This is a genomic window from Candidatus Lokiarchaeota archaeon, assembly GCA_014730275.1.
Classification (GTDB): Archaea; Asgardarchaeota; Thorarchaeia; order Thorarchaeales; family Thorarchaeaceae; genus WJIL01.
Map to the genome: position 1 here is coordinate 1 of WJIL01000095.1, position 52,635 is coordinate 52,635.

40 protein-coding genes are annotated in these 52,635 nt (G+C 45.3%); 22 read left to right on the plus strand and 18 right to left on the minus strand.

Features of this window, described 5'->3' with window-relative positions; genetic code table 11:
• Positions 1–2,164 precede the first annotated feature (2,164 nt).
• The 3 genes from GF309_10450 to GF309_10460 all read left to right on the plus strand — a co-directional run bounded on the left by GF309_10450 (position 2,165) and on the right by GF309_10460 (position 11,016).
• Positions 2,165–4,957 (plus strand): hypothetical protein, encoded by a 2,793-nt coding sequence (locus GF309_10450; GenBank protein ID MBD3159197.1) that lies wholly within the window; start codon positions 2,165–2,167, stop codon positions 4,955–4,957.
• A 101-nt stretch (positions 4,958–5,058) separates the two neighbouring features.
• Positions 5,059–7,881 (plus strand): hypothetical protein, encoded by a 2,823-nt coding sequence (locus GF309_10455; protein ID MBD3159198.1) that lies wholly within the window; start codon positions 5,059–5,061, stop codon positions 7,879–7,881.
• 306 nt (positions 7,882–8,187) lie between these two features.
• A complete protein-coding gene (locus GF309_10460; protein MBD3159199.1) occupies positions 8,188–11,016 on the plus strand; it encodes a hypothetical protein in 2,829 nt (942 codons plus the stop codon).
• A 191-nt stretch (positions 11,017–11,207) separates the two neighbouring features.
• Here the strand turns inward: GF309_10460 and GF309_10465 are convergent, their stop codons facing one another.
• The gene (locus GF309_10465) at positions 11,208–11,768 is read right to left on the minus strand and encodes a hypothetical protein (protein ID MBD3159200.1); all 561 of its coding nucleotides are present in this window, start codon (positions 11,766–11,768) and stop codon (positions 11,208–11,210) included.
• 144 nt (positions 11,769–11,912) lie between these two features.
• Positions 11,913–13,106, minus strand: a complete 1,194-nt coding sequence (locus GF309_10470; protein MBD3159201.1) for a methionine adenosyltransferase — start codon at positions 13,104–13,106, stop codon at positions 11,913–11,915.
• A 131-nt stretch (positions 13,107–13,237) separates the two neighbouring features.
• Between GF309_10470 and GF309_10475 the strand changes: the two genes are divergently transcribed.
• Entirely contained in the window at positions 13,238–13,774 is a 537-nt protein-coding gene (locus GF309_10475; GenBank protein ID MBD3159202.1) for a CBS domain-containing protein, read from the plus strand.
• 83 nt (positions 13,775–13,857) lie between these two features.
• Positions 13,858–14,520 carry a hypothetical protein gene (locus tag GF309_10480; GenBank protein ID MBD3159203.1) on the plus strand — a complete coding sequence of 221 codons (663 nt, stop codon included), beginning with the start codon at positions 13,858–13,860 and terminating at the stop codon, positions 14,518–14,520.
• Between the two features lie 7 nt (positions 14,521–14,527).
• Here GF309_10480 and GF309_10485 read toward each other — a convergent pair whose 3' ends face one another.
• Genes GF309_10485 through GF309_10495 form a run of 3 tightly spaced genes read right to left on the minus strand, consistent with a single transcriptional unit; the run spans position 14,528 to position 17,059 of the window.
• Complete coding sequence (locus GF309_10485; protein MBD3159204.1) at positions 14,528–16,168, minus strand: hypothetical protein; 1,641 nt, start codon at positions 16,166–16,168, stop codon at positions 14,528–14,530.
• A 5-nt stretch (positions 16,169–16,173) separates the two neighbouring features.
• On the minus strand, positions 16,174–16,797 hold the full coding sequence (locus tag GF309_10490) for a hypothetical protein (protein ID MBD3159205.1): 624 nt from the start codon (positions 16,795–16,797) through the stop codon (positions 16,174–16,176).
• Positions 16,784–17,059 (minus strand): hypothetical protein, encoded by a 276-nt coding sequence (locus GF309_10495; protein MBD3159206.1) that lies wholly within the window; start codon positions 17,057–17,059, stop codon positions 16,784–16,786. The genes GF309_10490 and GF309_10495 overlap by 14 nt, the downstream gene beginning before the upstream one ends.
• Positions 17,060–17,269: 210 nt before the next feature.
• On the opposite strand from GF309_10495, the gene GF309_10500 reads away from it, so the two are divergent.
• Together GF309_10500 and GF309_10505 are read left to right on the plus strand one after the other, a co-directional pair.
• The gene (locus tag GF309_10500; protein ID MBD3159207.1) at positions 17,270–18,418 is read left to right on the plus strand and encodes a tryptophan--tRNA ligase; all 1,149 of its coding nucleotides are present in this window, start codon (positions 17,270–17,272) and stop codon (positions 18,416–18,418) included.
• A 136-nt stretch (positions 18,419–18,554) separates the two neighbouring features.
• Positions 18,555–19,547 carry a hypothetical protein gene (locus tag GF309_10505; GenBank protein ID MBD3159208.1) on the plus strand — a complete coding sequence of 331 codons (993 nt, stop codon included), beginning with the start codon at positions 18,555–18,557 and terminating at the stop codon, positions 19,545–19,547.
• Between the two features lie 7 nt (positions 19,548–19,554).
• On the opposite strand, the gene GF309_10510 is transcribed toward GF309_10505, so the two are convergent.
• Positions 19,555–20,139: a hypothetical protein gene (locus GF309_10510; GenBank protein ID MBD3159209.1), complete on the minus strand. Its 585-nt coding sequence runs from the start codon at positions 20,137–20,139 to the stop codon at positions 19,555–19,557.
• 214 nt (positions 20,140–20,353) lie between these two features.
• Between GF309_10510 and GF309_10515 the strand changes: the two genes are divergently transcribed.
• The gene (locus GF309_10515; protein ID MBD3159210.1) at positions 20,354–21,376 is read left to right on the plus strand and encodes a hypothetical protein; all 1,023 of its coding nucleotides are present in this window, start codon (positions 20,354–20,356) and stop codon (positions 21,374–21,376) included.
• 2 nt (positions 21,377–21,378) lie between these two features.
• Positions 21,379–22,338: a hypothetical protein gene (locus GF309_10520; protein MBD3159211.1), complete on the plus strand. Its 960-nt coding sequence runs from the start codon at positions 21,379–21,381 to the stop codon at positions 22,336–22,338.
• Positions 22,339–22,379: 41 nt separating this feature from the next.
• On the opposite strand, the gene GF309_10525 is transcribed toward GF309_10520, so the two are convergent.
• Positions 22,380–23,522 (minus strand): hypothetical protein, encoded by a 1,143-nt coding sequence (locus GF309_10525; protein ID MBD3159212.1) that lies wholly within the window; start codon positions 23,520–23,522, stop codon positions 22,380–22,382.
• A gap of 194 nt (positions 23,523–23,716) precedes the next feature.
• Here GF309_10525 and GF309_10530 point away from each other — a divergent pair, with 194 nt between their 5' ends.
• The gene (locus tag GF309_10530; protein MBD3159213.1) at positions 23,717–24,193 is read left to right on the plus strand and encodes a hypothetical protein; all 477 of its coding nucleotides are present in this window, start codon (positions 23,717–23,719) and stop codon (positions 24,191–24,193) included.
• Between the two features lie 11 nt (positions 24,194–24,204).
• On the opposite strand, the gene GF309_10535 is transcribed toward GF309_10530, so the two are convergent.
• On the minus strand, positions 24,205–25,401 hold the full coding sequence (locus GF309_10535) for a hypothetical protein (protein ID MBD3159214.1): 1,197 nt from the start codon (positions 25,399–25,401) through the stop codon (positions 24,205–24,207).
• Positions 25,402–25,814: 413 nt separating this feature from the next.
• Here GF309_10535 and GF309_10540 point away from each other — a divergent pair, with 413 nt between their 5' ends.
• Positions 25,815–27,077, plus strand: coding sequence for a hypothetical protein (locus GF309_10540; protein ID MBD3159215.1), 1,263 nt, complete (start codon positions 25,815–25,817; stop codon positions 27,075–27,077).
• Positions 27,078–27,085: 8 nt separating this feature from the next.
• Here the strand turns inward: GF309_10540 and GF309_10545 are convergent, their stop codons facing one another.
• Together GF309_10545 and GF309_10550 are read right to left on the minus strand one after the other, a co-directional pair.
• A complete protein-coding gene (locus GF309_10545) occupies positions 27,086–27,832 on the minus strand; it encodes a hypothetical protein (protein MBD3159216.1) in 747 nt (248 codons plus the stop codon).
• A gap of 192 nt (positions 27,833–28,024) precedes the next feature.
• Entirely contained in the window at positions 28,025–29,290 is a 1,266-nt protein-coding gene (locus tag GF309_10550; GenBank protein MBD3159217.1) for a hydroxymethylglutaryl-CoA reductase, degradative, read from the minus strand.
• A 135-nt stretch (positions 29,291–29,425) separates the two neighbouring features.
• Between GF309_10550 and glyS the strand changes: the two genes are divergently transcribed.
• Positions 29,426–30,949: a glycine--tRNA ligase gene (gene glyS / locus GF309_10555; GenBank protein MBD3159218.1), complete on the plus strand. Its 1,524-nt coding sequence runs from the start codon at positions 29,426–29,428 to the stop codon at positions 30,947–30,949.
• A 3-nt stretch (positions 30,950–30,952) separates the two neighbouring features.
• On the opposite strand, the gene GF309_10560 is transcribed toward glyS, so the two are convergent.
• Positions 30,953–31,186: a hypothetical protein gene (locus tag GF309_10560; protein ID MBD3159219.1), complete on the minus strand. Its 234-nt coding sequence runs from the start codon at positions 31,184–31,186 to the stop codon at positions 30,953–30,955.
• Positions 31,187–31,329: 143 nt separating this feature from the next.
• On the opposite strand from GF309_10560, the gene GF309_10565 reads away from it, so the two are divergent.
• Together GF309_10565 and GF309_10570 are read left to right on the plus strand one after the other, a co-directional pair.
• Positions 31,330–31,794, plus strand: a complete 465-nt coding sequence (locus GF309_10565; protein MBD3159220.1) for a universal stress protein — start codon at positions 31,330–31,332, stop codon at positions 31,792–31,794.
• A gap of 54 nt (positions 31,795–31,848) precedes the next feature.
• Positions 31,849–33,132, plus strand: a complete 1,284-nt coding sequence (locus GF309_10570; GenBank protein MBD3159221.1) for a DUF4445 domain-containing protein — start codon at positions 31,849–31,851, stop codon at positions 33,130–33,132.
• 30 nt (positions 33,133–33,162) lie between these two features.
• Here GF309_10570 and GF309_10575 read toward each other — a convergent pair whose 3' ends face one another.
• Complete coding sequence (locus GF309_10575) at positions 33,163–34,353, minus strand: MBL fold metallo-hydrolase (protein MBD3159222.1); 1,191 nt, start codon at positions 34,351–34,353, stop codon at positions 33,163–33,165.
• 177 nt (positions 34,354–34,530) lie between these two features.
• On the opposite strand from GF309_10575, the gene GF309_10580 reads away from it, so the two are divergent.
• Both GF309_10580 and GF309_10585 read left to right on the plus strand, forming a co-directional pair.
• Positions 34,531–35,577 carry an ornithine carbamoyltransferase gene (locus GF309_10580; protein MBD3159223.1) on the plus strand — a complete coding sequence of 349 codons (1,047 nt, stop codon included), beginning with the start codon at positions 34,531–34,533 and terminating at the stop codon, positions 35,575–35,577.
• Positions 35,578–35,734: 157 nt separating this feature from the next.
• The gene (locus tag GF309_10585) at positions 35,735–36,229 is read left to right on the plus strand and encodes a hypothetical protein (protein MBD3159224.1); all 495 of its coding nucleotides are present in this window, start codon (positions 35,735–35,737) and stop codon (positions 36,227–36,229) included.
• A 25-nt stretch (positions 36,230–36,254) separates the two neighbouring features.
• Here the strand turns inward: GF309_10585 and GF309_10590 are convergent, their stop codons facing one another.
• Positions 36,255–37,103 carry a hypothetical protein gene (locus tag GF309_10590; GenBank protein MBD3159225.1) on the minus strand — a complete coding sequence of 283 codons (849 nt, stop codon included), beginning with the start codon at positions 37,101–37,103 and terminating at the stop codon, positions 36,255–36,257.
• A gap of 455 nt (positions 37,104–37,558) precedes the next feature.
• Between GF309_10590 and GF309_10595 the strand changes: the two genes are divergently transcribed.
• From GF309_10595 to GF309_10605, 3 genes are all read left to right on the plus strand, one after another.
• Positions 37,559–39,388 (plus strand): hypothetical protein, encoded by a 1,830-nt coding sequence (locus GF309_10595; protein MBD3159226.1) that lies wholly within the window; start codon positions 37,559–37,561, stop codon positions 39,386–39,388.
• 220 nt (positions 39,389–39,608) lie between these two features.
• Complete coding sequence (locus GF309_10600; GenBank protein MBD3159227.1) at positions 39,609–39,755, plus strand: hypothetical protein; 147 nt, start codon at positions 39,609–39,611, stop codon at positions 39,753–39,755.
• Positions 39,756–39,818: 63 nt separating this feature from the next.
• Positions 39,819–40,850, plus strand: coding sequence for an ornithine carbamoyltransferase (locus GF309_10605; protein MBD3159228.1), 1,032 nt, complete (start codon positions 39,819–39,821; stop codon positions 40,848–40,850).
• Between the two features lie 66 nt (positions 40,851–40,916).
• Here GF309_10605 and GF309_10610 read toward each other — a convergent pair whose 3' ends face one another.
• Together GF309_10610 and GF309_10615 are read right to left on the minus strand one after the other, a co-directional pair.
• A complete protein-coding gene (locus tag GF309_10610; protein MBD3159229.1) occupies positions 40,917–41,666 on the minus strand; it encodes a hypothetical protein in 750 nt (249 codons plus the stop codon).
• A 467-nt stretch (positions 41,667–42,133) separates the two neighbouring features.
• A complete protein-coding gene (locus GF309_10615; GenBank protein ID MBD3159230.1) occupies positions 42,134–43,246 on the minus strand; it encodes an ATP-binding cassette domain-containing protein in 1,113 nt (370 codons plus the stop codon).
• A gap of 97 nt (positions 43,247–43,343) precedes the next feature.
• Here GF309_10615 and GF309_10620 point away from each other — a divergent pair, with 97 nt between their 5' ends.
• Positions 43,344–44,534, plus strand: a complete 1,191-nt coding sequence (locus GF309_10620; protein MBD3159231.1) for a DUF362 domain-containing protein — start codon at positions 43,344–43,346, stop codon at positions 44,532–44,534.
• A 25-nt stretch (positions 44,535–44,559) separates the two neighbouring features.
• Here GF309_10620 and GF309_10625 read toward each other — a convergent pair whose 3' ends face one another.
• From GF309_10625 to GF309_10635, 3 genes are read right to left on the minus strand one after another with little or no spacing between them, the layout of a single operon-like run.
• Positions 44,560–45,714: an ATP-binding cassette domain-containing protein gene (locus GF309_10625; protein MBD3159232.1), complete on the minus strand. Its 1,155-nt coding sequence runs from the start codon at positions 45,712–45,714 to the stop codon at positions 44,560–44,562.
• Positions 45,715–45,759: 45 nt separating this feature from the next.
• Complete coding sequence (locus GF309_10630; GenBank protein MBD3159233.1) at positions 45,760–46,314, minus strand: GHKL domain-containing protein; 555 nt, start codon at positions 46,312–46,314, stop codon at positions 45,760–45,762.
• Positions 46,315–46,371: 57 nt separating this feature from the next.
• Positions 46,372–47,124, minus strand: a complete 753-nt coding sequence (locus GF309_10635) for a hypothetical protein (GenBank protein ID MBD3159234.1) — start codon at positions 47,122–47,124, stop codon at positions 46,372–46,374.
• 529 nt (positions 47,125–47,653) lie between these two features.
• Between GF309_10635 and GF309_10640 the strand changes: the two genes are divergently transcribed.
• Positions 47,654–49,579 carry a hypothetical protein gene (locus GF309_10640; protein MBD3159235.1) on the plus strand — a complete coding sequence of 642 codons (1,926 nt, stop codon included), beginning with the start codon at positions 47,654–47,656 and terminating at the stop codon, positions 49,577–49,579.
• 293 nt (positions 49,580–49,872) lie between these two features.
• Positions 49,873–52,635 (plus strand): hypothetical protein (locus tag GF309_10645; GenBank protein MBD3159236.1); only part of this gene is annotated, 2,763 nt, incomplete at its 3' end.

Here is a 52,635-nt window from a genome sequence, read left to right on the forward strand (position 1 = left end):
AATCACTCGTTTACTGTTGACAAGCTATATCCTTCACCAGAAGGAAATCTTACATCAGACCGGCTTGAGTCGTATGATATTCTCATACTGGTATGTCCTGACTACAATCTTACTAGCGATGAACGGACGGAGGTTCAGTCTTGGGTCCATTCAGGGGGGTCTCTCTTACTGATGTCCGATTCACCCACTTCGCATTCTGCAAATGAGAAGCCTGTGGATCAAATCAATCAGCTAACAGGCCCGTTCGGGATGGAGATTGCTAATGGATTTGACTGGGATGTTACTGCACCGATAGTAAAGCATCCCATCAGGGACCGAGCATCCTATGCTCGCTTGGAAATTGCTGGACCTATTAATATCACAGAAGGTGCCTTCCCGCTGGTTGAGAAGGATGATGACATCTTCATGGCTGCAAGAGAATATGGAAATGGTCGAGTGGTACTATCGGGCGATATGAATTGGCCTGATTTGAACCATCTCGAACTACAGGATAATCGCGACTGGGCATTCAACATAGTGAACTGGTTGGGCGCAAACGAAGCAGACACATTATTGTACTGTGATAATCTCATCTCGGACGATTTCTATGACAGCCCTGCTTCGAAAGCATTGAACGAACTCGGAGTGGACTATTTCTTGGTGACTGATGCTAGCAATCTCAACCTGACGCTCCATGAGTATGAATGGGATCGAATCATCATTGACTCGGTCATGTGGGACGTTGCAGACTCCATTGAGCCCTTGATTGAACATCTTGACAACGGAGGATACCTTGCGATGGCCTGTAGTAATTTCGACAACCCGATTTATGAACCGCTTCTGAACATGATGGGGGTATCTCAGAACAACAACTATCCATCCAATTCTGAGTTCTATGTATGGGAAGAGGAGCATCCTATGTTCTCACGACCTGTTAATATGAGTACGAGTTCCTTCAGTACGGTAAGCTACTACAGTGATGATGGAGATGAATTAAGCGTCTTAGACAACGCAACTGCACTAGGTGGCTCCACCTCCCATGTAGATCCTGACAAAACCGCGCTGGCAGTGCGAGATGACGGTAAGACTATTGCTATGGGTTACATGTTCGATCAGATTGATGGGGACAACGACAATTCAGCATATGCTGACAGTTTTGAAATGTGGCTCAACACAGTATCCTACATCTTTGCACCTTCTGTCGATAGTCCTCCTGACAGGAACTTAGAGCTGGGTACAAGTGGAGAATTCATCACTTGGCATCCATCTAGTTACAGACCTGACAGTTTCACCATCGAAGAGAACGATATTGTAATCGAGAGTGCGCTCTGGAACGGTGGTGACATTAGCCATTCTCTGGATGGATATGACACTGGAACCTATAACTTCACGTTGACAGTGATGGACTCGTTTGGTCAAACAACTTCTGACGAAGTGCAAGTCGTGGTAGAAGACACGACTCTTCCTGTACTAGATTCCCCCTCGGATGTAGAGTTTACAGAAGGAGAGGAAGGTAACTTCGTCAACTGGACTGTTACCGACGTGCAAACAGGTATGTGGGAGCTTCTCGTTAACGGTACTTTGAACGAAACTGGTGCATGGTCCAGTGGTGACGAAATCTGGTTCGATGTCGATGGATTCGAAATTGGCACTCACAATCTCACTCTTCTTGTGTGGGATGAGAGTGGAAACATGGCAACTGACACGGTATTAGTTACAGTGCTCGAAGAATCCACCACAACAACTGAAACAACAACCACCACAACAACTGAAACAACAACCACCACAACAACTGAGACCACAGAAACCACGACAACGACTACAGAACCCCCGGCTCCACCTGGTCTACCCATGGATATGCTGCTTATAGCGGCTGCAGCAGGAGTAGCGATTCTGATCCTACTCGTTGTCATAATGAAACGAAAATAGCCTAACACCACAAGTGCCGGTATTCCGGCACTCCCCTTACTTTTTTGATTATGATTCTCAACCAACCCAATTGGTGGAAGGTATGCTAATACATCATATATTATAGTAAAACCTGTTTTACCATCTTATTTTTTCGGGCAGGACTTATTAGGTCCTTTTCCGCGGAGCGCGAGGTGAAAATTTGAAGCGCATATTTGCTATATTTATAGTCTCAGTATTTCTTGCGGGCTTCATTTATTCCCCTTTCACTTTGGGAATGTCAGAAGAGACGCCTCAAGGAGTACTTGGAGATGAGCAATCTGTAATCCAACATGAATCCACAGAGATACTGGAACGGCAAATTCGTGTTGCGATATACAACTCTACCAACACAACCACACCATCCTATGCAGAAGGCTATGTTCAGGCAAACTACTCAAGCATACATGATCTTTTGTTGGAAGCTGGATTTGATGTAACCAGGATCACATCTCGTGATATTGCGGATTACAAGCTACAACCGTCCCGCTATGACATTCTGGTTCTTGCGGATAATGTTCCGTTGACAAATGAAACAGACATCGTCAAGGATTTCTGGCTTGGCGGGGGAGGAATCCTAAGCTTCGATACTGCTGCATCGTATCTCTGCTATGAAGGGATCCTTCCAAGAGAAGCCGAGGGCACGGATGGATGTCCGAACTACTTTGGTTATCCATACAATTCATTCTACAATATTACAGCCCGGCATCCCGTGACACAGTCATATGAGCTTGATGACTCCATTACGATTCCCCATGACGATTGGGCGGCGTATAATTGGAGTGCTCTGCAGGAATCATCATTAGCTGATGACGTTGTACGTCTTGTTACTGTCGCTAGCGACGATAACGAAGCGTATGGTGTGGCTTGTGATCCTTTTGATATGGGTGGGAAAGTTGTTCATCTTGGTATTCCAATGGGAGATCAGTACCCAACCGACTTTGATGAGATGATAATTGATGCTGTTGAATGGATCTGTCCCACTCCCAAGGGTCGTGTTGCATTTGATTTCTCGCATCGTCCATACTACGGCATTGATTCATGGGACGCATACTGTGATTTCGCAGGGAAATACACGGAACTCAGAAACGATATTGTCAGCAGAGGTTACACATTTGATAAGTTGTATCCATCTCCTGACGGAAATCTGACAGCTGATCGGCTTGAGGCCTTCGATGTACTCATTCTTGAGGCTCCTACTCTGAATTACACCGAAGCTGAGGTCGCTGCTGTTGATTCTTGGGTTGATTCTGGTGGAGGACTGTACATTCTTTCGGATAGTTGGGGCTCAATGAACGAGGAATGTAGACACTTGCAGTATCTTATGTCATCTTACGATTTCTCCATCTATGAGAGAATGGCAGGGTTCACCGGCACGGTAAGTGAAGCAAGCAATCATCAAACGACAGAGTACTGCACATCATTGAGTTTGGTTGCTGCCGGCTTCCTGAATCTCTCAGGTGACGCTGTTTCTGTCTGGGAAGAGGGTGCTGATACATTTGCCGCTGCTGATCCCCATGGAAACGGGAGAATCTTGGTGATATCAGATATCCACTATGCTACAGACACCTACATCGATGATAGCTCAAATCGGGAATACACCTTCAATGTCATAAACTGGTTATCTTCGGATGATGCAGAAGTACTGATCTTTACAAATGAACCAGAAGGTGAATTATTCTGGACTGGGAAAAGCATCCATGCTGTTCAGACTCCTGTTGCACGGGCAGCAAACGAGCTCGGAATTAGCTTTGTGATTCACTCGGAAGCTGCTTTCTTCAATCGTTCGCTACGATCCCGGTTTTGGGATCTTGTTGTGTTTGATTGTCCTACCAGTCTAAGCGTTGGCTACATCGATGACATTGAGTGGTATGTTGAAACGGGTGGGGCGTTACTCATGAACTACTGGGGGATGTTCAATATTCCAAGTCATAGCTTATGGCCCAAGCTGGGAATTAACTACACCGGGCGCCTATACAATCCAACACCTGTGTATCCCTGGGAAGACAATCATCCTCTTTTCACAATTCCAACACAGTATAAAGCCAGCAATTATAGTGGACCTCGAGATTATGGCACAACTGGCACTCTGATGGAAGCATATGACAATGCGACCGTCTTGGCCGGTATTACTGAATCGCCAGAAGAGACTACTGCAACTCTTGTTCTTCGAAACGACGGGAAAACGCTCTATAACTCATATTTGACGGATCAGTATGCCGAGGATATTGATGATTCCACATATGAGGATCGATTGGAGCTATGGCTGAATGAACTGGCCTTCATGCTTCGACCTGAAATCGACAGCCCTTCAGATGCTGAAATAGAGTTCGGAACCACAGGTGAGAATGTTGTTTGGGATGCGGATAGCTACAAACCACGCAACTACGTGCTGGAAGAAAATGGAGTTGTGATACGGAACTGTTCTTGGAATGGGGAGCCCATCTCCTTGTCTCTTGATGGTTACGCTGTTGGAACATACAGTCTTGCAATTACAGTGATTGATGAGATTGGTGAAACAGCTTCTGATATGGTTGAAGTGACTGTTGTGGACACAACGAAGCCGACAATAGATGGGCCATCGGATATGGAATTCGTTAAAGGAGAAACCGGCAATGTTGTCAACTGGAGCATTTCAGATCTACGCCCCGCAGCATGGGAGCTTTTCATAAACGGTACATCTAATCAGACTGGTACATGGTCTGATGGTGACGAGCTATCATTCAATGTAGATAACTTTGAAGTCGGTTCTCACCATCTCGTCTTGACAGTACATGATGAAAGCGGCAACTATGCAATCGATGTAGTGATTGTAACAGTGCTGGCAGAAAGTGCTGTGACTACAACGACCACAACGACAACTTCCACAGGCACTACAACCACAACACAGCCAACCACGACAACTACGACGAATCCCACATCTACTACAGAGCCAACAGCAACCGGTTTACCCCAGAGTACGTTGATTGTACTTGCAGTATCCGGCGCGGTGATTTGCGTTTTGCTGATAGTAATTGTAAAACAGAGGTAACAGTATATTCGAGGTGTCGGGAAACCGGCACTTCTTCACTTTTTTCATCTCTATATTTGTTCAAATCCTGAGATTGTAATTTTTTCACGTAGTGTTTATTAATGGGAATTTTGAACGACCAGCTTGGTGTGAATATGAAGCGCGTCACCATATTATTAGTGATAAGTATGTTTCTTGCCGGCTTAATCTTTTCGCCAACTGCTTTTAAAGCACAAAGCGGTGCTGGCCAAGAAATACCTCTAAATACGAATCTTGGAATCCAACACGAAACAGCCAGCGTATTGCCTGGTCCAGTTCGTGTTGCACTATACAATTCAACTAACACGGTCGAGCCGGCATATGTAGCTGGTCAGGTTAGGACTAATTACTCTGCTGTCTATAATCTATTAGTCAATTCTGGATTTGATGTTACTAGAATCACATCTACTGACATTGCGAACTATGAGTTGCAGCCTTCAGCCTATGATGTTCTGGTGTTAGCTGATAATGTGCCTTTAGCCAATGAAACAGACATTGTGAAAGATTTCTGGCTAGGAGGAGGCGGAATTTTAGGTTTGGACACCGCAGCATCCTATTTCTGCTATGAAGGAATTCTTCCCAGAGAAGCTGAGGGAACAAGCGGGAATCCCGAATACTTCAACTATATCTACAATGATGTTGACAACGTAACTGCCAGACATCCGGTGACTCAATCGTATCAGATTGATGATTCGTTGTCCAAAGACTACGTTGATTTAGCTGCATATAACTGGACAGCCTTGCAAGAATCGTCTATTGCAGACGATTTGACACGTCTTACCGCTGATGATGACAATGATGAATGGGCATTCGCTGTTGCTTCTGATGCTTCGGATAGAGGCGGGAGAGTTGTCCACATTGGTATTACAATAGGAAACCTGTACCCAACTGATTTTGATGCCATGGTTGTCGATGCTGTTGAATGGATGTGTTCCCAGCCTAAGGGGCGTGTTGCTTTCGATTATTCCCATGAGCCCTACTATGGGGTGGACAATTGGGATGACTACTGTACGCTCTCAGGAAGATACGAAGAACTCAGAGATGATATCGTAAGTAGGGGATTGACATTCGATAAACTGATGCCCTCATCTGGAGGGAATCTCACAGAAGCCAGGCTTGAATCTTTCGACGTACTGATAACGGTGCTACCAGATCTGAATTACACCTCTGCAGAAGTCAATGCGGTCGAGTCGTGGGTCAGTGAAGGTGGAGGACTTTACGCACTCTCCGATAGGTGGGCTCTTAGCTTGGTCGATAATTGTCAGAATCTAGATTCTCTACTCTCATCCTTCGATGTATCGATCTATGAAACTGGTGATGGTTCCAGCGTAACTGTCTCTGATCATAGTAATCATCCCACAACGGAGGGCTGCGGCTCCATAAGTGTAACCGCTCCCGGTTTCATGAATGTGACCGGTGATGCAGAAGCTGTTTGGTGGCAAGGAGGTAATACCTATGCGGGTGCTGATACTCATGATGAAGGACGTGTAATGTTGGTTTCAGACTCCAATTTTGCTGGTGATGCATATATTGATGATAATAGCAACCGTGCGTTCACATTCAATGTCATTAACTGGCTATCATCGGATGATGCCGAGGTGCTGGTTTTCACAAATGAACCATCCGGTGAATCGTTTTGGACAGGAAAGAGCATTCATGGTCTCGAGACTCCGGTTGCCGAGGCGATGAATGAACTTGGAGTGTCCTATATGTTGCATGAAAGCATGAGCTACTTCAACCGGTCTCTTCGGGCAGGGTCTTGGAACCTAGTCGTAATCGATGCACCTTGGGGTCTTTCCTCAGGCTCCTTAGATGACCTCGAATGGTATGTCGATAATGGTGGTAGATTCTTGATGAACTACTATCACATAACCATGAATCCTAGTCATAGCCTTTGGGGCAAGCTGGGCTTCAATTATACGGGAGACTTGTCATCTCCAACGCCAGTCTATACGTGGAATAGCAATCACCCCGTTTTCAAGATCCCTCTGGAATACGGAGCAAACAACTACAGTGGACCTCGTGACTACGGTAGCACGGGGGACCTGCTACACGTCTTTGATAACGCGACTGCCCTGGCTGGAATCACGGAATCACCAGAAGAAGGAAACGCGACTCTCGTTCTCCGTAATGACGGAAAGACATTGTATGATTCGTACTTGACTGACCAGTACTCTGGCGATACGGATGATTCTACATATGAGGACAGGTTTGAGCTCTGGATGAATCAGCTAGCTTTCATGCTTAGACCTGAAATTGACAGTCCCTCAGATGTTGCTATGGAATTGGGAGATACTGGCGAAAGCGTAGTTTGGCAACCATCCAGCTACAAGCCTGCAAGCTACGTCATCAAGGACAATGGTACCAATATCGAAAGCGGTACATGGGACGGTGGAACTGTATCCCTCTCCCTCGATGATTTCGGATTAGGGACACACATCGTTACTTGTACAGCAATTGATGTCTATGGTGAGAAAGAGATGGACAAAGTAATAGTCACGGTTGAGGACACAACCGCACCGGTTCTTGATACACCCGCTGATATCGAATACACCGAAGGGGAAACCGGCAATAAAATCGAATGGACTGTTACGGATCCTCAATCAGGTACTTGGGAGCTTCTGCTCAACGGTACTTCTGATGACACAGGTGCATGGTCCAGCGGTGGCGATGTCATTTCAATTAATGTGGACAACCTCGCGTCCGGAACCTACAACTTCACCATGATTGTAGAAGATGGCAGCGGCAATTCAGCTAGTGATTTTGTTCTTGTTACTGTTGTTGAACCAACCGCTGGAGGACCATTTGGACTGCCAGAAACCATCTTTGGCATCGATACGTGGATTCTCCTAGTGGCCGCAGGTGTCATCATCCTGCTTCTGATAGTAGCGATAGCTAAGCGGTAGAATACCTCGTGGGAAGCGTCGGACAACCGGCGCTTCATCTTCTCTTTTTTCAATATACAACTCATCAAGCTTGCAGCTTAAATGCCCGAAATATGGAGGATGGCATTGGTTTCATTATGAGAAAGGGGCGAATGAAGTCTTCAATTATATGGCAATTATCTACTCATGTTTTTTTTTTGCCGAGGATGATTCGCTTATCGGACTATGCTTCTCTATTTTTCTTAACCATGCTTATATTTGGTTAATTAGCCGTAATATGAAATGTTTTTTATTAACTATTGTTAATATTGACCTGCTGATGATAATATGAAACGTTTTGCTTTCATTTTGGTAGCAAGCTTCCTTATTGCCGGCTTGTTTTTTTCTCCTAGCACCATGGAGGTTGCCGGACCTATCAATCAGGAAACTAGCCCAAACCAAAATCCAGTAACTCAACCAGAAAATGCAAGAGTTTTACCGGGAGAGGTTCGTGTTGCACTATATAACAGTACCAACTCGACCACGCCAGATTATTCATTTGGTAGCGTGATTGCAAATTATTCCGCAGTCTACGACCTCTTAGTTGATGCTGGATTTGATGTGACTAGGATAACATCCAGTGATATCGCTAATTATGAGTTACAGCCATCTGCTTACGATGTGCTGGTTCTTGCTGACAATGTTCCTCGAGAAGATGAGATCAATATCGTGAAAGATTTTTGGCTCGGAGGTGGAGGCGTACTGAGCATAGATACTGCGATCACCTATTTGACTTATGAAGGAATTCTCCCAAGAGAAACAGAGGGAACACATGGAAAACCTGATTATTTTGATTATGTCATTAACGATATTGATATTGTATACAATAGACATCCCGTAACTCAAGCGCATCAGGTTGGTGATTCACTGACCAAGCAAGATGCAGATTGGGCAATGTACAATTGGACAGCCTTACAGGGAACGTCCATAGCTGATGAATTGACACGGCTAACCGTTGACAATGACGATGCTACCTGGGCTTCGGCGGTGGCTTCTGATGCCTCTGATAGAGGTGGAAGAGTTGTTCAAATCGGTATCCCGTTGGATCCTTATTCAACCGACTATAACGAGATGATAGTTGATGCTGTAGAATGGCTGACACCACGCCCTAAGGGGCGAGTCGGTTTTGACTATTCTCACAAGCCTTACTACTCAATAGACCCATGGGACAGCTACTCTGAGTATTCAGGTAGATATGAAGAGCTAAGGGACGACATCGTTAGCAGGGGCTTTACATTAGACAAACTGCATCCATCGCCTATTGGCAACCTGACAGAGAATCGGCTGGCCTCATTCGATGTTTTAATAGCCGAGCTTCCAACGCTAAATTATACCGCGGCTGAGGTTAGTGCTGTTCAATCGTGGGTAAGTGCTGGTGGAGGCCTCTACGCAATCGCTGATCAATGGGCTGGTAGTTTGATTGACTATAGCCAGAACCAGAACTACCTATTATCGCCATATGATGTCAGTGTCTCCGATGCGGGTATAGGATCCAGCGTCTCAGTTACAGGACATGGTACGCATCCAACTGTTGAGCTTTCTAGCTCTCTGGAACCCGTTGCGGGCGGCTATGTCAATATTACTGGAAATGCAGAATCCGTCTGGTGGGAAGAAGGAGATATCTATGCTGGAGCTGATATCCATAATTCGGGACGCATTATGCTCGTTTCAGATATCAACTTCGCCCAGGATTCCTATATAGATGATGGGAGCAATCGCAGGTTCACATTCAACGTGGTGAATTGGCTATCGGCTGACGATGCCGAGGTGCTGATTCTAACTAACCAAGCATATCCAGAGAACATCTTCAGCAGCACGAGCATTCATGCCCTAGAAGCGCCAGTATCACTCGCAGCAAATGAGCTTGGAATGCCCTACATGGTTTACCAAGACGTGGCCTATTTCAATCGATCACTCTACCAGCATTCGTGGGAATTGGTTGTTATTGATGCACCATGGGGTTTCAACTCAGACTATCTTGACGATTTTGAGTGGTATGTAGATAATGGAAATAGGCTCATCATGAACTGGTATCATATGACATCTACCCCGGTTCACAGCCTCTATCCCAAACTAGGATTCAAATACTCGGGAGACTTGTCGAACCCAACCTCAGTATATCCATGGGACTATACTCATCCCGTATTCAACAGGCCGTTGGATTACGGAGCAGGACATTACAGTGGTCCTTTAGACTATGGAAGTACTGGCGATGTACTAGAGGTTTATGACAATGCTACAGCTTTGGCTGGAATAAGTGCTCCTGAGAACGGGAAGGCAACATTGGTTCTTAGAAATGACGGTAAGACCCTGTACAATTCCTACATCACAAATCAGTACACTGATGATATCGATGATTCCACATATGAGGATCGATTCGAGGTCTGGTTGAATGAGTTGGCCCTGATGTACAGGCCCTTTGTCGATGAGCCTTCGGACATTGTCATGGAATTGGGCACGACAGGTCAAGACGTTGCATGGAACCCATCCAGCTACAAACCAGATAGCTACGCAATAGAAGAAGATAGTGTGACTGTTGACAGCGGTTCATGGGGTGGTGGTTCAATCTCATACTCGCTCGATGGCTACGATGTGGGGACATATGTCTTCACTTTGGAGCTGAAAGATGCTTATGGTGAAACCACCTCGGACACTGTTGAAGTAGTGGTAGAAGATACCATATCACCATCGCTTAGTTCACCCTCAGACGTGCAATACACAGAGGGAGAATCTGGTAATTTTGTCAATTGGACTGCTACTGACCTCAACCCAGGCACATGGGAGCTCTTCGTCAACGGTAGCTCTGATGACACAGGCGTTTGGACCAGTGGAAGTGAGATTTGGATGAGTGTAGATGGATTTGATGCGGGTTTCTACAATCTCGAATTGGTAGTTGAGGATGGAAGCGGCAACTCTGCAAGTGATACCATTACCGTGACGGTTGTCGAGGACACCACCACGACGACAACTACCACAACTACCACCACTGAGCCTACGACGACCACAACGCCTCCACCCACTTCTGGACCAGCTGGATTGTCAATGCCTATTCTACTTGCTTTGATTGGTATGGCAGGTGTAATTGTTGTCCTCTTGGTAGTGATAGCAAAGAAGTAAAGCACAATGTATGAAGCGTTGGTTCGCCGGCGCTTCTTTTTCTTTATTTTTTTTTTGGAGGTTTTGGATCTCAGACCAAATCCTCAAGTATATCATGCGTTCCAAGCTTCAAATGAGGTATAGCTGAAAAATGATATGGGGAGAAAAACAAGAATGAGGGTCTGGGAGTGCTACCCAGACCGAGATTGAAACTAATCCTGGTAACCTTTCATGAATCCTTCTCGCTGGTTCCATTTCTCCTCGAGGCGCTGCATGATCTGCCACATTCTGTGCGTGTATTTCCACGCCTCGTCGAACTTGCCTTGATTCATATCGTCCATGAACTGTTCAGCAACATCATTGATCGCTCCGATGTCTTTGATGATGGTGGCATCAAACTCGTAGAGTCGATCAAGTTCGCTTTCGTCGATCTTCTCCTTCGAGCCCCACGCTGCATAACCATAGTCTGCATATCGTATCGAAGACTCGATTTTGTCACAGAGCGCAAGCATCCTGTCGAACGTCTCCCATGTCTTGCTGAGGTCATAATCTACAGCCATCATTTGCAGCTTCTCAAGGTCTTGCTCAACGAGCCGAAGCTGGTCAGCGAGAAACTCTCTTAGAACCTTGTCCGCTTGGCGACGCTCTTCTTTCTCTTGGTATCCGTGCCAGCCAGGAATATAGTGCGTTATCTTGCCTACAATACCGCCTTTGATATCTTTGGCAGCTTTTTCCCGAATACGCTTTGCTATTGGGTCGTCTGATCCGCCCATGCTAGATTATCTCCTATTTTTGATAGGCCTCGTTGTTTAACCTCCGAGGCTACGTTGAACTGCTACTGCCACTATCTACTTAAAAACTCAATGTAGATAGCTCTTGTTTGCCGGTGGCAGTAGGCTACTATGTTCTGTGATTGATTACCATAGTTGGTATTTTCTCTTAACGAATCCCTTCCAGACATCTGGCAGTTTTGCAATCACATCTTGTGAGATGCTTTCGACAGAGCTTTCAACATTGCTGAGGTCACAGTCTCCATAGAGTTCTATATTGACTGCACTTGGCTCCGTGATTGGAGCACCAATCTGGCTTACCAGGTAGCAATAGACCTGTGAAAGGTCGGGATGCTCTTCTACAACTGTTTCGACAATTTCTCTTGCTGCAACGTTGTATGTCTTCCCAACGTGTGATACTGGGTTCTTTCCTGCCGCAGCTTCGAGAGTCATTGGCCTATATGGTGTAATTAACCCATTAGCCCTGTTTCCTCTTCCAACTTGTCCATCGTCACCATGTTCTGCAGACGTACCGGTCACTGTGAGGTAGTACGTATCCTCTTCTGGCTGGTCTGCTGTGTTGACGTGAACTTCGACTTCGTGATCTGTGGTTTTTGCTGCCAGATCCAGAAGCATGTTCTTGATACCGTCCATCACATTTTCATACTCATCGGCATCCTTTGTTTCCGTGGAGATAATGGCAGCGGCAATTTGCAGGTGAATATGATCTTCCACCCTTGTTCCCATGACTTTGATGTCCTCGCCTATTTGTGGCCATTTCTCCTTTGTCTTTGGATCATTGAGCAGTCTTTCTGATTCTAGAACCAGCTCTTCTGTGTCAGAAAGGGGAGCATATGCAACACCAAAACTTGTGTCGTTTGCCCTTGGAATGTCCCGCCCAACATCGAAGTTTCCAACAAGGTCGGTGCTCCCAGCACGAATCTTGTAATCAATAATCACATCTGCATTTACATCAAGATGAGGAAGATCGTCTGTAAGCCACTCCCTCGTATGTTGGACCGAGAACTTGCCAACAGGAACCTGACGCTCATAGTCCTTGTTTACTACGTCTACCGCTCTACCGCTGAGGAGTATATAGATTGGTTCAATAACATCTCCTCCGCCAAAAACAGTATTCGATTGACCACCGACAAGGAGAACCTTATCGACATTGTGGTGCTGCACTCTTCCGAATGTGTCTAAGTAATACTGACTAAGCTTAACTGACAATTCCTCTGCGGCCTTGTCACATAACGTATCAGGGTGTCCTTTTCCTTTCCTTTCAACTATTTCGACTTGCCGTTGCGAAACGGGCTCTCCCGCGCCGCGAGTTACTCTAATATTCAACTCTTCATCACCCTATTAGTCCACTTTCACGTTTGGACAGCTTCATAAGGCTTTGCATATCTAATTCGCATAGGTAATACCAGCAGTAATATTAATTACTGAGAAGAATATGGCAGCTGAATCATATGTTGTACGATGCTGATGATTTACACAGGTTGCGGAAAGAAGCAGGCCTGACACAAGAAGATCTTGCAGAGGATGTCGGTGTGTCTCAATCGTATATTGCACGCATAGAGAATAAATCGTTGGATCCCAAGCTCAGCATAGTAAACAGGATTGTTAAGACGCTGAAACGCATACGAAGTCAAAGCTGTTCCGAAATCATGAGTAGAAACCCCGTTTCCGTAAAAGCTCGAGATTCTGTGTCTGTCGCAATTCAACTCATGCGAGAACGGGGATTCAGCCAGCTTCCAGTACTGAAGGGCACAAATACTATTGGCCTAATTACTGAACGTGACGTTATTAGAAATCTTGGTCATAATTTGGATGAATTATCGGTTGAGAGTGTTATAAGCTCTGGTGGTGTTCCGATGTTCGATGAAGAGACACCAGTTGACGCCATCATGCCGCTTTTTGACAGATATCAAGCAGTAGTTGTGCAGAAGATGGGTAGAATCACTGGCATTATAACCCGATCAGACCTTCTGCACCTCAATCGGTAGTATTTTGAGTCCAAAGATGCGCAATGCAAACGTAGAATATATTATAAACCAATAATCAAGAACTAACATGGAGTAGAACAAGTTTGGCACGAGAAATGGAGGTACTCGAGGATTTACGTGAGGGCATTGATACGTTCGTCGAACGCTGGCAGAAAATCCAACGTTCGTCAGTGAAATCGGTCCAAGCCGTGACCAACACTCTTGTGCAACTTGAGCACCTTGACGGCCCTCTTGGGAAACTGGAAGGATTCCAGGACATCCGCAAAAAGGCCAAGGGAAAACTCCTGGTCAATCTCTATGATAAACTTGTGCCAGCCTTGGAGAAGTCTATTAAGCAGTTTACACGATTGATGCAGATGTTTGAAGACTTACGCCAGAAAGTCTCAACAATTCAAACATTCAGTGAGTCGCTGCGTGGGAGCATCGAGGAGTCTCCCCAGCTGGAAGATCTGGTTGGGTTCTTGGATTTGATTATTCTGAGCATCCAAGACATCCTATCCATGTATGAATCTGAATTCCTTGTTAAGCTGACAATTTTCAAAGACCTTGAGGAATCATCTCTCGAAGTTGCGGTTGTAAGCAACTATCTAACAATCTGGCTTGCTCAACCAAACATCGAAAAACAAGCTTTGGAGAAGCAGTTAGAGGATTTGGATGAACACTTTGAACTCCTGCGAGACGTATTCGAAGGAAAGACAGGTATCCAGATTCCTGATGTATACAGGCAGACATCCACTCGATTCTGAAGGCTTACTAGGCGGTTGGAGAAATATCTTCCAGACCGCCCCGTTCTTCCTCAGCTAGGTCTCTCATACACTTGAGTTCATCGATCTCCTCTTCAAGAGATTCCTTCTTCTCTGCGTAAAGGGCTTCATTCAGGTTGCCCTTTTCAAATTGGTTCTCATAATGTTCGAGTTTTCGCTGACATAGGTTTTCTCGCATTCGTAGCTCATTCAGCCTAGCTTCTCTTTCAGCCACCAATCTTCGCAGCTCATCTTCGATCGTGTAGATTTCTTCTTCCAGTTCCGCTTTCAGGCGGTTGTAAAGCTCACTATCAATATTGCCTTCTGTGTATTCATCAACTAGATGCAACAAAGCTTGTCTTGTGGCATCTCGTTCAGCTACTAGTTCCTCAAACGCATCTCTATCTTCAGTAACTCCTAGGGTTTCTGCCAGAAATGGCGTCGTTAGGCCTTGTAAGATGAGACTCACCATGAGTGCAACAAATATGAGCGACGTTATAGTTTGGCCGAGGGTACGGTACTCCGGCACACCATATACATCAGCGGCATTGTTGAGAATGGAAACCGCAATAGCACTCAAAGCAGCACTGGCTACCCCCTTGACTCCTGCCCAGCTCACGAAAACTCTTTCTTCAATGCTCATTTTTCTATCATGTGCGGTCATCAGGAAGACCGTAGCGGGACGAGCCACGAAGATAACGAGAGCAGCTATAGCAAGACCAAGCATGATAATGTTTGGGTTGGCAAGGATAAACTGGAGGTCAACTTGGTAGCCAAGCAATATGAACACAATGACTTCAAGTCCAAAGGATACCCTGTTTGTAGTGCTGCGCATTGTTTGCTGTGGAAGGGCTCGTAGGCCCATTCTTCTGGAGTTGGCCAAGAATATTCCCGCGAACACAGCCGCAAGGGCTCCCGGATGAAATCCAAAGACCGTTAAGGTTTCACCCAATCCATAAGCGAGGAAGGGCGTTGTGGCAGTTAGGATTGAGATATTCGTTTCGCCTGTTCGCAGAATTAGTTTGCCGATAACATATGCTACAATGAGGCCAATCAGGAATCCGGCAACCATGCTGGCAATGAACTGAAAGGCTACGACAAACCACGGCTGGGCCAGTTCAACTACTACGAGTGGTTCGAATACTGTGATTACGAGTATAGCGGCTGTGGCATCATTGAATACTGCTTCGCCTTCGAGGATGGAAAAGAGCTTTCGCTTGACCGGGACCCCTCCCGTTTCAAGAACCGAGAAGAGGGCAGCTGGGTCAGTAGGAGATAGAATAGCTCCGATCAGGAATGCAGCCAGTGTAAGTGTTGGGAAAACTAGAAGTGCAGTAGTTCCTGCTATCAGTGAAGTCGCCATTACTCCCACGGTAGCAAGCAGGGCAACATTGACAATAGAGAGCCTTAGTTCTTTGAGATTCATGGTGAGGCCGGCATAGAAAATAACCGTTGCCAATGTTATCTGGGCAATGAAATCCAAGCCGATGATGTCTAGAAACCCTTCAGTTGGTATGGTCTGCCGAAGGATGATTCCACCTATAATCAATGGAATCGGATATGGGAGCCTATACTCTTCGGCTACTTTTGCCAAAGAAGCTCCTACGATAATTACTGCAGCGATCAGATACAGGTCGATCGCCACTTCTATTCACCTCACATTTCATTGATAGACTCGGCACAGGCCTTCAGATAGTCCGTGATATGCTCCAGTTCTCTAACGACTTTTCGCATGATGTAGCACACGAAGCCGGCATCCCCATTCGTTACCACGGAAATCTGCCGGCTGATAATTATATTCTCTTCATCTACCGCACGTTCTATTTTGGCAATCTGTTCAGTTCCTTCTTCTATGCTGCTAGGGTTCTCCGGGTAGTCTACCAACATCCTATGAAATACATCAATCGCTTCTCCAACTTTGTCGGAAATGGCAGAGAGTGAATCCATGTAGAGTTCTTCAAATGGTTGTTCATAGACACTATCGATTAGTATCACAATACGCTGAAATGAGCACTGGATGTTTGACATACTGGATATACTAACATGTGCATCTAGCCCAACCTCATTTGCCGGCAAGTCTGCTGCAAATCCGTAGAGCCCCATCATTTTTCTTAGCATCTTGATGAGCTCTTTCTTTCGTTCTTGCCACTCTTCAACCTCTCCTCCTTCGGGAGAGATGCAAAGCTGGGTGTGCAAAACTGTTGTTATCTCTTTCAGGAGTTCCGCGTGTTTCGTGAACGCCTTGACTATGCCTTTTTTGTCAAGATTATTCTTTTCCACCTTCCACTTCCTCCAGGCGCTTTCGCTCAGGTACGGACCATTTGAGATCTATTCGCAGGCGTACAGATTGTTTTCGAAGACCTACTTCAATTCCAGTCTCAACCGGTTCACTCAAGGGCAGCTCGATAATCCCCGATTTGAAGCTGGGCATAGGAAGTTCAAGGTCTCCTCTATCGGCTACTTGTTGAGCTATACCGCTCAATAGTTCAGCCAAAGAGGATAGCGTTTTTTCCTCTTCGTATTCGTAGTCGTCAATTCTCACGATTCCCTATCTCCGTGGTCATTCGTTCTTGTGAAGGTACAATTTGCCTTTTTAAAATGACTCTTATCATACGAATCACTTTACAGCGTTTTTCACACGGCATTCTTGCGTTCTGAATATGGCCAAATCAATTTTTGCTATGAATACCATTATGCTTAATTGGAATCGCCAAGGTCCACAATCAACCAGTACCACAATCGAGGAATGACGATGGGTGAAGAAAACGAAGATATGCTTGTCACACCTTGGGAAGTGAAAGGCAAAGTTGATTATGCTCGCCTCATCGAGGAGTTTGGAACAGAACCCATCGATGATGAATTGCGGCAGCGGCTTTTTGACTTGGCCGGAGATGATCATATCCTTCTTAGAAGAAGGCTGTTCTTCTCACATCGAGACCTCGATTGGATTCTCGACGAATATGAGAAAGGCAATGAGTTTATTCTGTATACTGGTAGAGGTCCAAGTGGTCACACCCACATAGGCCATCTGGTGCCTTGGATTTTCACCAAGTGGTTACAGGAGCGGTTCGACGTTCCACTGTATTTCCAGATTACAAACGACGAGAAGTACTTCTTCGAACAAGACCTGACATTGGATGACGTCTATCAGTTCACGTACGAAAACTCGCTTGATTTGCTTGCATTAGGATTTGATCCCGAGAAAACATTCCTCATTGATGACATCAGACACATTGACCTACTATACGAAATAGGAGCTCGAGTAGCAAAACGCATAACCTTCTCTACTGCGCGTGCTGTATACGGATTCGATAATAGCATGAATATCGGAGGTATCTGGTACCCCGCTCTTCAAGCAGTTCCTGCGTTTCTCCACTCGGAAATTGTAGGAAAGAAGACACCGTGTCTGATTCCGTGTGCTATTGACCAGGATCCTCATTGGAGAGTCGCCCGTGATGTTGCAGAGAAGATTGGTTACTACAAACCAGCATCAATTCAGAACAAATTCGTCCCTGGCTTGGGAGAAGGCGGCAAAATGTCCGCCTCTGATGAGATGTCCGCTATTTACACAACTGATGAACCGAAGAAAGCCAAGAAGAAGGTCATGAATGCATTTACTGGGGGACGTGCAAGTGCTGAGGAACAGCGGAGACTGGGAGCCAATCCCGACATCTGCTCAGTGTTCAAGTACTACACTTTCCTCTTTATTGAAGATGATAACGAGTTGGCAGAAATTGAGCGTGAATGCAGAAGCGGTGATATTCTCTGCGGTGAATGCAAACAGAGACTGGCACCAATGGTTATGGAATTTCTAGAGAAGCATCAAGCGGCACGCGAAGAAATGAGGGACCGGGTAGACGAGTTCTCAGCATCAAGACTCAGAGAGAAACTACGGAAGTAGTTTGTCTAGCTGTGCTCTGGTTACTCTTTTGTAGTAGTCTACTGCGAGAAACTCAGGTGAAGCTTTTAAGCTCAAAAAGACATAGAGTTGCTGATTGAGAAGGCTTCGTCCTCAAGATTGAACAATCAGAAGATGCATGAACATGTACGATCAGGAAGTGGGAGGAAGCGGGAAGATAATCATTGCAGTGGCCGTAGTTGTTGCAGTAACAGCGGCTGGATTTGCCTTGGTTGGATTAACGAATGTAGATAATAGCGGTAATCCAACCACAACGCCTACTCAGCCTTTACCTCTCTTCGACGATGAACCAATATACATAGCAAACAACACCGATTTCGTTCACAAGGCTCAGGAACGGGGTTGGTCAGGAACCGGAACCCAGAACGATCCCTTTGTGATAAACCATGAAAACATCCAGGATCCTGCATATTGTATCCGTATAGTGGATGTGACTGCTTACTTCGTGATACGGAATTGCGTGCTTCGGTGCTTTGAACCTGGTCAGGGCATTGGAATCTATGTAAGAAATTCAACCAATGGTGTGGTTGAGTCCTGTGATGTATCGGCAGGAGTTTCTGGGGTTGAGTTGTTCCTATCCCATAACTTCGTTATCAAGAATTGCTCTGTTTTCTCTCCTATTTTTGCTGTTAACATGAGCGGATCCCATGACAATCAGATTCTTGAAAATGATATTGAATCGGATTTTTTCGCTGTTTCCGCTATTGGTAGCAATCGGTCTCTTATTCAGAATAACACCATTCACGGTATGGATGCTGGTATCGTAGCTCAGTGGTCATGGAACTCCACGGTTCGCAACAATCGAATCGAGATGAATAACACTGGCATTGATTTACAGGTGGCTTGCCACAATTGGACACTTATCGACAACGAGGTTTCTGTTGACCGAGGTGTAGGTATTTGCATATCCGAGTCGTCGTCATTCAACAGGATTTTCGAAAATCATTTCAGTCATGTTAATGGAACAAATGCGATTGATAACGGTATGAACAACACATGGGATGACGGAATCAACTGGGGTAATTGGTGGAGTGACTACAATGGCATAGGCGTGTATCCAATCCAAGGAACAGCAGGGAGCGTTGACCATTATCCGCGAGTACTTGAGTAAATTCCTATCACGGCGTTGAATCTCTGGAAAAGAGATACTTTCTGAAAAATACGATCACCCCATCTGATTCTCGTGATGACATGACTTCTTCAGCGAACAACTGGGCATGCCTCAAATCGGTTCTGTCGGGGTGTGATTTCACCAATTGCAGATACTTATCGAAGTTGGTTTCCTCCTTGATGATGTTGGTGTGAATGAACTCTTCTACAGGGGGCGAAGGATTTCCTAGGCATGAGAAGTACCCTTTAAAGGGAATATTCTTAGCATGGCATTCTTTCGAAAAGGTGTTGAAACACTGATTTGTCCATTCCCCTGTAGGATCTACTGTAGCGTGGGTTACGAATCCAGCAACAACACAACCCTCTCCTACTCTCAGGTGTTTCAAGAAATCCTTGACTGGTTCAGCCACATCCCGAGAATGGCATGCTGAACCGATGAAAATTGCGTCATACTCGGTAAGCATCCCGTAGTCTTTGTCCTCTATCCTCTCAATTTGTACAGAATGTCCCTTACGAGAAACCCCGTCTCTCATGGCCATAGCTATTTTTTCTGTATTGCCGGTTTGACTGAAGAAGGAGATGAGTATGTTCATGTTGTTTCACAATGTTAGTGATGTCTAACGAGTCGTGATTGGTTGCCTTAAAACGGTATAGTTGAAACCAAGCTTTCCTGGGATTTGCTTTAGAAAGGCCTCCCTTTGTGTTCTTCCGTTGAAATCCCCCCAGAACACGCTCTGTATATCACCAGAATGTATAATAGATTATCACGAGACCACAGCCTAATAATGCGATTACGGAGGACACCAAGTGGCATCTGAATCACCATCAATGTTCAAGTGCCCAGTGTGCAACGCCAATGTCAAGGTCGGTCCTGATGACGTAATTATCACCTGCACGTACTGCGGTAGCACCACAACTATCGAAGGCAAAGAGGTAGGCGATCACCTGATGCAGGTTGGCGTTCCAGCAGAGAAGCGTGTTGAACGATTCCGCAAGTTTCTAGATGACAATAAGGGAATCAACACCGCTCTCGTTACCGATTCAAAAGTTGCCGAGAATACGATAATATTCGTTCCTGTATGGAGCACGAATGTAAAGGCTGATTCTTGGTACAAAGGCTACAAGACTGTACAAGTACCTGTAGAAAGACAGGAGACGTACACAGATAGCGATGGAAATCGGCGCACTCGGACACGAACGGAGTACAAAACCGGATACGTTCCGGTTCAAGACGAAATCCACACAAACACAACGGAGCGCCTGCTGGCAAGAAAAGGCGCACGGACCTATGGTCTTGAGCAATATTTGGACAAGATAGAGCTGAAGGACACGGAGCAATACAACTTCGAGAAAATCAAGGATCTGGAACCGGACATCCTGAATGCGGAAATCGGTCAAGACGAATTCGAGACTGCCATGCATGGCCGGGTAGCAGATCGCCATCGTGAACAAGCTCGGAGTGGATTGACTGAGCTGTTTGATTGTCGTACCGAGACGTCAATCTCTGGAACGACTTATCTTCAAGCACCCTTTGCACTGATTCGATACAAATTCGAAGGCGATCTCTACAAGTGTGCTATTGACGGTCACAGTGGCGATGTTGTTCTTGGCGAAATACCGATAACCAAAGCACAGCGAGCGCTCTGGACTATCGTTGGTCTCATTGGAACAGTCATAGGTGGAGCTGGTGGACAGTTTGCCTATTGGGGTTTCTTATTCGATACAACGAACTTCCTGCTCGGCGGTATTCTAGCTGCGATTGTCGGCGTTGTCATGGCCTTCTTCGGGTTTAGGACGTTACTGATGACACAAAGGGAGAAGGAGGGGTAGAAATGGCAAGATGTGCATTTTGTGATGCAGATTTCGAAGCTGGTCGTGGAGACGTTCTGCTAGTTTGTCCCTACTGTGGAACAGCTCAGACTGAGGCAGGCGCGAAGTTCGAGGAGCATTATATGATTCGGGTCCACTTTGGCCAAGCTGAGGCGCAACGGACACTTCTGGATTGGTGTTCTAAGCAATTAGGAGCTCCGCAGGACTTGCCTGTACGGGCTGATTTCTTGAAATACAAGCTGAAATTCTACCCATTCTGGATTAGCAGGATTGACGCTCATACGGAGTACTCTGGTCTTGGAAAAGATGCCCGCTTCCATGGTCCCTGGCCGCAACGGCCCGGAGCCTACAAGCATATTGATTTCTACCACAAACCAGAGTCCGGCGAATTCACTCGCAGGCACGAGATCAGTATTCCTGGTGTTCCAAATATCGATGAAGACATACGTGATTTCCCGATTCCAACTCGGGCAAAGGAGTACTTCAGTCATGCTCACGCTGAGGAGTATGATGGGGAGGTACTGCACAGCAAGGTCGATGAACCATCAGCCAAATCCAAGGCAAAGGAAATCGCTCATCAGAAGCAGACAGCTCTCATCATGGACGAAGTCGACAAAATCGAGTCACGTAATGAAAACTTGGAAGTAGGCGAGACATTTTTGATTCATGTGCCTGTTTGGAAGCTACAGTATCGTTACGGCAACAGCAAGTACGACGCCCACGTTGCTGCTGCAACCGGGTACGTGATTGAGAGCGAGTATCCCCGGTCCCGTGCTTTCAGGGCGATGGGTATCGGTTTTGGTATTTTGCTTCTCCTCGCAGGAATTGGCCTGATCTCAATGGCTTATTTCTTGAACCTCCTGATTGGAGCAGGCTATGTGTCAGGTAGCATCCTCACAGTACTGGGCCTGATGCTACTGTACAAGGGAGTCTCGAGGAAAGAGGCCAAAGAGGAACTGTAGAGAAGAACTAGGAGGGCTTCGGCCCTCTTCTTATTCTTTTTCTATGCCAGTATCGCAACTGTTTCTGTTGCATCATCAAAAACGCTGAATGGTAATGAAGATTCCCAGACTCTGGGATTTGGTGAAAGAATACCTTTCAAGAGCTCCGAATCTGTCTGACCCAAACCTACCCGAATGCGTTCAGAAGCGAGAGCTTTCTTGACTCCCTCTCTAGCAATCCATGGACCCAGAGTATTGTTGCGAGCATTGCTTGAAGAGTGGAAAATCGTGATGTGGGCCTTTACCCCATTGGCTAGAAGATATCTGTATGCTGAGTATCGGGCATGATCAGCATAGAGCGAAGATTTCGCATCGGAAGCCGGCCTCCTATCACCCTCAAGAGAATATCCTTGGTCTGTACCTGATGGTTTTGTATCCATTCTCAGATAGTCAACCGTGGGTTCTCCTGGGCGCAGAAGGATTGTGAACTTGTCGGTAAAGAGAGTTGAAGAGAATACAGCTCTTCCGTTTACTATGGGTTTTTCTGCTAGCTCAAGTACAGTGTGGTTGATGAAAGCATCAATCGTGGCCTTATAGGCTCCTCTCGTGGTGATGATTCTACGGTTTTTGATTTTGCCTAGGAGACCAACGGCCATGAGACGGGCAGCTTGATCAAGAGAGTAGTCATATTCGAGCAGTTGCCAAACCCCTTGCGCGGCCGGGATATCCTTTTGGGTGATAGCTTCTGCAACTCTGCTGATTTGTGGATCAGATATGACTTCAAGGGAATCTACAGATACTTCTGCTCCTGAAGGCAATTGCCCGGGATTAGTAAGGAGATTAGTTGGAGGAAGTCCGTTGCTTGTTATCTGCAATGCCACCGGAGAAACGCTTAGGGCGATCTGCTGGATTTTCTCAACAGTTTCAGACGGTTCCATCCTTCTAGCATCGAGAGGGACCTTCAGCTGGTATAGGCGGCGTCGCATTGAGAGAATGGCGTTTTTGGCAAGTCCTCCCCAGCACTCGGGGTGGTCAAAAAGAGAAAGATGCTCAGAAGGAGAAGAAGACGCCAGAATACTAGCTGTGACGGTAGGGTATCTGCTTGACTCAATAAGGATGCCTGGTGGAGTGAAAAGACTGGTAGATTCTCTACCTTCCACAGGCTCAATTTGAATCTGTGTTTGCAGTGTCTTACCGGTTGACATACGGATTCCTCCTTGTTGGGGTAGACCTACACTAATTCAATGAACAACTATTCTATTTGCCTTCTGTAACCTGTTTCTCTATGTAAACAAACAAAGAGCGAGAGGAGGGGGTTGACCGAAAGTATTATGCCAGTATTATGTCTCGGAAAGCTTTAATCGTGGGAAGGTCTATCTTATTGTCAGGCGGGTCTATTATGAGTGAAGATAGCTCAAAGGCTAACTGGGTCAAAGAACAGGTCGCATCGTACCTAGATCTTCTGGATATGAAGCATTCGTGGAATGATGATAAACGAGAGTTTGAGCTCCTTTTCAAAGAACGGAAGGACAACCTCCCGGCTAGCCCAATGGTCACGGAAGAAGAGGACCATTTCCGTTACAAAATCAAGGTATTGCTAAGCGAAAAATGGGTTCAGGTTTATTGCGATGTGTATCCACTTAACAAAATACCTGAGGAAAAGAAAACCGAGATACTTCTGGATCTTTTAGGAGCGAATAGGAAGTATGCAGAAGTCTGCTTTGACTACGATGAAAAACGGCAAATCATCGGCTCCTCGCAGGAGATGATGGTACAAGGACTGAACTTCGATGCGTTCAGGGAGGAATTTCTTGCTGTACCCTGGGCTGTAAAGAGATTCTGGGCTGAAATCGCCAAGAAACATGACTTGGAATAGGCGGTAGTTTCTCAGATCGTCTCTTTTACCCTAATGAGAAGCTCCTGATAGAGTTTTTCAGGATCTTCCACCGATTGAAAACCTCCAGTGTATATTTCTCCTCGCCCGCCTCCTTTACCTTCCAATGAATCAACGATATCCCCCATGTAGACACAAGCTTCTTCTAGTCCCACCGACCGAACGACTAGGTATGAAGTTTCACCTGGTGAGAAGAGCAGTACGAGAGCTGGTTCATCACGTTCAAGATTTAGAGCCGCCTCTCGAAGCGCCTTTGTATCGAAGCCGGGTAGCGAATCGTGATAGATGGTGACATCATCAGCTGTATGAATTCGAACGGAATGATCTATTCCCGATTTGATTTTCTCTAACATCTTTTCATGATTTGCCTGCAGAACTGAATACTTGTCCAAGATATGTCCGAGTTGCTCCATCTCAAATGGAACCTGCTCCGTTCTTGTGAGTGCAAGATTATACGTCTTTGTGAGTTCTTCGATGGCATTGGACCCTGTCAGAAATGCAATTTCTGTTCTGTTATTGGATGAAGTATAATCTACAATCTTGAAGACTTCGATTTCTTCTGTGTTTCTTACATGTGTCCCCGAACATGCAGACTCATCATGACTTCCAATACTGACAACTCGAAGCTTTTCGTGTTTCTCTAAGGCACCTTCTCTTGCCCTTGTGCCTTCATCCACTTCCTTTGATTCAACCAGTTCTGTAGTCACTTCGAGCCCTTTTTCGATAAGCTGTTGCACTCGCCTTTCAGCTGCGAGCAAATCTTGGTGTTCAATCTCCGATCCTTGGAGTGTCAAGTTCGCTTTCTTTCCATCGATCCACAACTCGCATACGCTGAGGCTGGGGGACCTCTGTAACAACTGAGAAACAAAGAGGTGCTCTGCAGTGTGATTCTTCATCATTGAGTATCTCCAATTCCAATCAATGACCAAGATGTATTGCTTGTCTACAGCAGGCACTTGATTTGCAATCAGGACAGTTTGGGTTCCTTCTAATTTGGTATCGAAAAACTGGATTTCTGCCGTATCTCCAGTCAATAGCCCTCTGTCTCCAGCCTGCCCTCCACTAGCTGGACGTGCAACCGGCTTATCGATTGTGATTTCAGCTACTTCGTTTTTTTCAATAACACTGAGAACAGTTACTTCAAATTCAGTTTGGTACGGATTGCTCCAGTACAGAGGAGTGTTTTCCATGCTAATCACCAGAGGTATCTCTCATAAAATACCGTGCATATTCGAATCTAACGGAAGCCTAGACCACTGATTAATTCAGCCATGATGAACAAAAACTTCATTTTGGGCTGAATCATCTTCGTACTGCCCGTTTCTGGGTAAATCAAATCGGTTAGAAGCGGTATGTTGTTTGGGGATGTGTATGAAGGTGTATGTCACTGGTAAAGTCTTTACCGCTTTTGACTAAACATTATCTGAAAGCTAATTACCCGCAATTAACGTGATAAACATTAAACAGAGCCGAGCCCTTCCCATTGAGTTCATATGGATTCATCCAATACGACAGAAAATGCTCTATGTATATTTCGCAGAGGCGTAACTCATAAAACAGCATACATACTCGAAGGTAACGGAAGGCACGGAGAAGAGAATCGATGTTTGATTTCCTTGATAAGATTCTGAATAGAGATCCGATGGATCGTGCGAAGAAACATGTCGATCGGGCAATAGAGGAATGGGAACACAATTATCCTGATTATGCTAGCACCGAATACGAAAAGGCAGCTAATCTCTTTCTTGAAGCTGATGAGATTGATTTTGCTATCAAGTATTTTCGTGAAGCAGCATATTGTTCTTTAGAAATGGATAATCATAAACGAGTTGGCCAACTAAAGCAAACGGCCGCTAGAGTCCTTCTACGTGACATGAGATATGATGAAGCGGCTGTTCTCTATTCGGAGACTTCTGATCATTTCAACCGTGCTGGAGAAGCCAAAGATTCTGGTCGAACAATATCCATGGCCATTCTTTGCCGTCTCTTATCCCGGAATTTTGATGCAGCTGTAAACCTTCTGAGAAAAGCTGAAAAAAGAATCCCACCAAAGCTCGCTTCTAATCTGTCCTCGTTTGGATTAGCGCGGCTCTGTGTTTCTGTGCTTTTCGAAGGAGAAAGCGCTGAACATGATGATTTTTCTCGTATTTTGAAGAAATCATCGCTGGCCAAGGAGGAAAAGAACGCAGTACAATCCCTCTCTAGTTCATTCAAGTTTGCCAGTGCTACTGATTTGATACTTGAGTGGGCAGGGCCTGCTCAAAGAGAAGTTAGGGCAAAACAGGAGCTAGAATTTGAGCTTCATTACACCTGTCCAGTTCCAGTGAGGGTAACTGATTACAGCTTCTCCCTATCCAATAGTCTCCGCCTTTCAAACGAACCTGAGATAGAACGTGCACCTTCCCAACAGGAATCATGGCTTCTCAGAGTGAAGCCAACTCTGAGTGGTGATGGATCCCTTGGTCCGGTGAGAATGACTTTGGAAGGAGAAGATGTTCTAGTCCATAAACGAAGCAATCAGATTTCATTCAGAATTGCACCAGCCCCACCCGATTTACAAATCGATGTGCGCCCCCGTAAAATATCGTGCGGCCTAGATGAAGAAGTGGTGTTCGATATAACTCTCAATAATCAAGGATCTGGTCCTGCCAATGACATTGACTTGGTTTTTGAGACTTCACCTGGAGTTGAGGTATCAGTTGGAGGAGATAGCAAATCAATCAATTTTGTTGGTGTGGGCGAGCAAATGAGATTCCAACTCTATCTGCGGGGTGTAGTTGAGGGGACACAGAAGGCTTCAGTAATCGCTCGGGATAGCGATGGAGAAGAACTGGCTTCTGAGGAACTCCAAGTTTTCGTGGAATAACGCTACGATTACGAAGAAAGTTGCTCTCTTCTTCGGCGTCGTTCTATCTCCTCTCGGATGTTAAGACAGGCACCCATTACTTCTTGGATGGTCTCTTCTTCTTCGAAGTCTTCAAGAAGCTCGTCTGCTTTGTCAAGATTGTTCTCGGTGAGAGCCTCACTAAATGATAGGAGTGTCTTCAACCAGACCCACCTTGTCTTGTCTATGATCCGACGTGCTTTCTTTATTTCTTCACGAGCTTCATCCATGCGCTCAATAGTCGCAAATCCCATTGCGGCAAGGGATAAATCAATGACAGCCCTTTCGGCTTTACCTTCGTCTAGGGCTTTCTTTGCTGCTTTTTTGTAGAGGTTGCCCATGTTCTTTGCGCATGTAAGGAAGTACTCCTTGTTACCGAGTTTGTGGCAGGCAAATGCCGCCCAGAGATATGCTTGTGCAGCGGTTTCAGTCATTCTTTCTAAAAGCGCCTCTTTGGCCGCATTCTCATATAGCGTAAGAGCCGTATCATGTTCACTAATTTGTCTGTACTGAGTTGCTGCTTCAAAATAGCCTTGAGCTGCAGATCTATGATCATCCCTTTCCAAGCTTGCTTCTGCATAAATGTGGTAATTCTCAGCTGAATTGCGAGTCATTTCTTCGACTCGATCAAGATAGCATACTGCGGCCTGTTCGTATTGGTTGGCTGCCTGGTAAAACTTCTCGACTTCTACAAACTCTCCGGCTAGCCGTTCCCACTGGCTACAATCTTGTTCCATATCATTCTAACCCCGCTGGGTGGGCTCTCTTAGGTTGTGGCAAGAGCCAATTCTCGTTATCATCCATACTTGAGTAATAGAAATATCTTGTGTCGACGAACCATTTCGATGGAAACAAAACATTATTCTACCACCATGAATCAGGTGTATTGAACCTGCATACTCCTTCCTTCGAGAATATTCCCGCCGATTCTATGATTTGCGCAATTCTTGGAGGATTTCTGTGGCTCTCTCAGTGTTTATCTTTCCTTCCTTCACTAGGATATCTGCTACTTTCTGAATTTCTTCACCTGAAGCTCCTGCTGTAGCTGCAACATTTCTTGCGTGCAAAGCCATATGTCCTTCTTGTATGCCTTCTGATGCCAGAGCTCGCAAGGCAGCAAGATTCTGAGCGAGTCCTACACTGGCAACTACTTCTGCCAGTTCATCTGCGGTATCCACACCCAGAATATCAACGCATGCCCTAGCAACAGGATGCACTTTTGTGGCTCCACCAACAAGACCGACCGCGAGTGGCAGTTCAATTGACCCAATTAGGTTCCCATCCTTACCTTTCTCGTACTTGGTAAGGCTGCTATAGCCTCCTATTGCTGCGTAGCTGTGTGCTCCAGATTCGATTGCTCGGAAATCATTTCCAGTTGCTATTATTACTGCGTCTATTCCATTCATGACGCCCTTGTTGTGAGTTGCACATCTGTAGGGATCTGCTTCTGCAAACGCCCAAGCATCAAGAATTCCATCGACAACTTGTTCTCCACCTAGCTCTTCTGCATCGAATTTCGCACTAGCATGGACGAGTCGTCTATCTGCAAGATTTGAAAGGATTCGTAAAAGCACTTGTCCGCCCGTGATTTCTTCAATTAGTGGAGCGACTGCTTCAGCCATTGTGTTGACAGCATTTGCTCCCATGGCATCCTTAGTGTCCACCAAGAGCTCGGCAATCATCATGGGCCCCCGTCGAGTATGAATGACTCGTGTCCGAAGGTCCTTGGCGCCTCCACCTAGTTTGACAAGAATCGGGTCTTGTTCATTTGCAAGCTCGAGTATTTCATCCTTAGCATTCAGAACGTCAATGCTCGCAGAATGAGGGGCAGGAACCTTGACCGCTTGAATCTGAGCAATCATCATTGAGTCTCGCTGTACTGCTTTGAAACCACCATGGATTCTGGCAATCTTGGCAGCATGACTTGCTGCAGCAACTACTGAGGGCTCTTCGATTGCCATTGGAACTAGGTAATCGGTGCCGTTGATTTTGAAGTTCGTTGCGATTCCCAAAGGCAGTGTCATAGAGCCAATGACATTTTCAATCATGTGATCTAGAATTCCCATCTCAATTTGTCCTGGGTTGATCAATGGGCCAAGTGTTTCTTCATCAAGGCCGGTCAACTGCATGAGCTTGTCGATTCTCTTCTCTCGGGGGAGATTGTAGAAGCCAGATAACCTCGAATCTTTGACCATACTCAAGAACACCAAATAAGAATCAGCAGTTGGATACTTAATAAGACTGCTGGGGGCGGAAGCATACGTTCTAATGAATGATGCTTCGTTACACTTAAGACAACTCGCATATTGCCTCCCAAATGGTAGTTATCGATGTCCGGAGATAGAGACTTCAGTGATGTTATTTCCGCTTTAGCAATAAAGAGAGGCTTCTTCTGGGGACCATCCCCCGAAATATACGGTGGAAGCTCCGGATTCTATGATTTGGGGCCGCTAGGTAAACTTCTCAAAAATCGCCTTGAGCGAGTAATTAGGAAGGAATTTGTCAAGGCTGATTTCTGGGAAATCGAGAGCCCAACGGTAGCTCCTCGAGAGGTATGGGAAGCTTCGGGACACTTGGAAGGCTTCATCGACCCCATAGTAACCTGTGATAAATGCGGACAAACCTATCGAGCTGATACCCTTATCAAGCAGGAAGCTCCTGATGTGAAAGTCGAAGCCATGAGTCTTGAAGACATGTCTAATACCATTCAAGAGCTTGAAATAGAATGTCCTTCTTGTTCAGGCTCGTTTGGAGAGGTTGAATCATACAATCTTATGCTCAAAACGAGGTTAGGATTAGATCAAGAGGCTTATTTGCGGCCAGAAACGGCAACAACGACCTATCTCCTATTCAAGCGGCTCATGACGTTCTTCAGGGACAAACTGCCTGCATCAGTATTCCAGATTGGCAAAGCCTATAGAAACGAGATTTCACCTCGTCAAGGTCTTCTGAGACTCAGAGAGTTCACTCAAGTGGAAGGTCAGATTTTCATAACAGATGAAGATGAAGAAGACTGGCCTGATTACGAAACCATCAAACAAGTAGAGATGCCTTTGCTTTCTGCTGAGGCCCAGCTTGAGAAAGAAGATGCCGAGGTATCGATGACTGAAGTTGGAGATGCCAAAGAAAACGACCACTTTGAAACTGAAGCTTATGCCTGGTGCGTATATCTAGCATATGAGATATTTAGCGGCATGGGTTTCACTGATTCGAATATGAGACTGCGTCAACATCTACCTGATGAACGTGCTCACTATGCAAAGGATGCTTGGGATGTGGAAATCCACACTGATAGCTTTGGCTGGATTGAGTGCTGTGGTGTTCATGATCGAGGAGATTACGATTTGAAGCGCCATCAGGAATACTCCGGCGAAAGTATGACTGTGAATGTGGGTGACAAGAAGGTCGTGCCAAATGTACTTGAGATTGCTTTCGGTGTTGAACGACCCCTTTACTGTCTTATTGACAACGCCTACAGAAAAGATGAGAAACGTGTATGGCTTAAATTTGAGCCCGAAGTTGCACCGGTTCAAGTAGCTGTATTTCCCTTGATGAGCAAAGATAAGCTGATGAAACCTGCTAGAGAAATCTACGAAGATATCTCTGAGAGCGGTTTGATCTGTCAGTTCGACTACAGCGGCTCAATAGGCCGAAGATATCGGCGGCAGGATGAGATTGGTACTCCATTTTGTATTACCATAGATTATGATACACTTGAAGATAGAACCGTCACAATACGAGAAATTGAAAGCATGAAACAGATTCGCAGACACAAGGATGAGCTAGTATCAGTTCTTACAGACTTGGTTAAAGGGAGAAAGGACTTCCAGGTGTTGCTTGAGCGAGAGAACTAATTCCTACTTGAGGACACCATATTTCCGAGCTTCTGGGAAGAATTCGCGAACATTTTCCTCGAGTAGTGACTTCTGTACAATCACGCCTTTTCGACGCAAGGTCATCTGAATATCTTCAGCAACTTGAGCTGCTGTTTTATCTTTAACATCGAATGTCTGTACCCCTTGCCCCTGCTTTTTGAGTTCTACCGCATCTCCTTCCCTTGTCATCGAGTATCTGGTTCCTGCTATTCTCAATGTTATTCACCATCAATAGTCCGATATACGAAACATTGTAACTTATCTCTATCGCTCGTTAATACTACACCTGATTTTTGGAATTTGAAAAAGAAGAAAAAAGAGATAAGGTATGTAGCTAAGAATCTGCTTGAGGATGTTCGATGAGTGAGGATGTAGAGCCAAAAAAAGAGACCAGAGCAGAAATCGATAGAATATTGGTTGCCGTGGATGGGTCAGAGCACTCAGACAAGGCTGTCAAGTACGCTTGCTCAATAGGGCCTAATATGAACGCAGAGGTAATTCTCCTTCACGTCGTGCCTATGCTTGTATCCGCAACCCCTTATCATGATACGGTTTCAGATCAACCCTTTCTGGCGCTGCAGAAGGTCGGTGAGGATATATTGACAAAGGCCAAAAATCTCGCTTCTAACCTCGATTGCGAGGTCACTGATCTCATTGACCATGGTGATCCTGCGAGTCGTATTATAGAAATCGCAGAAGAGAAAAACGCTGATCTTATCATAATGGGTTCACGAGGTTTGAGTGGTCTTAAGAGGCTCTTTGTTGGCTCAATAAGTGACAAGGTTACTAACCACGCGAAATGTCCTGTTATGCTGGTACGCTGACGAATTTGATGAGGAAACCTTGGACCACCTCCTCGATTCCAGGGTTGTGTTATCATGGCTGGGGTTACCGTCGATATAGGTACATCCAAAATAGTGGTTCGACTGACTAGGTCTGGAACCCCCCCTCCTATTGCTGAGCGGGTTCTTCCGAACCCTCAATCATTTGCTGGTTCTGACATCATATCCCGTGCAAGATACGCTGTTGCATCTTCTTCTCAGGCAAAGAAACTTCGAGCTGTTACTGTCGAGGCAATTGACTCAGCCATACATGACATGCTTCATTATCAAACTCTCGGACGGGAGGAACTGGGCGAGGTCGTGGTAGTTGGCAATACGGTGATGCATCATCTTTTTCATGGCTTAGAACTGGATTCCCTCCTCAGCCATCCCTACACTCCTAGTTCTCGTCGTGTCATCGAAACTTTTGCTCCTACTGCAGGTTTACCGTCTGCGGGCAGCGTTCCGTGCTATTCCCCTGCTGTAATAGCGGCATTTGTCGGATCTGATGCCTCTGCCAACCTAGCTTCTTCAGAGGTCTGGGAATATACGGAACCAGTTCTGATTCTTGATATTGGTGTGAATACAGAAATCCTACTTTGGGATGGAGAGAAATTGTGGGTTGCTTCAGTTGCATCTGGTCCCGCCTTTGAAGGTATGTCTTTTGCTTGTGGTGTAGAAGCTGGGAATGGTGCAATTGATACAGTATCAATCGACAAAGAGGCTGACGAGATTAACTACAATGTTATCGGCGGCGGAAAGGCTTCGGGCATTTGTGGTTCTGGTGTTGTTTCTTTGCTTTCTGAGATGTTAGAAACCAACTTACTCCTGAAAACAGGATCCATCAACCGAGAATTGGATAGCACTCGAATCAAAAGCTCTGGTTCCGTAAGGTACTTCGAAATGGCAGAGAAGAACCAAGACTCTTCTGAATGCGATATCTACCTAACCCAACCTGAAATCCGAGATTTACAACTTGCTAAATCAGCGATAGCAGCGGGTATCTATGCAGTTATGCGGGAATGCGAAACCTCCGTATCAAGTGTTGCAGAGGTTCACGTTACAGGTTCTTTTGGGTCTTCTTTGGATTTCGAAGCTGCGAAGAATATTGGTATGCTTCCTGCCTTCGAAAATTCATACCACGTGGCAAAAGCCGATGGGCCGAGTATGGGCGCAGCGAAGATTCTCTGTGAACCTAGAATAAAGGAAAGATGTCACCAATTGACATTGGATGCACATTATGTCGATCTTGAACATAACCGCTTCTTCAATCGAGCTTTCCCAGTAACCAGACTCTTCCAACCTTGGAGCTCGCTAATGGTGAATATGAACGAAAGGTGAGCTCACCTTTCGGACCATATCTCTGCGTTGCTACTTTTTGTCCAAATGGGCTTTTATCGCATCTGCGAGCTCTTTGGTTTGTTTCTTTTCGGTATCGGTAGCTCGTCCGCGAACTCGGACAACCGGCTCCAAGATATCATATCTAAGGTCTTTGAGTTGTTTCTTGGTCTTTCGAACACCGCCTCCGCCCCAGCCGTAGGTGCCAAAGAGGCCGATTGGTCGTTTTGGCAGTCTCTTCCCTTCCATTTCATTCAGGAATGACCATATCGGTGGAAATGGGAAGGCATCATACGTTGGCAAGCCTAGGACCAGTACTCCTGCTCTCATCGTATCAACAAGGATTCTGCTCATATCCGAATATGAGGCATTATGCATCTTGACTTCGACATCGCGCTCAAGTAATTCCTTCTTCAGCTTGACCGCCAACCTCTGTGTGTAACCATACATGCTTCCATAGACAATTGCGACATGATCCTCCAATTCAGGCCTTGTCCATTCATCATATTTCTGAATGATCCACTCTGGATTCTCTTTGTACACGGGGCCATGGCTTGGTGCAATCACGTCAATTTCGATTCCAAGATCCTTAATCTTGTCAATTCCTCGTTGTACGAATTTCAAATAGCTCGTAATAATCGATGAAAGGTATCTTCTGCTTTCTTCCTCTACCGCATCCAGATTCCATTCTGAGTCGAACAGCTTCCCGTTCAGTGCACCATATGCTCCGAAGGCATCACAGGGGAATAGCACCTTGCTTTCTTTCAGATAGGTCACCATAGTTTCTGGCCAATGAAGAAATGGTGCTTCCACGAACTGAAGCGTTTTACTTCCAAGAGACAATTCCTCCAGATCTTCAACAGTTCTTTCCTCCAAATCCACGTCGTAGAACGACTTCTGCATATCAGAGGCCCTTTCTGTGTAGATCATCACTACATCGGGTGCCACCTCAGCCAATTCGGGCAGAGCACCAGTGTGATCCGGCTCCATGTGATTCATGATAACGTAATCTATTTCTGATGGGTCCACAACTTCTTTGATGTTGTCAAGCCATTCTTCTGCCCATGGTTCTTTTACTAGGTCAATGACTGCAATTTTTTCATCAACAATCAAATAGCTGTTGTAGGAAACTCCGTATGGAATCTCCCATAGGTTTTCAAAAAGCTCGGTGTGATGATCGTCCACACCCACATAATGCACTCCATCTACAATCTCTCTATGCATTTTCTAAGGCCACCTTCTCAAGCTGTTGGTGTGATGGTGGAAATGAGCGATAAAAGCTCTCCCCTATGTGATGAAATGGAGTGTTTTGCCTTTTCTTGTTGATTCCACTGATTCACATTACCCTTAGCAAGGTTTTTCTATAGCTGAATTGACTTCTGAAAAGTGTGAGTGAGAACTTTGGTTAAGACAGATACTTTTCGGGGTAAGGATTACTTAACAATACTTGATTACTCCAAAGAGGAAATCGAAACCCTCTTGGATGTTGCACTTGACTTGAAGCGTAGGTATGCCTTGGGCGAACCGCATAGGCTACTTAGTGACAAGAGCCTCTTCATGATTTTCTACAATAGCAGCCTTAGGACCAGAAACTCCTTCGAAGCTGGGATGACTCAGCTTGGCGGTCATGCTCATTTTCTTGATACCGACAAAATCTATGCACCTGCAATGGAAGGAGATGAGAAGGCCTATTCTACTGAACGAGTCTCCGATGTAGCTCGCGTGCTTTCACGGATGGGCGATGGCATTGCCATTCGATGCTATGGAGATCCGGTTGGCTGGAATTATGGAAAAGCAAACAAGATGTTAGAAAACTTCGCTTATTGGTCAGACACGCCTATACTCAACATGGAAGATGACGTCTACCACCCATGTCAGGGTCTGGCTGATGTACTGACTGTGAAAGAGAAGTTTGGTGGATTCGATGATGTCAAGTTCGTGATGAGTTGGGCCTATTCGCCTTCGGTTCACAAACCGCTTGCAGTCCCTCAGAGCGCTATTATTGCTGCGACTAAGATGGGAATGGATACAGTGCTTGCTCATCCGAAGGGAATGGAGCTGGATGACAAGATTATCAAGGAATGCGAGGTAATGGCTGAGGAAAACGATTCGAGTTTCGATATCCAATATGACATGGAAGAGGCCTTTGAAGGTGCAGATGTTGTGTATCCAAAGGCTTGGACCTGCAAGGAGTACATCCCGCCATTCAATGATAAGGTTGAACTAGAGAAATCACAGAAAGTCTTCGACAAGAACAAGCATTGGATCTGCGATGAAGAAATGATGGAGATTGCAGGACCAAATGCTAAGTACATGCATTGCCTGCCTGCAGATAGAGGCTTTGAAGTTTCCAACTCGGTTATTGATGGACCTCAGTCTGTTGTATTTGATCAAGCAGAAAACAGATTGCATGGTCAGAAGGCTGTAATGGCACTCACAATGAGATAGCTTTCTTCATCAATTCCCTTGAGCCAAATCATAGACAGGCCTTCTCAGGCCTGTTCTTCTCTTTTTTTCAAGAACGAGGATCTGCGCGAATCTTTTTGTCGAAAGAGTTTTTTGTCAACCTATTCAAAGTCTCTTGTATTTCGTGGAGGGAAAAGAAATGGAGTTGATAAAGAGAATCCTATTACTGCTGGGGGTTCTTGGCGTTGTTCTTGGTGGTAGTTATGCGGTATGGCATTGTTACATGTCGCTGCCTATCAATTACGGCTCACTGCAGATTGAATTCATGATGGTTGATGAAGCAGACGCTGATTCTATCTATGACACTTCCGAAACCTTCACACTTACGCTATGCTACAATAGATTTGAGAAACAAGATACGGATAAGCATCTTGAATTTGCGTATAGCCTTCCCGATGAATGGATATCAAACCAGAGCGAAGCTAAATTGCTAATTCATCTGTTCAACAATTCCATCGACCAAGGAGATTACTCTGTCCGACACTATATGGTGCAAAAAGTGGGAGACCGCGAGATTGTGTTTTTTATAGTGGGAATTGTGGAGGAGAGCTGGGGACTTGCACCGATTGCTGAATCATTTACTCTATCCATATGGGAAGAAGGAACTGGTCCTCACCCTGAAATCGAAGCATGAGATATGAACTCCTCTTTTGGTCTTTTCACTTCTGACCCCAAAAGACGCTTAGACCAGAATAGGCTTTTTCTACACCTATTTCGGAAAAGAGGGCATCCAGATGATTCAGTATTTGCTGTCCCTCGATGATTCCCAGTTCGGGAAAGAACTCGATAGCTGATATTTTGATAAACTGTTCAAGGTTTGGTTGCTTGGATTCAGCAACAGACACTAAGGGTGCCATTATGTGCAGAATCCCCCCTTCTTTCAAAACTCGATGGCATTCTTCTAAGACAAACGGCAATCTGTCAATTGAGGGTGTGTCGTCTATCCACACTTCGTCAAAACGGGAATATCCAATAGCCATATCTTCAGCTGTTCCTTCAACGACTTTCAGATTAATTCCCTTTGTATCAATGGAACTTGGATCGCCCAATGTGTATACAGATTCTGCTTTCGTTTTTTGTACAAGGACTTCAAGCAACTTGACGTCTTTACTGGTAAATCGTTTTACTGGAATAAGAAGTACACGTAACGAATTTTTTGTCTGTTTGGGTCTGACAAAGCCAGCCCCAAATTCCTCCCTCAGGGAGTAGCGATAATCCACATAGAAGTGAAGAACAGCTTCAACAGATTTCTTGAAGATTTCTCGAAGCTCGTTTTCACCTCTGGGAGTAAGACTGTAGATACGCCGATCTGGACCATGGGGGCCTGGAACCAACCTGCTTTGAATCAATCCTATGCTCTCCATGTCATGCAACCAGCGATACAATGTACTAAGCTTCAGCTTACTAGATGAATCTCTGATGACCTCTAGCAGTTCGTAGCCATGAGATGGTTTTTCATCCAATGCTAGGAGCACTCTCTCCTGCATAGATGATGTATTTGGACTCATCTAGACCTATCTCGAGGATATTCTCGTCAGTAATTACTATAATATGTGGGTTCAGCGTAACGTCAGGTGATTTCTCAAAAGAAGTAACAGAATGAACCTATATGCATTCTCACATACAGCTTAGGGTACATTTCTGCTTATCAATTCATGTTGTTTTCTATGGTCTGGCCAAGAGAAGCTGCTTACAGCTTTTCTCTCTATCTGCCTTGGAGGGCGCCCATTTGGGCGTCACTCCTACCCACCATCACGTTGTTTATGTTATTATTGAACATTACCCGATGTAAACGTAATTAATTAACATTTCTGTGTACTTTGGTTGTTTCTCTTTCAGCTATCCTCATTCTCACGTATAGCTTCTCAATCATTTCGACTTATTTTGTACATCTCAACAGCTATCTCAGAATCCTTTGGGGATTTGATCCGAATTTTCGACTCGGTTAGGAGATAGAAATGCAATGATGAATAATAGACGAAAAGCAGTAGGCCTCACAATGGCTTTGGCTTTCTTGTTTATGGCGGTTTCACCTGCCATGATAAGCGCTGAAACAGGGACATCTGATTGGTCCAAAGCCGGACCTTATATTGACAAGGTTGTCTTCGATGTGATTCAGTCTCAGGATCAAACCGTTGTAGCCCTACTGGATGGTGAACTTGACCTCATAGGATCACAGGTTGATCCTAGCTTCCTGCCACAACTTGAAGAGGCGGAGAATATCGAAATCGCAGATGTATTGCGAAACGGTTATGGTTACGTTACTCTGAATACGAGGAAATATCCTCTGAACGAAACTGCCCTTAGGCGAGCCATAGCATTTGGGTTGGACAAACAGGCAATATCTGATGACATCTGGGACGGTCTTTCTGTACCACAGGACTCTCCTGTACCGCAGGTGAATCCCTTTTCCATTGAAGATCAGATGACCTACCATTACTACGAAGCAAACATAGAGAAAGGCAACGATTTGCTTGATGCCGCCGGTTTCCTAGATACTGATGATGACGGATTCAGAGAAGCACCTAATGGTGAAGATTTCGATATTCTTGTCGAATGTGCACAGTCTTCTGAGATTGCGATTGAGGTGGGCCAGAAAGTGGCTGATGCTCTCGAAGCACTGAGCGTCGAAGCCGAATCAGTTCCAACCGACTTCTATGAGTATCTCAACCGACTGTATTACCACGGTGACTATGATATCGTGTTTCTCGGCTCAAACTTCAACGATTTTGATGTCGATTGGCTAGCCTATGAATTCTGGTCTGAATACACTGATGAGCCATTATGGAACTTCGCGAATTTCGCGAACGATAGCTATGATGGGTGGAGAGACCAGTTACTTCATGCAACAGAATACGACGATGTCTACGAAGCAGCGATAGAAATGCAGAGAATACTGACATATCAGGTGCCGTATATCATCTGCTATGAGAACATTGTCCTGTCTGCCTATCGGACAGATAGATTTGAAGGTTTCATCAATGATGTCAGTGATGGAGTTCCCGGTTGGTGGACCAACATGAAGGTTCACTTGAAAGACTCCGAAGGTGGACCTTACGGAGGTACCTTCACCTGGAGTAACTCCCTAGACATAGATACCTTCAACCTGATGGTTACCTCGAGTCAGTACTCTGTCAACATCCTTCAGATGATGTACGATAAGCTAATCGATGTCGATCCTGAGGGGCATGATGTACCTGATTTGGCAGAATCTTGGATTGTGGAAACACATGAAGATAATGCGGATATTCCTGATGGACATACTCGAATAACGTTCAATATGCTCCAGAATGCAACATGGACCGACGGAAATCCAATAACTGCTGAGGATGCAGCCTTTACCCTGAACTACTACCGTGACTCCCCAGGCAATCCATCTGGATCTGGTTTAGACGAGATGACGGCCGCCTATGCTCCAACGCCATACACTCTGGAAGTGGAATTCAGTACTGAGTCGTACTGGCATCTGCATAGTGTCGCTTACAAGAACATTATTCCGAAGCATGTGTTCGAGGACATAGGTCTGCAAGGTTGGAACGAATACAGCCCGGAACCTCCATCTGATGCTATGGTGACATCAGGTCCATTCAATGTCTCAGAGTATGTCGCAGGCGAGTTCACAGAACTCAGCTATAACCCGCTTTACTTCCACCGCTTGGATAGGCCAACCGATGGTGACATGACAACACCGGGAGCAACTCCTACCAATCTAACACTCGCACTAGTGGCGGGTGCAGTTGGTGCCGCCGTTGTTATTCTTATCGGCGGATACGTGCTGATGCGGCAGAGATAATCAATCCTATACTACTGGGAGGAACGCAAGATTCCTCCCTCTTCTTTTTTTGACCAATGAACTGGATTTGATTCCTTGTACAACGTGTTGGTGTCTCTCCTGTCTATTGGCACCTATATGCAGGAGCACGATTAGATTCTGAGACTAGTATGCGTAGAATGTGAGGTTTACATTATTTCTTTGCTATTGTATCATGAAAATCCAAGTCGATGTGTCACCAATGATGCAATGGAAAGCAACAAAGAAGGTCGAAACCGATTCTACTGAAGAGACGAATGCATCAGAGGAAACGGAGATTAATTTGAAGCAGAGCATTACTGAGTTTTGGCTATCTCGCAAGGAGAGAACGAAACCCACTATGAATTGAGAATTTTTTGCTTGGTTTTTCACGACATGAAGATTTAAGGGCGGATTAGTTCACAATTTCAGTATGAGTCTTTACGGTCGCGACCTGCTCTGCACGCAGGACTGGAGTATTGATGAGATAGAGAAGACCTTGGATTTGGCCAAGGAGATGAAAGCCAAGCGTTTTGACCACAGGCTGAAAAATTGTTTGGATAGACGCACGTTTTTCATGATGTTCTATAATCCGAGCGTCCGTACACGGCAGTCATTCGAGTGTGCGGCAACCGAACTAGGGGGACATGCCCAGTTCCTGACACCAAAGACAATGCGTCTGAAGACTGAGAAATCAGCAGGTGAAACGGTTCAAGATGCAGCTACTGTGATGAGCCGGTATGCAGCAGCAATTGGTGTTCGTATTCTTGAAACAGCAATCTCAGAATATAGCCAGGGCCATGAATTGCTGGAGGAATATGCGAAATATGCCGATGTGCCAATCATAAGCATGGCACACGATAGATTCCACCCCTGCCAAGGACTAGCTGATGTCATGGGTATGAGGGAGCATGCAGGCGAGGATCTCAAAGGAAAGAAGATACTACAGGTCTGGGGGAAGGGTGCCCTGGTCAGGTCATGGTGCTCGGTTCAGGAAAGCATCCTAATTAATAGCCGACTTGGCCTGGATGTCACGTTGGCTCGTCCAGAAGGATATGATCTTGATCCTGAGGTCATGAAATGGTGCGAAGAGAATGCAGAAGAAGCAGATTCGAATTTTGTAGTTACTGATGAACTTGAAGAGGCATACAAGGATGCAGATTTTGTCTACTCGCGCAATTGGATGTCTCCAAAATTCTATGATCGTGTGAACAAGCATGGTGTGGAAAAAGCCAAGGAGCTGGAAATAGAACAAGCAGCTCAGTTTGATGAATGGATCTGCGATAGCGAGAAGATGGAACTAACCAATGACGCATTCTTCACCCATTGCGGTCCAGTTGACAGAAATGCAGAAGTTACAGACGAAGTCGTTGATGGTCCTAAGTCCATTGTCTACGATGTTGCAGAAAACCGCCTTCATGTTCAGAAGGCACTAATGGCCCTGACAATGGCACTGAAAGAATAAAGCTTGGGGACAAAGAGGGTATTTCCCTCTTCCTTTCCTCATGCATGAAGCGATCCGAAGCTGGATTTACAGCCAATAACCTGGCTGATGATAGAAATCGTAGAGATCTGTTTCATATTCTCTTGTAACTGGTTCTGCGGGGTTGTATTCTGGGCTGTTCTCAATTTGCTTCTTCGTCAGATCCACTTCAATTTCACCTTCAAGCCACTCGATTTCTGAGACCCAGTCCGGCGATACGATGACTTCTTTTCCAGTTATCCACCTTCCAATGTCTACAAGGAGATACCTAATAACCCAGTCTTTTTCGTCTACGAAGAAATCCTTCACCGAACCGATGCAATCATCTTCGCATTCGACTTCGTATCCAGTGACTTCTTCAGCACTTCGCAGATTGGCTTCACCCTCTTCAGTTTCTTCACGCAGTTCCTTTCGCTGCGCAATATCTGCAGTCGGTGATACAATTGGATATGGTCCGTAGATTTGTGCCCCCGATGGCATGAACTGTGACCATTGGTAATGCTGATGCAATTCGCTGAGTTTCTCTCGAGACACAGGCTTAGCAAAATCAATCTCGGGTCGGCTCTTTATGTCCTCCTTTGAGATATCTGTAGTGATTTGCTTCTCCTCCCAATTGGGCTTGTGAAGAGCTTCTGTGGCCACAATGAAGCGCTCTCCTAGCAACCAATCACCAGACTCCACAACAGCATATTTCACCTTCCAATTGTTGTCCTGGAAGTATATGTCATGAATCTCACCCATCTTCTCGTCTTGGGCAAATACTTCAAAATCGATGAGTTTGCTATACTTGTCTAGCATGAAATACCTCCGATATTTTCTTGTGAATCATAAGTTGTTTTCTATACGCCGTAATTAGATAAACTACTGGAATCAATCGTTTTTCTTTCTGTCCAGATACTACACATATATAGCTCATTCTTAACGATATTAAATATTTGGTATCAGAGCTCCAATTAGAAAATGCTCTCTTCCGCGCAACATCTCATATCTGCTCGAATTCGAGCATTCATAGTTGGTTATTTCGCGCGATTCAGGGGTGATTAGATGATATCCCAGTAAGATGTATATACTCAAAATCACCTAAATGACTGAACCGCCGGGAGGAAAAGATTGTTTGGCGCAAAGGAGTGCTGGATTATCAAGAGTGTATAAGTTCAATCGTCTCTATACATTTCTAGAGGTGGATGTTTTCAATTCTCCAACCGTTGGATAATTGGCTCTCTTCATTGTGCTAACGTGGGCGCTTGGTCGGCGCCCACACCTTATCAACTCAAGTCTTCCCAGCGTAAACACCGGATGAAATGACCAGGTTCAACTTCTCGATAGTCAGGTACCGTGGTGCTACATTCATCAATAGCGAATTCACAACGAGGATGGAACGGGCACCCAGAGGGAATGTTTGCTGGATCTGGAGGGTTGCCTTGTATTCCCCGTAGACGCGGCCTTTCTTTGCCCTTTTTCATTTGCATCATAGCTATTCTTGGGTAGGATGCCATCAACCCTCTCGTGTATGGATGGTCAGGCTCATGGAACATCTGTACCGCCTCTCCAAGCTCCATGATTTTTCCAGCATACATGACAGCCACTCGATTTGCCAAATCAGCTATGACACCGGCATCGTGACTAATTAGCAGCGTTGAAACATCGAATTCGTCACGAATCATCTCAAGCACATTGAGTATCTGTCTCTGAATAGTTACATCAAGTGCTGAAGTTGGCTCGTCTGCAATTACCAGATATGGCCCAGAGATTATTGACATGGCAATGAGTATTCTTTGGGATTCTCCGCCGCTAAAACTACCCGGGTCCAGTACAAAGCGTGTTCCTGAATCAGCTAACTGCACAAGATCAAGATATTCAAGAACTTTCCTTTTCAGTTCAAGGAGTCTTACATCTTCCTTGTGAATTTCAACCGGTTCACCTGTTTGCATACCAACACTATACTGTGGATTGAGAGCATGCCCAAGTCCTTGAGGTATAAGTGAAATCTCCCCACCGCGAATCTCGACCAATTCTTCTTCAGGGAGAGCAGTCAGCTCTTTGCCTCTGAAGACTACTTTTCCATGAACGCCCGCTCTCTCATTTCCTTTGTCATCAAATCTTTCCCGTAAACCGGGCGTGCTGGATGCACCTGCTTCGAATCTTGCTATCTTCTCAAAAAGACCTAGTATAGCCAGAGCAAGTGATGACTTCCCACAACCACTTTCGCCCAGGAGACCCAAGCATTCACCTTCATTCACTTCGAAAGATACATCATCGACTGCGCGGATGAGACCTTCTTTGGAAGGATAGTATGCTCTTAGATTTTCAACCCGCAAAAGTGCATCTTCTTCGGACACATTGCCCACCATAGACACCAAAACCAACACTACTGCCATTAAAACGCTATTGAACTGGGTATTGCCAGTTTCTTCTTGGTACCGATGAGTTAATCAGTTATCGACAGGACTGAATCTGAACAAGGTGAAACGGTGAATGTCAAAATCCAAAGTTTTCTTCACAGATCGAAAAGCGACTTCTGATTACAACATGTTAGACAAACTTGAGCACATATATCGTTCTTTGGGGCTTGGAGATGCCATTGAAGAAGGAAGCAAAGTCATGGTGAAGACACACTTCGGACAATATGGCAATACCAATTACATCCGACCTGCATATGTCCGGAAAGTAGTTGATTTGGTTCGGGAAAGTGGGGGAATCCCGTTTGTGGCAGAAACCTGTGGTCTCGGATATGGAACTTCGGGCATTTATGGTGGCAGAACGACAGCTGTCGAGTATCTCGGTATGGCTATGAAAAACGGCTATAGCCCTGCTACAGTTGGGGCACCCATGATTATGGCTGATGGATACTGGGGAACAGATATTCGCATGGTTGATATAGATGGCGAGTTCGTCGAAGACGTGGATGTTGCAGCAGCACTATTCGATACTGATGTCGTGATTGTTCTCACCCACGCTAAAGGTCATGGGCTGAGTGGCATTGGCGGCACCCTGAAAAACCTTGGAATTGGGCTGGTTGGCAAGCGAGGAAAGGCTATGATGCATAACATGGGTGACGTATCTATAGACCCTGAGAAATGCCTTGGTCCTGAATGCGGGGAGTGTATAGAGGTCTGTCCAGTCCGATGTATATCAATGGAAGATGAAACGGCAGTCATAGACTCTGCTCAGTGTATCTGGTGTGTCCACTGCCGATCTGTATGTTCTAATGTGGTTGAAGCTAAGGCTATCAACGTAACTTGGCGACCAAATCCTGAACAATCTCCAAGATTCGTTGAGAATGCAATGGGCGTTATTGATTCAGTTGGGCGCGACAAGTTCTACTATATCAATCTCGCAATCGATATATCCGATAAGTGTGATTGCTGGAATGTAGGTGCGCCACTTCTGGTTCATGACATTGGCATATTCGCCTCTCGAGACCCTGTAGCCATCGATCAAGCCAGTCTTGATGCAATCAATGACGCGGAGCCGAATCCAGAATCAGAAGCAGCTGATTTAGAGTGTGGCGAACCCAAGTTTGCACACGTGCATGAGTGCAGAGAAGATGATACGGGAGAGCTTTTGCGGCTTGCAGAAATCCAGCTTTCTCATGCAGAGAAAATTGAGCTTGGCTCAAGAGACTACGAGCTGGAGACACTAGAGAAAGAGGAATCTGATGATTGAACGCATGAGCTGCGTCTTGGCTTCCTTAGAACTTCGGTAGATTCTCATATCTGTGGCAGAAAATCCAGTATTCCGGCTCCACTTCTCGGTATTCTGGAACTTGCTCCTTGCATATGCTCTTCGCATACTGACAACGAGGATGAAAAGGGCAACCTGATGGGAGATTTGTCATATCCGGGGGTTCGCCAGGGATACCCCGGATACGCATTCCCCTCTCTCTGATTCGTCGCATCATTTTGAGTGGCGGATTGCTCATGATGAATGCGCGAGTGAAAGGATGTCCCGGTGTTTTTAGAACTCTTTTCGCGTTTCCAAATTCCATGATCCTTCCAGCTGACATCACAGCTACCCTATCACTGGTATCAGCAATCACTCCTTGATCATTACTGATGAGCAGCATAGAAAGGTCGAGTTCCTTTCTTGCTAGTCTGAGAGCTTCAAGAATCCGATTCTGAATGCCAACGTCTACTGCAGTTGTTGGTTCGTCCGCAATCAGTAACGAGGGCTTAGTCACAAGTGCCATCGCTATGAGAATACGTTGATCCTCTCCAACAGAAAACTCGCTTGGCTTGAGGTTCTTCCGTACATCAGGATCAGCCAACTCCACGAGATCTAGAACCTCAAGTACTCGCTTTGCTACTTCCCATTCGAACAGGACTTCATCTTCATCATGAGTCCAGAGCGCTTCTGCAGTTTGGAGCTCAATTTGTGTGTACGGATTCATTGACTTTCTTGTGCCCTGAGGAACGTAGGTGATATCATCCCCTCGAACCTCTCTGTAATCCTTGTCATTTAGCCCCACAAGGTCTTCTCCCTTGAACCAAATGTGGCCTTCTACTCCTGGGAGGTCCCGCCCTACCTCTTCCGAAGTGATACCTTTCTTTCTTGCTTCATCTCTTATCTTCCATAGCTTCTTGTTCTCTTCGTGGCCGGATGTAGATGCATAGTATCTGGAAAATCGATCAAAAATACCAAGAATTGCAAGAGCAACAGAGGTTTTTCCTGCGGCTGATTCACCAAACAGTCCAACCGCTTCACCTGGTTTGATTCCAAAGGATACATCGTTTACAGCTTTGACTAGCCCCCGTTTCGAAGTATAGTACGCTTTCAGATTCTCTACTTCGAGAATGTAATTATCATCTTCATCTGGCATGGCAGTAAAAGATTGTGTTGAATCCATAAAAGCTGTAGTGCTAACGCATTATCCTTTGTCAGCTTGAGGCTTCTAGAAGGTTAACACAAACTCCTTCTGTCTGTTTTCAAGCTCAGAGTAGTTTAAGTCACCTTTGTAGCGGATCATCAATTTCTTCACCACAAAGAGCCCCAAACCAAGGCCTTTTTTGCTGGGTGCAAATTCGTCAAAAAGTGTGAGTTTTACTTTCTTTGGTAGCCTCGGACAGTTATCTCTAAAGTAGAGGAGAACAATCGAATTGGCTTCCTTCGAAGCGATTTCTACTATCGGCTTAGTAGAGGAACAGTGTTCTACGCTATTCTCTATGAGGCTTACGAATACCTGTTCAACAAGCTCATCTGCTCGAATGGTAATGTAATCCACCTGGGTATAGTCAACCACAAATTCAGCATCTGCTAACATGTCTTCTACTAGCGAAACAGAACGCTCTCTTGCATTCTTCAGGTTTATGGGCTTGAACTGTTTCTCTTGTTCATCTCGCAATTCAGCCAATTCTTTGACCCGATTAAGGATATCTGCGATTCTTGCAGCCAACTCGGATGCCGAATGTATGCTTGGAAGAATTTCCGATTCTGAGTCTTCTTTCATTTCAAAAATATCGAGGTAGAAAAACAGGGCTTGAAGAAGATTCCCCCCTTCATGACTTCAGAGGTAGAGATAGAAATCACTCTCATCCCTGGCTGCTGCAATCTCTCTTGTTTGTCTTTCGACTTTCTTCTGCAGTACAAGGTGTTGATTACGACTGTAGGTTGAGACCATTCCTATTAGCATGAATGTCAAGGCTTCAGTTCCGAGAGCAAGTGCTACCAGATGCTTGAATTTTGTCAGCCCTCTGCTTGAACCTGTACTAATGATGGCCAGTAGTACAAGGGAGAAGGTCATACCAATAGCGAGATTCATCGGGGTTTGGTCATATGCTATCTTGAGCAGGTGTTTCAGGAGCACCGCGATCGCCAATATCATATCTATTCCTGTCGCAACTACATCTAGAGCTGTTACTCCAGAATCATTGGCTAACAATGGCAAATCGAAGAGTAGAAAAGCGATTAGTAATCCAGCAAATGGAACTGATCCGAGCGTCAAGAGCAAAATGACGCTTTCCTGATTTCTAATTAGGCTTTCTTTGTTGGTGAAAACTTGGACAAAATGGGCAGTCACAGGTGCAAAAATCATGATATACGCCAGCCAGTGACTGTTTGCGATTGAGACTGGGAAATACATTGAAAATGATGTCGTTGGATATGTCAGAGAGAAAAGCAATGATATAATGATAATGTCAATGCTGGTGAGGGACACGATATAGTCTCGGAATCTCCTCTTCTGGGAATACAACATCAGTCCAAATGCAGCCATAAGCGCACGTGCACTGACTAGATACCCACAAGCAAAGTCAGCCATGAATTGAACATTGAAGGCTTGAGATTGCGATTCGAATCTCCAACCTGTAAATGAACGACACTTGAGATAAGTGATGGTACAAAAAGTACAACCATTATCCATTCGGATTTTGAAATCTCTGGTGCTCAACAGACATGTTTTGGTTGACTCGCCTGCAAATTTTCTTTTTGTTCGTTAGGCCATTCTACTCTTTTCTTTAAGAGGGTTTATCCTGATGACCTTTCCCCCAACTCTGCTATGAATCGGTTCTATTTGAGTAAACATGGGATTAATATCCTCAGAGAGCATACGACTGTTTATGCATCGTAGGCTTGCCCTCCTCTTACTCATAACAACAATTTTCTTCCAAATAACGCCCAATCATAGTCACGCTACCCATGCTTCCTGCCCACATTTCGTAGCTCAGGAGGAAACGATTCATCGACATTGGAGAATGAATATCATACTCGTCAATTACGAATCAGATATCCTGAATATAGACCTAATTTTACAGAATCTGCCTAGTGAAAGGATACACATGGTGGACGAGTTGACTATCAACTATACTATTGAATATTCGTTTGTATATGCTAGTGAGGACTATTCCAATCAGCTCCTCTCCGTAGTTGATAACAATTCGATAAACGGTTCTGATACAGGAACAACCATCAACGAAACAAAGCTAGAATACCAGAAGCAACATCCTGAGGAGCCGCAGCGAATCTTCTACCCCCGTGCTGGCAAATCCATTGATGCATACGCGGTTGAGGATTGGCTCTTGGAACACCCTCTGGTAGAACAGCCTGAACTAGGCTACAATTTCTATCTTCTCAATTTCTCGGCTCTCGATGCAGAGGATCATAGCGTTGAGCATTGGTATGATTACCAGGATGTCGACCCCGATACTGGTGAACACATGGACTGGTTCAGACTGGAATGGGATAATGAACTGAATCCGCCTGTAGCTTTTCAGTACGCAGGCTTTGGAGGGCGAAGCGATTTGTACGTGCTAGATCCTTCTGCCAATCAGTGGTACCTGCGATGGGCTAGGATATGGTGGGGTACAGAACCATACAACGATGCCCCAGAATACTGCACGAAGGACTTGGAGGATAAAGTTTCGGAAGTTGATGTTGCTACACAATCTGGAATCGATGATTTATCAGAATACCTTGGTAGCTACATGCATGATGTAGTCGCCTACCTACATTTTCCATTGCAACACAGTCCAGCAAAATACGCTTACAAGGGAACCCTGGAAGCTATCGTTTTTTCACTTGACACTGATAATGGCGTTCCCGTTGATAGCGTTGAATGGGTAACGAACGCAGAGATGCAGAAATCACACCTTGAAGAGTTTCTCCCATTCGTTGAGTGGGAGACTAACGTCAGTTACCTTGATATCAATGACTATCCAGAGTGGAATGAGACCTTCTGGAACCATGCTGAAGTCGTTGACGGGGAAACTATCGTAGACGGGTCTGCAATGTTCTACGATATCTATCAGAATCACAGGTACAAATACGTGGACGTTTTTTCCGAGCAAATCAACGTATTCGGTGTGGTTTTCATCAAGAAAAAAATGGTAATGCATGCGTACGGACGAGAGTACACCGGTCTTGGCGGAGGTGGACAAACCGCTATATGGAAATCTTGGGAGAGATATTATCGCCCTAATGGAGTTACACCGCGCGAGGGGGTGTCCGGAGTTCAGTTGCACGAAACCATGCATGCTGTTGGTTTCGGTCATACGTGGAGTCATGACCATTATGCTGGCGATTTCTCCTATAGTCCGATGGGGTATTTCGGTATGCATAACGGAACTTCAGTATTCGATCAGAATTGGGTACAGAGCACATACTTAGATCAAATGGAATGGGAGCACTGGAATCGCTTTGTAAACATCAGCGATTTAATCCCCGACAATCCCCGACCCGAGACTATTGAAGCCAAAGAGAAAACACTTGGTTGTTTCGAAGAGGCTCGAGAATTGTACAACTCGATGAACTGGTCGGCCTGTTTTACGACCCTTGAGAATGCAGATGCTTGGACTACTCGATTGATGTATTCTATCTTTGACACAGAAGCTCCTGAGTTTGTGGACTGGGGAATCGATACTCTTGAGGAGCCGGAAGGAGGAAGGGAAGTTTGGGCTGTCGTTCACGATGATCTTTCCGGAGTAGAACAAGTGATTGCGCATATTATTGCTGATGGCGAGACTGAATACGAATATGAGTGCGTGGAAATTGACAATAGGTGGGAAGCAGAGATTCCACCGTTGGCTTTCAGCGACAAACTGGTTATCTATCTTGAAGCAACAGATTTGGGACTGAATACTGCTCAGACTCAAGAAATCCAATATGTGCCCGAAGGATTTGCAATGCTGGAATTCCTGTCTAGGCACCCATATATTCCGATTGGCACTTTTGCAGTCGTGGCTATTGCCGCTTTCATATATCGACGCAGAGTGCAGTGATGTTGTGGTTTCACTCCCACCGCTGGAGAGGATGGTTTCGATAAATCGAACGGAAAGTGAACAATAGGTGTTAAATAACGGACCGCTCACTTCTCTAACTCGAAGGCAGTGTATTGTAGACCATACCAGAGGTCTCCAAATACAGCCAGGAATATAATAGAACGGAGAGGTATTGTTTGCTATCCAAGAAATGTATCTGTTCCCTAGCTGTAATTCTTCCATTGTTCATAGGATTCTTCTTATCGACTCCAGCATCGATCGGTATTAATGCGGACATTCCCGGTGGATCTACGGTGGAATTAGAGAATGGGGACTCGGTGCATGTTGGACCGGATGAAGTTCTGCGAAAATATGAGGTATCTTCCGTTCCAACGCAGGTGACTGGATCCGGTACTGCTTTGAACGGTTCTGAATATGGCAACCGAACTGATACTTTCAACGACGAAACCATGGATTATGATTCTGACAGTGGCGATACTACCACATCCAATCTGAGTGTTCCCCTTGGAGAGGAATGGGAGTCGTATCGAGTGGATGCTGATATTACGGATATCACGGAAAATCGTACATGGGTGGAGAATTCTGGATTCGATGATTCCTCGACATGGAACTACACATATCATAATGAACCAAAGACCTATCCAAATAGTACTGAGGACAATGAATTCATTTCTGAATGGGATTCAGATGGGGACGAATATGGTGGCGGGTGTAGCTTCTTCCAAATCGAAGGATATCGCTATGATACAGGTGACCAATGGGGAGATTGGTATGACCCCGGTGACAAGGCATATACTACTCAGAACATCTCAATAAATCGAGGTGAAATAACCTGGGCCGGAATTTCCCTCGATTACTATGCTGATTGTGTAGGTTGGAGTGGATATATGACAGGTTTCTTTGAGTTATTTGTATCCATAGGTGACCCTGATAATGGTGGTTCCTATTTGTGGTCTAAGCAGTTTGATGCAATCGATGATGACAATGTATGGTTCCCTACAGATATGATTGCCACCGATGCATCATCACTGAACCTTCCAAATCTCAGTATCTGGGCGGGGCTTAGAGTAACTCAATTGGAGTGGTATAGAAGCTCCAGCAGCTACAATGACATCATCCCGCAAGGACGGCTCGATAACATAGTTATCTACATAAAATCTAAGGCTATTCCTGGTGACATTAACCTGAAAATGAATGGAGAAACTGTATCGAATGTCCTGGATGGTGGTGATCCTGTTTACGGACTGGGAACAGCATCATATTCCCCCGTAACGCCGTGGAACCAGGGTGCTGCCTATGCGAACTTTTCTTGGACGCCATCTCCTAATCCTCCCGATCCGAATTTTGATATCAATGTTCAAATTGATGCAGCGGTTACAGCTTATGCCCGCAGATACAATGTGTCAACCATATATGACGCTGAGAATTTCTTAGTGGGAGACAGCTATTCGGTTGAAAATGCGAGTGATGTTAACTGGCAGACCAATTTCTATGCGGCTGTACCCGGAGGCTATGCGTCAAATTACTTCTTCAACATCTCTCTCCCACAAAACAGAGATATCAACTACGTGGCACAACCAACAGACCGAACAACAAATCTCTCCCTCGGCTGGCATTACGGAGACCCCGGCGACGGTTTGGTGAATGTATCCGCCTACGAAGTCACCGTAGACTACCAGAATGGATTCTGGTTACTAAAGGGTTCATCTCCTAATATGATTCAGAATCTCGAAGTGTGGAATCAAGCGCTTTCCCAGTGGTCTAGAACCGAGGTATTCCGAGCAAATAATGATACTAGATTTAGGGCCACAGTACCTGCCTCCTATGAGAATAACATAGTCAACTACAGCATCTATGCGCCTAACGGCAGCATATGGACGAGTCTGCAAGCTACAGTAGATAGCAACGGTTACGCAATATCTGACTATGTGAATTTTGACCCGTATAATGCCTCCGTTGGGAGTTGGGAAGTACAAGCCACGGTGGTTGATTCTGTCCCAGGTGATGTTATTAGAAATGTGGGCTTCTACAGAAGGGAATTCTCAATCAAGCATTCAACAGATATCAGCGTGAAGTATCCAGTTGGTTCAGACGATACTTGGACTAAGAATGTATCTTACGGGGACCCTGTTCTACTTCAATTCAGAATACAAGATGCGGATAATGGGGACCTTCTTCCCGGCGGTGAAATGACCTACTCTTGGGCTGCTGGTTCTGGATCGCTGAATGATATGGGAACCGGTGAGTATTCGGTCACTTTGAATACGAGCCAAGTGACGAGTAGAGGTGCATATCCAGTCAGTCTAGAATGGTCTGATGATTTCTATGATACTATTTCAACAGTCTTTACAGTCAACGCAATTTTCGATACTGAGCTCCTTTCTTCTGATGCACCTGGGATTGATATCCCCAGAGGGTACGTTGGTCAGATAAATCTCTATTATGAAGATGAAGAATCCAATCCCATATCTGGAGCAACGATAATAGCAAATTGGTCCCATGACGGATGGTCAGTAGAAGAAGAAGCTGAAGCTGGATATTACACTATCAACCTAGAAACTGATGATAGCCCTCTAGATACCTATCGACTGGAAATCACTGCTTCTCAAGACTACTGTGAGAGCCGAACGATTAGCCTTTCGGTCCAAGTGAGAGAGTTATTCACTTCAGCAATTCCTTCTACTAGCCAAGTTTCTCTTCCTGTTGGATATCAGAGTTCCTTAACTATAACATATCGAGATACTGATCATGACCAGCCTATCACAGGTGCTGCTGATGCAATCAGTTGTAATTGGTCCGAGATTCATTCAGCTGGCGAAGAGAACTACACCGTGGTCGAGACTTCACCTTGCAAGTATGAGGTAACACTATTCTCTGAAGACTCTGACGTTTTGGACTCTTACGACGTAGTTTTCAATGTCGAAAGGTACGCTACTCAGAATCACACATTTACAATCACAGTAGAATTAAGGACGCATCTGACCTCCCTATACTTAGATAATCCAATAGAGCCAACTCCATATACTGGTGAAATTGAAGCCTACGTTGTGTATTAT

Excerpts from the sequence above, each read along its gene's own strand:
- GF309_10450 (MBD3159197.1), top strand. The coding sequence starts at position 2,165 with ATGTCAGAAGAGACGCCTCAAGGAGTACTTGGAGATGAGCAATCTGTA.
- GF309_10455 (MBD3159198.1), top strand. The coding sequence starts at position 5,059 with ATGGGAATTTTGAACGACCAGCTTGGTGTGAATATGAAGCGCGTCACC.
- GF309_10460 (MBD3159199.1), top strand. The coding sequence starts at position 8,188 with ATGAAACGTTTTGCTTTCATTTTGGTAGCAAGCTTCCTTATTGCCGGC.
- GF309_10465 (MBD3159200.1), bottom strand. The coding sequence starts at position 11,768 with ATGGGCGGATCAGACGACCCAATAGCAAAGCGTATTCGGGAAAAAGCT.
- GF309_10475 (MBD3159202.1), top strand. The coding sequence starts at position 13,238 with ATGTTGTACGATGCTGATGATTTACACAGGTTGCGGAAAGAAGCAGGC.
- GF309_10500 (MBD3159207.1), top strand. The coding sequence starts at position 17,270 with ATGGGTGAAGAAAACGAAGATATGCTTGTCACACCTTGGGAAGTGAAA.
- GF309_10505 (MBD3159208.1), top strand. The coding sequence starts at position 18,555 with ATGAACATGTACGATCAGGAAGTGGGAGGAAGCGGGAAGATAATCATT.
- GF309_10510 (MBD3159209.1), bottom strand. The coding sequence starts at position 20,139 with ATGAACATACTCATCTCCTTCTTCAGTCAAACCGGCAATACAGAAAAA.
- GF309_10520 (MBD3159211.1), top strand. The coding sequence starts at position 21,379 with ATGGCAAGATGTGCATTTTGTGATGCAGATTTCGAAGCTGGTCGTGGA.
- GF309_10525 (MBD3159212.1), bottom strand. The coding sequence starts at position 23,522 with ATGTCAACCGGTAAGACACTGCAAACACAGATTCAAATTGAGCCTGTG.
- GF309_10530 (MBD3159213.1), top strand. The coding sequence starts at position 23,717 with ATGAGTGAAGATAGCTCAAAGGCTAACTGGGTCAAAGAACAGGTCGCA.
- GF309_10535 (MBD3159214.1), bottom strand. The coding sequence starts at position 25,401 with ATGGAAAACACTCCTCTGTACTGGAGCAATCCGTACCAAACTGAATTT.
- GF309_10540 (MBD3159215.1), top strand. The coding sequence starts at position 25,815 with ATGTTTGATTTCCTTGATAAGATTCTGAATAGAGATCCGATGGATCGT.
- GF309_10545 (MBD3159216.1), bottom strand. The coding sequence starts at position 27,832 with ATGGAACAAGATTGTAGCCAGTGGGAACGGCTAGCCGGAGAGTTTGTA.
- GF309_10550 (MBD3159217.1), bottom strand. The coding sequence starts at position 29,290 with ATGGTCAAAGATTCGAGGTTATCTGGCTTCTACAATCTCCCCCGAGAG.
- glyS (MBD3159218.1), top strand. The coding sequence starts at position 29,426 with ATGTCCGGAGATAGAGACTTCAGTGATGTTATTTCCGCTTTAGCAATA.
- GF309_10565 (MBD3159220.1), top strand. The coding sequence starts at position 31,330 with ATGAGTGAGGATGTAGAGCCAAAAAAAGAGACCAGAGCAGAAATCGAT.
- GF309_10570 (MBD3159221.1), top strand. The coding sequence starts at position 31,849 with ATGGCTGGGGTTACCGTCGATATAGGTACATCCAAAATAGTGGTTCGA.
- GF309_10575 (MBD3159222.1), bottom strand. The coding sequence starts at position 34,353 with ATGCATAGAGAGATTGTAGATGGAGTGCATTATGTGGGTGTGGACGAT.
- GF309_10585 (MBD3159224.1), top strand. The coding sequence starts at position 35,735 with ATGGAGTTGATAAAGAGAATCCTATTACTGCTGGGGGTTCTTGGCGTT.
- GF309_10590 (MBD3159225.1), bottom strand. The coding sequence starts at position 37,103 with ATGAGTCCAAATACATCATCTATGCAGGAGAGAGTGCTCCTAGCATTG.
- GF309_10595 (MBD3159226.1), top strand. The coding sequence starts at position 37,559 with ATGATGAATAATAGACGAAAAGCAGTAGGCCTCACAATGGCTTTGGCT.
- GF309_10600 (MBD3159227.1), top strand. The coding sequence starts at position 39,609 with ATGATGCAATGGAAAGCAACAAAGAAGGTCGAAACCGATTCTACTGAA.
- GF309_10605 (MBD3159228.1), top strand. The coding sequence starts at position 39,819 with ATGAGTCTTTACGGTCGCGACCTGCTCTGCACGCAGGACTGGAGTATT.
- GF309_10610 (MBD3159229.1), bottom strand. The coding sequence starts at position 41,666 with ATGCTAGACAAGTATAGCAAACTCATCGATTTTGAAGTATTTGCCCAA.
- GF309_10615 (MBD3159230.1), bottom strand. The coding sequence starts at position 43,246 with ATGGCAGTAGTGTTGGTTTTGGTGTCTATGGTGGGCAATGTGTCCGAA.
- GF309_10620 (MBD3159231.1), top strand. The coding sequence starts at position 43,344 with ATGTCAAAATCCAAAGTTTTCTTCACAGATCGAAAAGCGACTTCTGAT.
- GF309_10625 (MBD3159232.1), bottom strand. The coding sequence starts at position 45,714 with ATGGATTCAACACAATCTTTTACTGCCATGCCAGATGAAGATGATAAT.
- GF309_10630 (MBD3159233.1), bottom strand. The coding sequence starts at position 46,314 with ATGAAAGAAGACTCAGAATCGGAAATTCTTCCAAGCATACATTCGGCA.
- GF309_10635 (MBD3159234.1), bottom strand. The coding sequence starts at position 47,124 with ATGGCTGACTTTGCTTGTGGGTATCTAGTCAGTGCACGTGCGCTTATG.